Consider the following 57,671-nt stretch of genomic DNA (forward strand, 5'->3'; position numbering starts at 1 on the left):
CACGGTCAATCGCCTGATTCTCCACTGCGGGATTCCACCATGGGTCAACAAGATAAACGTAATCCGCCTGCGTTAAATTCAAGCCCGTTCCTCCTGCTTTCAAACTGATTAAAAATACCTTGATATCCGGATTGTTTTGGAATGAATCAACTACTTTTCCCCTGTCTCTGGTCTGTCCGGTAAGGTATTCAAACTGAATATTGTTATTTAGCAATTCTGTTTTGATAAGATCAAGCATAGTTACAAATTGCGAGAATACAAGTATTTTGTGGTTAGGCGACTTATTCTGAATCTGTTCTATTAACACATCCATCTTCGAAGACGCATTTCCGTAGTGCTCATCATTTTTTAACAACGCTGTTGAATTACATATCAGCCTCAACCTTGAAATGCCTTGTAAAACATGCATGCTACTTTTCGCAAGCTGATCTTCAGATCTTCCCATGAGGAAATCCCGAATCTCTGTTCTAGCTGCATCATAAACCTCCCGCTGTCGCAGACCCATTTCACAGTAAATAGTCATCTCCGTTTTATCAGGGAGCTCTTTAGCAACCTGCTGCTTGGTTCGCCTTAATATAAAAGGGTTGATCTTCCGTTGAAGATCTTTAGCCCTACCGCTATCCTTGAATTGATCGATAGGCACTGAATACAGTTGCTTGAACTGTTCTTTGGTCCCAAGCAATCCAGGACAAGCAAAAGACAGCTGACCGTATAAATCGAAGGTATTGTTTTCTATTGGTGTTCCTGTTAACACGACTTTATTGCGTGATTGAAGTAAACGTACAGCTTTATATCGCTGTGAGTCTGGATTCTTAATGGTTTGCGACTCATCTAAAAAGATATAATTAAAACGGTAATCTTTCAGGAACTTAATATCGGCAAGCAAGGTGCCATACGATGTGAGCACAATGTCGTGATTTGGAAATTCATCGATGATCTTGACGCGATCTGAGCCATATACAGTAAGTAACCGCAATACCGGTGCGAATTTGGAAACCTCTTGTTGCCAGTTATAGATCAATGAGGCCGGCACTACTATTAAATTTGTATTGTCGCCAATTTTTTCCTTTTGAGAAAGAATGAAAGCAATAACCTGAATGGTTTTGCCCAATCCCATATCATCGGCCAGACATGCACCGAAATTGAAGTCGTCCAAAAAGTTAAGCCAGTTCAATCCGTCCTGCTGGTAAGGTCTTAACTCTGCTCTTAGATCCTTAGAAACTCCAATTGCTTTGATGCTTTCAAAGTCAGATAGTGCCTTCCGATAAAACACCAACTGGTCCCTGGCTTCCTGATTGAGCATTTCATCTTCATACAGTTCATCTACTGCATTATAATTGATCTTAGAGATTTTAATCTTGTCATCCACTAGCTCTCCAGAAGAAAAGTAACTTTCGAATTTCCTTATCCATTCATCAGGCACAATTCCCATGGTACCATCATCTAGTTGTACAAATTTGCTCTTGTTTCTAATCGACTTATGCAAATGTTTTAATGCAACCGTTTGCTTGTTGAATTTTACCTTTATTGCAGTTTCAAACCAATCCATTCCACTTATTACATTGATGGAAATGTCGGCCTTATACTGACTGAGTTTATTCTCTTTCAGCTCATTAAAACCTAGAATAGCGATACCTTTACTTCTCCAGGCTTCAAAAGCATCAAGGAACCATCCCGACTCTACAAACCTTTTCCTGTGTAAGTAAAAACAATCCGCATGCTTTTGATCAGGAAACTCGTCCAGCTGTTCCTGAAAAAGTGGGTGAGCTTTACCGATATCTGAAATCAACTGCAATTCCCTTTCTTCGTCCCTGTCAAGGGTAAACATGTTACCAAGGCGATCCTTAGACCTTATTCGTTTTTGAGAGATCACCGGGATCTCAAGACTGCCGTACCTCATGACAGGTGTGATCAAAACAAATTCACCGGATTCTGATAAGTAAACTATCTGTTCATTTTCTAAGTCAAAACCCTTTTCTTCGATCTGTTTTTTTGTAGCAGGTTTGAGATAGGAATAATTGATTCTGATCTTCTCCTCGATTTTCGATAATACATTTTCCTGAAATGCTTCATAGTCGGATTCGTGCACGACAATAATGTCACTATGCTGCTTAAAGAATTCCAGAACATCGAGGAAATATGGATTGTCAACAAGGTACAACCGCTCCTTTATCTGAATAAAATAGTGGTATTTGAGTTTAATATTTGTGATCGAATAATCTATATTGGCAAGAAACAGCTTGCCAGATAGTTCATAAAATTCTCCTTTCTTATTTACCGTCAGGGTTAAATCGATGTCAAGCACATGTAACTGAGCAGGAAGCAAGGAAGCAGCGTTGATTGTACTCGAAATCTTCTCGTCATGAATGTAGACAGGTAACTTTAATGGGTTACGTGCTAGGGCCTTAAGACCTTCAAGATCAGAGTCTGATTTAGCATCACTATAATTGTTTTTGAACTTGGAAACACCGCTGTAAAACTTAAGTTCATCCTGGTTATTGGTTTTCCAGATCAGGTCTGTAGCATCCAAAAATTTTAATGGATTTTTTATCCTTCCGGCATTTGTCATCGGCGCGACGGCAAGTTCGATAACCAAATTTCTATAAAAACGGTGCTGACTAAATATCAGCACCATTTTATCTTGATCATTCAACCCTTTAGGTAGCACAGAAGAACGGTCATCTGAAAGAATCTTCCCAAGTTTAGAAAAATCCACATGCTCCAAATTATAATTGTCGTTGTTCTTCATTTATAAACGCCTAAGACGGCAGCACTTTTTGCACCATCTTTACAGGTTTAAAGTTAGAAAAACATTGCTCAACCTTAGCCTTAGAAAGGTAAAGAAACGTGTACCATCATTCTATTTCCAGCACTCGCTCTACCTCCAGCCAAATTCTGTGAAGCTACCTTCTGAAAGTTTGCACCTAGAGAAAGGCCTTTGAAGGTAAATTCTGCCCCCAAAATCAAAGATGCCGCATGGCCTCCTGAAACATAAAGGAGTGTCCTTCTTACACGCCAAAACAAAAGTTAAGGATACAAGAAGAACGGTCCATTTTTTTCTGACAGCCATTCTAATTTTCTGTATGGTCGTGTTTGAACATTTCAATGAGGTTTGCAGCTACATTGGTGCTGAAATCACTAAACATTACGGTCGGATGTACGGCAATAGAAAAGTTCTTCTTCCCGTTGAATACCTTCATTAAATCTACCAGGACGTGAATGTTGCTTTGGCGACCTGTTCTAACTTTTGCAACTCCGCCAGCGGTCAAATCCATCGTGACATTTTTGATGTTGTTTAACGTAGGTGCCGAGTAGCCGCCAAAGCCACCAATATGATATTTGAATTGATGCTTTCTGGTTGGATCCCCATTCACATCATTTGAGATCACTTCAGCATTCCCTTCAAATTTGAAGAAGATATAACCCGAGTTCCATCCCCAATACATTCCTGAAAAATCATGACCCCCGCCGTATGCGGGATCCAAAACACCTGTCCGCTTATCCAATGCCATTGTACTCCTCAAACTATCAACCCCAAGTGTAAACTTTAATTTGGAATAATCTCCTTCTGGAACGCTGACCTTTGCGAATCGCGTAGCTTTATCCGCACCACTGATAAGAAAGTAGCTACTGTCTTGTTTAACTACATAAACCTTTCCTGCAGTAGTAGTTACCTCAATATTGCTTATAAAATACTGTAGGGATGATATCGAGAATTTTTCGTTGGCCGCATTGACATATAAATTTGTCGAATTGTTCATTGTTAATGTCCGGTCGCCAACAATATTATCAAACTCCACAGACAATTGAGCGAGTTTTGATTCATTAAAATCTGGTGTTGTTTCATCTTCCTTCGAGCAGGATAACAATAACATCATTGCACAAAGCAATGCTAAATATATATTTTTCATGTTTTCTTGTTTGTTGAATTTGGATCTACTTCGCTGTTTCCTGCAGTAGTATCTCCATGTCTTTAATTAATTTTTCTACTTCGGTTGTCAGTGTGCCATCATATGCTCCTCGTATCCGTTTTTGCTTATCGACTAAGATCAAGTAGCCTTGATGAACAAATCCACCAGGTGCACGCACATCTTCTTGAGCTGCAACAATATAATTTCGCTCAGCTAAAGCATATATTTCATTTCTCGTGCCCCACAAAAACTCCCATTGTATTCCCTCAATCCCCAATTTGTTTGCATACTTTTTCATTCGAGAAGGGGTATCGTACTTCACATCAATCGTATGAGAAGCTAATTTAACGTTGGGATTGCCCTTGAACTTTTCGTAGACCTTAAGTAAGTTTCGATGCATTACAGGACAAATAGTCGGACAGGAAGTAAAGAAGAAGTCGGCAACATAAATCTTGTTGTTAAAGTCTTTGTTGGTCACTATCGTACTATCTTGATTTCTTAATAGAAACGGGGGTATCGTTCTATAAGTCGTGTCTGTAAACTTTTTCCCATTCACTGGTCATCACTTGTTGAACTTTTTAAGGTAGTCGCCTGAAGTCTTGATCTCTTTCTTATAGACGCTATCTATAGCAGATATTTTCTTCTTTTCAGCCTGAAAGTAAGCCACTGCTTCCTCGTTTGATTTGCCAGTTATGTCCGGTTCAAATTGGTGCATCCAATTGTTCATATCGTCATCGGCCTTAACAAGATCTCCTATAAGGGATTTAAGCGCTGTTGACTCTTGAAGCGTATCCACATTAGAATACTTGGCTTTTAGACCTTTGAGGTCTTTTAAAAGCGTATCCAGCTTCATTTGATTCTTTACGATTATCCCCTGATCTTCCATCACCACATCGTGGAATTGCATCACCTCGTGTCTGACTACCTTATAATCGTTTGTTTTTTTTGGTTGGACACAGCCCAAAACCACTCCTATTAGAAATAGGAATAATACTATATTTCTCATTAAAATAAGTTCTAAATGATAAAGAATTAATACCTGATTTTAGGCAAAACATGCCTAAACATGGAACTTACGCCTCTTGAGGAGGATGGAAAATAGCGTCTTTGATAGACTGAGGCATGCCCATAGAAAAAGGAATATGTAGCACTACCTCTGCGAAAGCGTAACGCTCGAATTTTAGTGGACTTACAATCAGGGCGTCCTGAACATGCGTCTTTTGAGCCTGGCGCTCTTGCTTTTGTTCCTTATCCTGCGCCTGCTTTAACTTTTTCATTAAATAGCAATTACCATTACAATGCATCTCAGGTTTATCCTTATTGACACATAATTCGGTAGCAATAAATTGCTTGTTTAATTCAAACCCCATATACACAAATAAGCTTGAACAGTTCGCGGTAAGCAAACTCAACAAAAGCAAAATGGATATGGGTCTTAATAACATTGAAGCAAATGTAGTAAAAAATGGAGCTGACTACCTGATAACTGTTACAGGTCTTTTATTTTCATCAATAGCCACAAACGAAAATTCTCCAGAAACAGCCTTCTCGCGCTCATTAGAGTACATCTGCTCTATAAAAATATCAACGCGAACTTTCATACTGGTATTGCCAACATGTATAACTCTTGCAACCAACTCCACAAAAGTACCTGCTGGAATAGGCTTCGTAAAGTCAATCCTGTCGCTACTAACTGTGACCATGATCTGCCTGCTAAATCTGGTAGCTGCAATAAAGGCAACCTCATCCATCATCATCATTGCTGTACCACCAAATAAGGTGTCATAATGATTGGTAGTATTTGGAAACACTGTCTTAAAAACCCTCGTCTCCGAAGCCTCTATCTTTTCTTCTATTGTCATGATGTTAATAGTAATATTAATCTAGCCAGCTCCCTCAACGCAGCACAAGCATTATAAAATAATGCGCTTCATAAACAAAAACCCATTGCCAGAAACGAACGCCTTTACCAGATGAAAACGTAAAAGTTAGCTTCTTAGCCAGGCCTAGGGCGGAGAATGCTTGCTTTTAAGTTTAATCGCGCCCCCTCAGTGAGCCCCACTTCAAGTACGTTGCCCCCCAGGAAAACCCTGCTCCAAATGCAGTCAGTATCATTTTATCTCCGTATTTGAAGTCATCTTTAAAATCCCACAGGCACAATGGAATGGTCGCTGCAGTCGTATTGCCGTATCGGTCTATGTTGACTTTAACTTGTTCGGTAGACAAGCCTAGATATTCTCCTACAGATTGTATGATGCGTAAATTGGCCTGATGTGGAATTAGATAATTAATTTGTGAACTGAGCAGATCATTGGATTTCAACACTTCATTACAGGCGTCAGTCATCCCCTGGATAGCGGCTTTAAAAACAACCCTACCATCCTGACGAACATAATGAAGCTTTTCATCAAGCGTTGTCTGAGAAGCGGGATTTTTTGAGCCTCCTGCAGTAACAATCAGGTTTTCCTTTCCACTACCATCTGTTCTGAAAAAGCTATCCATCAAACCAACAGGCTCTTCAGTTTCCTCTAAAAGGACCGCACCAGCGCCATCACCGAATAAAATACAGGTATTGCGATCAGTATAGTTGACTATCGAACTGTTTTTATCAGCACCAATTACAACCACCTTTTTGCAACGACCACTTTCAATCATGCTTGCACCTAAAGTCAAAGCATAAAGAAATCCGCTGCATGCCGCATTGGTATCTATTCCCCAGGCATTCACAAGGCCTGCTTTTTCGCAAACCATACTGCCTGTGGATACCATCACATAATCAGGAGTTGAAGTGGATACAATCACACAATCGATCTCGTCAGGTCTCACATTACCATCCTCCATCAATTTCTGCAAAGCATAAGTGGCCATATCAGATGTAGCGATATTTGGGTCATTAACAATCCTTCTCTCCCTGATCCCTGTTCTTGAAATGATCCATTCACTATTGGTATCTACCATCTTCTCAAGATCATGATTACTTAAAATCGTATCCGGAACATAACCTCCAACCGCAGTGATCACTGCATTTTTCCTTATTCTCATTCGTGTGCTTGTAGTTCTTAAACAAGGGCAGACAGATACATCTGCCCTTGTTCTCTTACAAAGTTACGGGTTCTTCTACAGATTTCCGCAGAACTTTTGCAGCCGCAACCATTTCAACTAAAGCTTTTCTAGTTTCCTCCCAATGGCGCGTCTTTAAACCACAGTCAGGATTAACCCAAAGCTGATCGGCGGTGATGACCATTTTCGCTTTTTTTAGCAACCTAACCATCTCATCCATAGATGGAACACGTGGAGAATGAATATCTCAAACACCCGGACCTATTTCATTTGGGACTTGGAGCATTCAATAGTTATTACATCTGTATCCATATCAGTAATGTTTTGAATGAAGTCGTTGAATTCCGAATAGCACATATGGGTGTGAATCTGTGTCCCATCACTAACTACACTTGCAGAAATTCTGAAAGCTTTGACCGCCCATTCCAGGTATGACTGCCAGTCTTGCTTACGTAGCGGAAGTCCTTCTCTAATCGCAGGTTCATCTATTTGAATGATCTTGATACCAGCAGTCTCCAGATCAGCAACTTCATCCCTGATTGCCAAAGCAATCTGGTTACAGGTCTCTGAAACTATCCCCCGAGACCTGTATAGTGTTGCTTTGGCATTGCTTCGGTGTTGGTTCATCCAGGGACGAACCAACACCGAAGCAACCTACACCCTTTTCTTATCTGATGGAATACTATGACAAAATCTATTATTAATAACGTGTTGTGCGATTAAAAAGCGAGTGCATATTTAAGCTGATTAATGGGTTTGTTGTTTTTGATATTGATAGCCTGCAAGCAAGTAATAGCGGTAAGTTTGGCAAATATTCTCCTAGCTAAACCCTTCAAAGATTTAGCATAACTTCTTTTAAGCATGAACTGGTCGCACAGCTAAGCGAATAAGGTTTCAATCCATTTTCTGCATTTCCTGAATACAGGCTCAAATGGTTGTTTGTCTTTTTGATTATTACGTATAGGAGTCTTTAACTGAATTTCTACTGTATTAAATAAATCTAACTGACTGGTTTTGGATAAATACCCCCTGTCACCAATCAGTGTGCAATTATTTAATCCAGAGTGCTTTATGTCATTCAGATAATGGATGTCATGTACGCTTGCCTTACTGATGTCCATGGAGTAGAATACCCTTTTTACAGAAGTAACCAGATGAATTTTATATCCAAAATACCAAGTCTTATTCACTGCGGAGTACCCTTTATCAGGAGCTGTATCAAAGTTTTCCCTGCATATTCTTGAGGATTTTTCCCGAACGATTTTACAGATTGGAACAGGAATAGAATCTACAATAAATACGTTTTCTCCTTCATTCATTTGTTTGGCCAGGTGTTCATTAACAGATTTGGTTATTTCTAAAAATTGATTGAAATTGGTCGAAAGGTTGTGCATAAAGAGTAATTTACTTGGTCGTAATTCCTATTTAAGATACTGATTTTCAGTATTATGCACAACTTTTTTATCCATTTTCGTCTCTTTTTTTAATCGCACAACACGTTATAACTATTTGATTTACAATTTACTGCAAGGTTCTTGGCGCAAACATGGTACAAATTCACATTAAAAAAATATGAATTAAACCTTGTTCATAGACCTTTTTTTACACTCTGCTGCATAGAATCCTGACTCATCACCAGCTGGTCCAGTTTGTTATAAAACATAAACTCTCAGCCTTTACCGGGAAGTTTCTTTCTCACCAGCCTGTGCCTCCCGTCATAGCGGTAAGTATAGACCAAACCACTGAAGCTGGCGTCAGTTTCTTCAGTAGAGCTTGTCCCACTGAACCAGGAGGCACTACATACCTCAGATTACCCAGGTCATCATAAACAGAGTAGGTAGACAAAGCGCTACTTTGATGAAACGTTCTGGTTGATATGTGGTTTGTACTGAAACTTTTCGGATACCGCTTTGCTATGTGTTTTATGGCTGTTTCCTTCGGGCCGAGCCGAAGCAGACACATAGCAGACTCGAAGCAGACTCGAAGCCAGGACGTAGAAGAGGCAACTAGTAATAAACCAGTGAGGCTCTTCTTTGTAGTCCTTAAATAGGGAAATGTAGAAGTATTTAGTAGCATAATTAGAAGCGGCATTGGTTGATTGCTTAAACGAACCTACAATACTGATATTAAAAAAAAGCAGATTTTACACCTAAAATGGGTTAACGGAACACTTAAACTGGTAAATGTGCACATAAATCCTTAAGTGTACACTTAAAATGCCAACTGCGCACATAAGAATTTAAGCGTTCAGTCAGACCGATATGTGAATTTAACGATAAATCGTATGTTTTCTAAGCAGCACCATAGTTCTATACAATCAACTTAGGAGAAAAACCTAAGGGCAAGATTTAATAATACGTCAAAGAGCGATGCTGAACGCTTCACAGCGAGCAACCAAGATTCCCATTTGATCAATCATGGTGCAATTGGAAATAAGGATAAGTGCTAGCAATAATCCTAAAGTGAATGGTGAATTGTGACTAAGAAGAGAGGAACGTTGTACATGTCAGCCTGAGGCTGATCATTTTCCAGATCATTTAATTTGATCTGTTAGTTTATTGTTTTTAGTTGCGTCGCGATCGCGAACTTTGTTATGCTGTTGTTAACGGCGATAGTAATCAGCTTCTAGTTAATGCGAATGGTGTTGATAATCTGATTAACAAGCTCCATTCAGGAACATTAGTATCTTATATTATAAGGTACGAATAATTAACGTAAGAAACAAATAATTTCATAATAATCACATATTAATTTTGTAATTATTATTTTAATTGAATTTATTTACTTTCATTATAAGAAACGACAACCATCGGTCCTCATTCCAAAAGTACTTTTACTAGCAGGCTGTGGTCTGAACAACTAGGAAACAACTAGGTAACTCAGAGCACACTCGTTGGGCAAAAGCATGCCTTTTCCCAACGAATGTGCTCTTTACCCCCTGTTAGTACGCCGTTAGTGCAGTAGCAGGGGCACTTAGTCCTGGAAAAACTTGACATCGTCCTAAATTGATAATATTGAGTCATACAAGCTGTATTTCAAATATGGTGTATATTGGCGTTATCCAAATTTAAACAACTATGATTACAGAAATTACCATGCTCAACGTTATTCCAGGAAAAGAGAGAGAATTTGAAAATGATTTTCGGATAGCAAGAAAATACAATAAGCTCCATCCCTTTGTCACCCCTTAGGATATCCATCTTATGCTGTTTAGGGTAAACACTTTCGTCTAATTTAAATCTTTTTTCGGTAACTTTATAGCTGGCAACTTTACCGTCAACTACGATTATAGGATTGGTAAAGTAAGGCACTTTTACATAATTTACTATTTTGCCAGCTTCGGATTTAGTTTCATCTTGGGATATGAAAGATGAAATCAAATTACTTTTAAACCCAAAGATACAATGAATAGCTTTGTCAAGGGTTTTAGTATGGTCATCGCCTAAAAAGCCGTAATCCCGCCCACGATAAAAGTTGTATGTCCCTTTTTTTAGACTAACCGTATCACTAAAAGCATCAAGATGTTCTAATAGATCTTGCTCCAATTCTGGATTAATAGATTTTATTACTTTGAAATTGCTGGTTTTCTTACTTTCATTAACATCAAATGAAAAATAAGATACTCCATCTTTAAGTTCATCGTCGGATTGTTTTGGCTTGTAATCACTAAATATAATCCATAATATTCTGTAAGCGATTCATCCTATCTTTCACTACAGAAATTTCTGCTTGAACCTTACCGTTTTTTGGCTGTTCAGGCTTCGCCTTTAGTTTTTTGTGAGTCTCAATCTTTCGGTTTAAATCAGGACTTTTCACTTCTTCAATAGGACTTAATTCAGGGTTTGAAAGCACCTCAACAATTGGACTGGATTCAATTGCTTTCGTCAATTTCTCTGCAGTTGCAGTGGCTGATGAAAGAATGACCATTGATGCAAAAAGTGGTACTGAGAGCCAATACTTTAGTATGGCAACCTGGCGAGATTTTGTTTTGTATAACATAATAATTCTCCTTTTTAATAATGATTGGTTAAAAAAACTGTTGGTTAATTGTTGTGGTTTTGCGCCGAATACGTTAGAAACCAGCAAGAGCGTATAAGCTGACTTATCTTCCAGCGTCGAGGCGGCAGTGTCGCCAGCAATAAATTCACGTATATCTTTGATCGCTTTCTTGTATAAAAAAGCAACGGGGTTAAACCAATTAAACGCTGTGAATATTTCAAAAAATAATACATCTAAAGAGTGCCACTACTATTAGAGGAGCAAAGATCGAATTAATTGGGAACATACTCGTATGGCAATTAGTCTCCTATCCTTTTGCGACCCCAATATCCTTGAATCAATAGCTCTGACTTGTAACATTTTTACCACCCTTCCCATTTCCAAGTGAAACAGTGGACATAAATTGGCAAAAACCTTTGTTGTTACTTACAGTTGCGCGACAGTTCGTGATTCTCACAAGATTCCCTATTAATTTACAGCTAAGTAAAACCTATTCCGGTTGATGAAGAAATAAAGTAAAGAACTTGTTGGCGAAAACTTATGTAAAAAGGATATCAATACCAATTTGTACATTTGCCCCACAACATTTGAAATATGAAAACCAAAGAATTATTCCTGTTAGGCCTATTGTTCTCGGTCTTATTTTTAGTTTCATCCTGCAAGGAAGAAAAGCCACTGCCGTTTTTAAGTCCTGCACCAATAGCCAGCTTCAACTTTTTAAACCAGGACAGTTTAAGCATCACGAACCAAACTTTTAAAGGCAAAGTTTACATTGCAGATTTCTTTTTCACCTCATGCACAAGCATCTGCCCAACCATGCATAGAAAATTGAAAGTATTTTTCGACGAATACAAAGACGAGCCAAACCTGATGTTCTTATCTCATACCATAGATTATAAATATGATATTCCTTCAAAACTTAAGAAGTATGCTGAAAAGCTAGGTGTCGATGGGCCCAAATGGCAATTTGCATACGGTACTAAAGATGCGATATATAACATTGCGGAAAAGAGCTATCTATCAGCTGTGATCGAAAACCAGAACGAAAAGGAAAAATACATACATCAGGGATGGTTCCTGTTGATCGATGGTAATGGCCGCATGCGTGGTGCCTATGATAGTACCAATGATGATCAGATTGAATTGCTCCAAAAGGATCTGAAAAACTTGCTTGCTGAAACAAAAACTAAGTAGCCGTGAGAAACTATCTATTGTTAGCAATCATATTTACAACCTTAGCCTCGATAGTGATCTCTTGTCAGGATGCCCGTCAGGTCCAACAGGATATGTATTACACGAACGGCCGCGATCTCTATATTGCTTATTGTCAGAATTGCCACGGAGCCAACGGCGAAGGGCTGGCTAAATTAGCTCCTCCGCTTACAGATACCTTATTCCTTAAATCCAATAAGAAGAAACTTGCTTGCTGGATTAAGAATGGTGTATCAGAGCAAATGATTGTTGCAGGTGAGAAATATGAGGGAAAAATGCCTGATCACAACTTTGCTAACATTGATATTGCACAGATGATTGTGTATGTTACCAACACTTTCGGTAATAAGCAAGGAAACTACACCCAAAATGAAGTTGCAGCTGATCTTTCCAATTGTAATTAGCTGGCGATAGCTACTATTTAGCCTATATTAGGTTCGTAGTGAAGTCCGACCCTGGTATAAGCTACTGTTTTGTGCTTCCGAACTGAAAGCTGGAGGCATAGTCTCGCAAATGATCGCGATAGACGGTATGGTAGTGTATGCCTTGTGGGAAAACCGCTCCCGGCTGACATATAAACTCAATCCAGACACTTGGTCCGTCGATTCTAACATAATCAGATTTTTTGCTCAGGTCAACTCCTCCATAAAAAGCTACAAAAGTGTCGTTTAAATCCAGTCTGTATGTCTTCATAAGTTCTTTAGCAGTTGATTCATCTGCAATGTGAACCCATTGTAAAATGGCTTTCAGCACCTTTGATTTTTGTTGGGGACTTAATTCAGAAGCCTTTATGCCTGCCTTAATAACAGGGAACGCTCCATCTTTACCCGGCCCCACAAACACATCCCCATAACCTTCAACCAGTCTGGCTTTTGCAAGCTGAGAATCAGTTAATGATTTCAAAACATCCACTAATGCATCATGATTACCTTTCAATGTAGTATTCTCTGGCGGCTCTAAACCCATAAACAATGGCGACGCAGAGACTTGCCGACCCATATTAAAAGTGAGGTTCACAGCTAAGTGATGACCACCAATTTGCAGCTGCCATTTTTCAGCCCTATCAGGCATCCCTAAAAAAGCTATAATGTAATTATCAGAAGAATATTCTTTACGTCCCTTACCTAAGAAGGCATCAGCTTCCATGATACCCATTACCTGATCATAGCCAGCCCCAATAGAAGCCCCCAAAGCAGCCTTTGCTACATTCTTAGCCAAAGACAGTTGCGAAGCCGATAAACTACCAAAAAGGATCCCTACCCTGCATTGCAAACCACACGGAAGGTTGGTCCATTTTACCGCATTTGCCTGATTATAACCCACGACAGCCATATCCTTTTGCTCTGAACTCAACGAACTAATAAATTTTTCAGAAGCAGAAAAAACATCGCTGTATTTCGAAACAGCGCCTTCTGCAGTATTCCGCAGTATCAAAAGGACCACTAACCCGCAAATTAGCCTCCAGCCCAACCATTGATTTCCTTTTTTCATTTCCTTAAATTAATAAATAATTCTAACCCGTCCTATCTTAATTTTTCCAGGCCAAGAACAAAAACACGTTCTCAACAGTTTTTTTTTGTATTTTAGCAGTAAAAATGCAAGCCGTTCTATCGCTGCGAACTCGTTTCGGAGAGGAAAGTCCGGGCAACATAGAGCATCTCGCTTCCTAACGGGAAGAGGTTCAGGAATGAATACCTGAATTATGGAAAGTGCCACAGAAAGCAAACCGCCGATGGCTCTCAAGGCACAGGTAAGGTTGAAAACGTGAGGTAAGGGCTCACGATTGTTCCGGGAGACCGGAAGATTTGTAAACCCCGGGAGTTGAAAGACCAAATAGGCTAACGCATGTAGGGCTGCTCGTTCGATGTTAGTGGGTAGGTCGTTAGAGATAAATGGCAACATTTATACTGGATTAATGATAGAAGTCCAATTTTATTGGATACAGAACCCGGCTTATAGGCTTGCATTTTTTATATTCCATTTTAAAAGTAATATATTAGCACACTAATAAAACTGAGACCAATACCTATGGCGAAAATTTTAATAATTGACGATGAACGGGCGATTAGAAGCACTTTACGTGAAATTTTAGAATACGAGAATTATGAAGTTGAAGATACAGACAATGGTATTGAGGGTCTTGAATTAATAAAGAAAAAAAAGTTTGATCTGGTACTGTGCGACATCAAAATGAATCGTATGGATGGTATGGAAGTTTTGGAACAAGCACTCGCTTTTAGCCCGGATCTTCCTTTTATCATGATCTCCGGTCACGGAACTGTGGAGACTGCAATTGAGGCAAGTAAGAAAGGAGCATTCGACTTTATCTCTAAACCACCGGATTTAAACAGACTTTTAATTACGGTAAGAAACGCCCTGGATAGAGGGACTCTGGTTACCGAGACTAAAGTTTTAAAACGTAAAGTTAGTAAAACCAGAGATATCCTCGGAAGCTCCGTTAACATCAATAAAATTAAAGAAACGATTGAACGCGTTGCCCCTACTGAGGCCAGAGTATTAATTACAGGTGCGAACGGCAGTGGTAAAGAGTTGGTTGCCCGCTGGTTACACGAAAAATCGAACCGTGCCGATAGCCCCCTTATTGAAGTCAACTGTGCTGCAATACCTTCAGAATTAATTGAAAGTGAACTTTTTGGCCATGAAAAAGGCTCATTTACTTCTGCAGTAAAGCAGCGTATTGGTAAGTTTGAACTTGCAAATGGAGGAACTCTTTTCTTAGATGAGATTGGTGACATGAGTTTATCTGCCCAAGCTAAAGTACTAAGAGCTTTGCAGGAACATAAAATCAGTCGTGTTGGTGGTGAAAAAGAACTGGAAGTTAACGTCCGTGTTCTTGCAGCAACGAACAAGGATTTAATGAAAGAGATTGAGGATGGTAATTTCCGTATGGATTTGTATCACCGTCTAAACGTGATAAATATTCACGTTCCACATTTAAGAGAACGAATTGAAGATATACCGGAGATTGCACAAAACTTCCTGGAAGACATTTGTAGAGATTATGGGATGCCTGTTAAAAGGATCAGTGAGGGTGGGATGTTTGCATTGCAACGATTGCCATGGACAGGAAATGTTCGTGAGTTACACAATATGATTGAACGTTTGATCATTTTGAGCGATAAAGTAATTACCGAGCAAGATGTAGTTGCTTTCGCCAATCCTGGCGGAGGAACAAACATTGGGGCAGCAGTTGATAATGGAAGCTCGGTTGCAGCAGTCAAAGGTGGTCTAGACTACGAAAAATTCAATAATTTTCAGGATTACAAAGACCATGCTGAACGTGAATTCATAAAGTTTAAACTAGAGAAAAATAACTGGAACGTATCTAAAACTGCGGATGACATTGACATCCAAAGAAGTCATTTGTATAGTAAGATCGAAAAATTTGGATTAAAGCGAGTAGCCGAATAGAGCTACTCCATTTAGTTTGCCTAGCGACTAAGTAAAGATCAATATTTATTAAATATAGCTATTTTAGAAACGAAGCCAAGGAATTCTCCTTCTGCATTCAAGACTGGCAATACCCATACGTTTTCCTTTTCCATAATCTCAAGCACTGCTTTTACATTCGTTGCTGGTGTAACTGTGTAAGGGGCTTGTTGCATAAGATCTGAAACAGCAATACTTTGTTGAATTTTTACGCTATCTTTCAATATATCTTCAATGTAAACTAGTCCTTTAAAACAATTTGCATCATCTAATACCGGAAAAACGTTTCTTTTAGACTGCAGGATATCGCCCATTTTGTTACTCAGCTGATCATTGCTTTTCAGGATCACGTCATCCTTCTCAATCAGGTACCGAAGCTTCATCATCGTGAGTACCGTGCTATCTTTGTCTTCGTGAGAGAGCAACTCCCCTTTTTCTGCAAGCGGTTTTGTATGGATAGAGTGTTGATTGTCACTTCGGTTGATCGCATAGGGAATCGCCGAAGTAACCATTAATGGTACCATTAGCACATAGCCACCCGTTATCTCGGCAATTAAAAATATACCAGTTAAGGGTTCGTGCATAATGTCACTTAATGAGTGCCATACTGGCGACAATAAAGTTGGTTGTGTCAAGATGTGCGATTTCTAGCGTATTTGCAGTAAATGCAACCAAAAAGCCATGGGAAATGCGACTATTATTACTGCCAGAATTACGTAGTACATTAAAGCATTCATCTTCCAAACTTCCGTAACCAGGAAGAAAAGCTGCTCATTGAAAAGTAGTCGGCCAACGACTGCCGCTGTTGCTGAAGCCAGCAGAAGCGGAATAAAAGCAGGAATTATAAACTCCGGAAGTAAAATCTCTATGGCAAAGACGATCCCATCGATGAGGCTGTTAAAGGCGGCAGAAATTCCTCCGGCGGCTCCACAGGCTAATAACATGGTTGTTTCCGTATACGAGAAACCTAGGAAACGTCCTAATATAGAGCCTATCCCCGCCCCGCTTGTGACAATTGGTGCTTCTAATCCAGTGGGTCCACCGAAACCGACAGCAAGTGCCGAAGTGATAATTTGGGAATAAATGTTATGTGACTCAATTTTACTTGATTTCTTAGATATAGTGTATAATACTGGTGTGAGGCCGGTTTCGAACTTACTGTTTTTGATAAACCTTCTAACATAAAGCACGAAAAGCAAGATACCGATAAAAAGGAAAGAAGAAAAATAGGTAGTATTTATATTGCCACTGAAAACCGGGCTGGAGAAATGCCTCAATTTGATGCGTTATTGCTTTTAATAGAAAGGCGGCTAAACCAGAAAGCGCACCCACAATAAATGCCGCAACTACAATAAAATTTCTATTTAAAATCTTAGTTTTCTAGTAATGATTGAAGGAATCTACATAATTTACCAGCTTTACGTACATAGCTTACCTTATGAATCGAATTTATCTAAAAGTTTGACCAACGTAGCGAAGTCTTTAGGATAAGGGGCATCAATAAAGATGTCCTGATCATCCAGTCCTTTAAAGGTTACAAACCTGGCATGGAGTGCAAATCTTTTCATGATGGGCTGCTCCTCATCGTCTTTGGCAATTCGGTAACCTTTCTTCATGCTTGAAAGGAATACAGGTTTGCCTTTGTACAGATGATCACCAACTATAGCTGCGCGCTGTGTTGCGAGATGAATCCTGATCTGGTGCATTCTTCCGGTAATTGGCTTACACTCCACAAGGGTGTAATGACGGTAATGCTTTACGGTATTGAAAATAGTTTCCGCTCTTTTGCCCTCCTTCCTATCAATAGTTACGCTTTTGTTGCCGTCATTTAAAATAGGCAAGTCTATGAAAAGCTCGTTGAAGGTGAACTGACCATCGACTATTGCGTGATAGACCTTATTTACCCTACGTTTCTCAAACTGAATGGCTACGGAACGGTAGGCGTCTGGAGTTTTGGCAATGATAATAGCGCCGGAAGTCTCTTTATCCAACCGGTGACACACTTGTGCATCATCGCTGTAATGCTTTGCCATGCGAAGAATGTTTACTTCACCAGAACCCCCCCGCTCATCAAGTGATGCAACAAAGGGCGGCTTATTTACAACGATATAATCATCGTTTTCGAATAGTATGAGGTCTTTAAAGGAAGGATATTTCAAATCTGTGCATTTCTTGTTACCGGCAAAAGTACTAAGAAAGTTCGAATTTATAACCCACTCCTTTTACTGTGGCCACATATGTTTCACCCAACTTCTCGCGGAGTTTACGAATATGTACATCAATTGTACGGTTTGTTACTACCACCGAATCCTCCCAGATATTCTTAAGAATAGATTCTCTGGTGTAAACTTTTCCGGGTTTAGAAGCCAGCAAGTATAAAAGTTCAAACTCCTTTTTCGCAAGCACGACTTTCTCTCCGTTTTGGTAAACGAGATATGCTTCCCTATCAATCACTAAATCACCAATTTCTACTTTATTTTCCGACATCTCATCAGGACTCGTGTTTCTTCTCAATATAGCATTGATGCGACTTATTAACGCCCTTGGCTTAATTGGTTTAGCTATATAATCATCTGCCCCAACGTTGAACCCTGCTATTTCAGAATACTCTTCACTCCGAGCAGTTAAGAACACCATGAATGTATTTTTAAATTCTGGAATGGCCCGCATTATCCGACATGCTTCAATGCCATCCATCTTTGGCATCATGATATCAAGAATAATTAAATCTGGATGAACCTTCTTGGCCACATTGATACCTTCCTGGCCGTTACTTGCCAAAAAAACCTGATAACCTTCTTTCTTTAAGTTGTATTCAATTAACTCTAAAATATCCGGTTCGTCATCAACAATTAGGATTTTTTGTTTTACAGCGCTCATAGCTTTAGTTATTTATTACGAAAGTAGGCAATCAATTGAAACATAGCGTTAAAGTCAGGTTAACAAATTGTTAACAAGGTAAGCTATGTTAACATTCAATTAGGGTTATTGTAACGTTTTAGTTAAAAAGGCCGTTAGCTCTGCACCATATAGATTTTTAGCAATTATAGTACCCTTAGGGTCAAGGAGATAATTAGCTGGAATACCCTCGATTGCATACAAAGGAACCACTTTACTATCCCAGTATTTAAGATCAGAAACGTGGGTCCAAGTTAATTTATCTTTGGCAATTGCTGCAAGCCACTGGTCTTTACCTCCGGGACGGTCAAGTGATACACCAAGTATCGTGAAGTTTCTATCTTTGAAAGTTTTGTAGGCTGCTACAACATTTGGATTTTCGTTTCTGCAAGGTCCGCACCACGATGCCCAGAAATCGATCATAACATATTTGCCTTTGAAGTCTGAAAGTTTAATGGGCTTATCATTCACGTCATACAATTCAAAATCAGGGGCTGGTAGTCCAATGTCAAGCTTTTTGATGATAGCCATACGTTTCAGGAAGTCGTCAACCATTGGGTTTCCCTTTATTTTGTCTTGTATTTTATCAGAATAAGCAACCATTTCTTTTTTATAATCCATAGGACTCAACAAATTAATGGCGTAGAAACCAGCAAGCGTTCCAACGTTGTCTTCTGCAAATTTCAGGGTAGCATTATTTTTACCTTGGATTTCAGCCATGTATTTGGGCTGCATTTGCTCCAGAACCTTACTTCTATCTTCAGGTTTCGCCTCGGCCGCGGCATTGAATTCATTTTGAATGATAGCGATCCTGCCTGCATACTGATTCTGAATTGTATTCAACTCTTGCAATTTATCGGCTTCCATAGCGCCAGAAATATTGTATACAGCGTTTGGATTAGTAAGATCAGCAGTTATTTTGACCTCATCACCATTCTTTGCAATGATCAGGTATTCCTTAGTGTCTGCAGAGATGCGAAAGAAATCGCTTCCCCGTGTTGCGTGAGTAAACTTGAATTCACCTTTTTCTGAAAATACTGTTGAGTCCAATGCAGTCGCATTTGCGTCTTTTAAGCCAAACAAATAAACTTTACTTTGAGGAACAGCATTCGTAAAGGTTCCCTCTATAACAAATTTATCTTTGTCTTTACAAGCGGTAAAACTTAGGCAAACTGCTACGATGCAGGTTAGTTTTCTGGATATATTCATAGGTTTATGAGTTTAATTTTTGAAGTAATACGTCATTTATTTTCTTTGGATCCGCCTTTCCCTTGGCAAGTTTCATCACCTCACCAACAAATAGGCCAAGAACACCTTTCTTTCCATTCTTGTAAGCTTGTACTTGTGGCTGGAATTTAGCCAATACCTGCTCTACGAATTGGTACAGTTCATCTGCGTTGTCCTTAATCAATAAATTGAGCTCTGTCGATAGTTGCAGAACGTCGCTTTCAGGCCTGTTCAATAAATCAGGAATTAGCCTTTGTAAGGCAACTTGATGACTAATTCGCTTTTCATCTACAAGATTGATGACTTCGGAAAGTTTATGAGGCGAAAGCGTGAAGGAGGCTATTGTGAGCTTATTATCGCTAAGGAATGCTCTTATTGGGCCAGTTAACCAATTAATCAAACTCTTTGGCTGCTGGATGTTCTGAAGCCCCGATGTAAAATAGTGGAATAAATCGCTATCATCTCCAAGTACAGCAGCCTCTGAAAGACCTAGGTTATAATCGGTCATTAATCTTTTCAGGATCACAGCTGGCAACTCAGGCATTTCAGCCCTAATTTGCGCTAATCGTTCATCCGATATATGAAGCGGAACAAGATCCGGATCAGGAAAGTAGCGATAATCATTCGCCTCTTCCTTATTTCTCATCGGAGATGTTGTTCCTTGGTCTGAATCAAAATTAAGGGTACTTTGAATAATCACCCCTCCCTTGCCAATGACTTCCCGTTGTCTGGCAAATTCAAAGTCCATTGCTCTGCGGACATTTCTAATTGAGTTTAAATTTTTTACCTCACAGCGGATACCATAGTCAGCCGATCCTTTAGGGCGGATAGAAATATTGGCGTCACAGCGCAAGCTCCCTTCTTCCATATTACCGTCACTCACATTCAAGTGCCTAACCAATTTGCGCATTTCTGTGAGTAAAGCAGAGGCTTCTTCAGCGCTCCTGATATCGGGTTCTGTAACAATCTCGATGAGTGGAACTCCCGCCCTGTTTAAGTCAATACATGAAAATCGTTCGTCTTGATCATGGAGGCTTTTACCCGCATCTTCTTCCAGGTGTATCCTATTGATACTGATTCGCTTCTCTGTTCCATTACTCAATTTAACATTGATAAATCCGTCTTGGCAGATGGGCTTATTATCCTGGGTAATTTGGTAACCCTTAGGTAAATCAGCATAAAAATAGTTCTTTCGATCGAAGTAATTCACTTGATTAATCTTGCAATTGAGCGCTAAGCCCATGCGGATAGCTTTTTCTACTACCTGTTTATTAAGCTTTGGGAGTGCACCCGGCAGCGCCAAACTAACAGGAGAAATATGCTGATTTGGCTTAGCACCAAAAGCTGCGCTATCTGATGAAAAAATCTTTGTATTTGTGTTTAGTTGCACATGAATCTCAAGTCCCGATACCAACTCAAAATCCGAAGAAGAAACGGTTATTTTGTCACTCATATGTAGTAGGAACTTGTCTTGATTTTAATTCTTTTATTATACAAACATAAGTATTTATGCGTTATATCTGACGTTTAAAAGGCGTAATTGTAATGATGGCACAAACTTTAAATAATTTATAACACACAAAATTGACTTTGAAAGTGGGTGTTAGCCATTTTAGTGTATTAACTGTTTTTAGAAGGACAATTCTTACAAGGTACACTATTAATTTTGTTGCTTGGGGTGTATTTTTGCTTCTTTTATTTTTTTTGGGCCCATTGTTTGTAATTATCAAATGGTGCTTGACTTTTCAGTGAGGTAAACCACCTGATTGTATTGTAGAAATTAATATAAACCTTTAAATGAGCTTCGTTTGCCTCAGCATCTTTGTTCATTGATGCCTTCTGGGATAACAACATCGAGCTTTTATCAACAAACTACTTCTTCCAAAAGGAAATCTGCATAGGATTAAGATCATACTTAACCGCAGTTCAAAGAATGAAAGCAAATCACAACCAAGTACTCGCAACACAAAACCAGTTCCTGATCTGGAACTTGGTGTAACATACTTGAAGAGACAGTAAGTCGTTGTTAGTGAAAAGTGAAAGATTATTCTATATATTTATAGTATGAGAATAAGTTATCTTATCGCTATCTTCCTAATTTCATTTGTATCGATAAGGGTTGAGACTTTTGCACAAACTAAGTCTTTGTTTAATGGGAAAAATCTCAATGGATGGCACATTGATGTTCCTGAGCTAGATAAAAACGAGGGTGCAAAATCACCATTTATTATTAGGAATGGGCTTCTTGTAAGTTTGGGAACCCCAGGCGGTCATTTGATAACTGACTCTGTATTTAGCAACTATAAAATAGAAGTACAATATAGATTTGCCAGCAAACCAGGAAATTGTGGCTTGCTCGTTCATGCATCTTCACCTCGGGCACTGTATGGAATGTTTCCAAAGTCAATTGAAGTCCAAATTGAGCACACGAATGCTGGCGACTTCTGGTGTATAGAAGAAGATATCACCGTGCCTGAAATGGAATCAAGAAGAGGTGACAAATCAAGATGGGGCATTAATGGCGACAAGCTACGTAAGATTGAAAGATTAGTTCAAAATGTAGAAAAGCCAGTTGGAGATTGGAACAAAATGGTTGTTGAATGTAAAAATGATGAGGTCATCGTTTGGGTCAACAATATACTTGTTAATCACGGATATAAATGTACAGCAACTTCGGGCCAAATAGCTTTGCAAGCAGAAGGATCGGAAGTTGAGTTCAGAAAAGTTAGCCTAACTAAATTATAGTTACACTAACTTTTCTACTTTTTCTAGTAGAGTTTTCAAACCATCTTTATTCTTACCACCAGCTGTCGCATAAAATGGCTGGCCGCCCCCACCGCCTTGAATATCCTTTGCTAGTTCTTGAACAATGTTAGATGCATTCAATCCCCTTTCTTTTACGAGATGCTCTGAAATCATTACGGTTATTCCTGGTTTATCATCAATTATTGTCGTGAAAACCAGAAGTAAGTCATCTACGAGATCTTTGACAGCAAATGCAAGATTTTTCACAGCATCTGCATTTGGTAAGTCTACATGCCTTGCGATAACATTTATCCCATTTATTGTTCTCTTGTGCTGAGCAATCTCATGCTTTAAGTTGGAGGAATGCTCCACCAAGGCTTTTTCTGCTTCCTTTTTTAATTTGCTATTTTCTTCTATTAATATTGAAACTGCAACTTTAAGATTTTTGCTACCTTTCAATAACATCCTTAGTTCTGCCAATTCTTTATTTTGAGATAGCATAAAGTCTTCAGCTTTATCCGCAGTAATTGCTTCAATACGCCTCACCCCTGCAGCAACACCACTCTCTGATATGATCTTGAAATATCCTATCTGACCTGTCGCCTGCACGTGAGTTCCGCCACATAATTCCTTAGAATAATGGTCGTCAAATGTGATAATCCTTACCAGATCACCATATTTTTCTCCAAAAAGTGCTGTAACTCCGCTTGAAATTGCTTGATCATAGGGAACATAACGCTGTTCCTTTAACGGGATATTTTCTCTCACTTTTTTGTTGACAATATGTTCTATCCTTGAGAGATCTATTTCTGAGATCTTTTCAAAATGTGAGAAATCGAACCGCAAATAGTCAGGATTTACCAATGACCCTTTCTGGTTAACATGGTTACCTAAAACTTTCTTAAGTGCCGCATGTAATAGGTGTGTAGCAGTGTGATTATCTTGAGACAATAGTCGCTTGTATTCATCTATGACGGCCCAAAATTGACCATCTAAATCCTCTGGTAATGTATCCGTGTAATGGACAATGACGCCATTTTCTTTCTTGGTATCGTTTATTTCTACAAAAAACAAGCGGCTATGGTCTTCTAATCTCCCTGTATCACCAACTTGCCCACCACTTTCTGCATAGAATGGCGTTTTACTTAGCACAAACTGATATTGCTCCTTCCCTTTTGCGGTAACCTTACGATATTTAATAATTTGCGTTTCACACTCGAAATCGTCATAACCGACAAATTCTACCTCTAAATTTGGATTTACGAGAACCCAATCACCAGTATCTATTGCGGTAGCAGCTCTAGAGCGTTCTTTTTGTTTAAGTAATTCTTTAGAGTAGCCTTCCATATCTACAATCCACTTTTGTTCCCTTGCCATCAACTCCGTTAAATCAATCGGAAAACCGTATGTGTCCTGTAATTCAAATGCAAATTCTCCTGAGATGATCATTTGGTCTTTTAAAATACTATATACCCAAGCATCGGCAAAGCCTTTCTCCGGCTCAATTGCATTTTCAAGCATAAGATGCTCACCTTGTTTGCGAGTGTAGCTTTCAAATCGCTGAATACCGGTAGATAAGGTCCTTAAAAAGGAAACCTCTTCTTCCAGTACGACCTTCTGAACAAAATCCTGTTGTAGGCTTAGATCTTGGAATACGTCTTTAAACTGATCTGCCAGCACTGGTACTAACCTATGCATAAACGGATCCTTTAAATTAAGAAAAGTATAGGCGTAACGAACTGCACGGCGTAAGATCCTTCTTATAACGTATCCGGCCTTATTATTTGATGGAAGTTGTCCATCGGCAATCACAAATGATATGGCACGTATGTGATCCGCCATAACTCGCATTGCGATATCAGTTTTTTCCTCGGCGCCGTATTTTATGTCCGAATGCTGAGCTATAAATTCGATTAATGGCTGGAAAACGTCTGTATCGTAATTTGATGATTTTTTTTGCAACACACGAACTAATCTTTCAAAGCCCATTCCAGTGTCTACATGCCGTGCAGGTAATGGCTGCAATGACCCATCCTTTAATCGGTTGAATTGCATGAATACATTATTCCAGATCTCTATAACCTGCGGATGATCTGCATTTACCAGCGACTTGCCAGAAATTTCATTACGTTCATTCAATGGCCGACAATCCACATGAATTTCAGAGCATGGTCCGCATGGTCCTGTATCGCCCATTTCCCAGAAATTATCTTTCTTGTTGCCAAGGATGATGCGGTCTTCGGGAACATATTGTTTCCAGAGATCGAAAGCTTCAGTATCCCTTTCGAGGCCTTCTTTTGAATCACCTTCAAAAATAGAAACGTACAGCTGATCTTCAGGAATATTATAAACTTCAGTTAGCAATTCCCAGCTCCATGCAATTGCCTCCTTTTTGAAATAGTCACCAAAGCTCCAGTTACCCAACATCTCGAACATCGTATGGTGATAGGTATCAATACCAACTTCTTCCAGGTCGTTATGCTTACCAGAAACGCGTAAACAACGTTGTGTATCCGTTATCCTGGAGTATTTTATTGCAGCCTCACCAAGGAACAAGTCTTTGAATTGGTTCATCCCTGCATTAGTAAACATTAGGGTTGGATCGTTTTTAACTACAATTGGCGCTGAGGGAACAATATGATGCTGTTTGGATTCAAAAAACTTCAAGTAGGCCTGTCTGATTTCTTTCGCTGTCATCATGATGTGTATTAGATGGCAAACTTAGATAAAACTGTTTGTAAATAAAACAATTTTATCTAAGTTTGGATACTTTAAATAAAAGCTGTAATAGTCTAATAATCAACGTAAATTATGCCATACAAAGAACGGGAAATCAACAAGATGTATTACACTATGGGCGAGGTTACCGAAATGTTTGGTGTCAATGCATCGCAGATCAGGTTCTATGAAAAGGAATTCATTGTTCTACAGCCGAAGAAAAATAAAAAGGGAAACCGACTTTTTACCCCTGAAGATATTGAGAGCCTAAAAATGATATTTCACTTGGTGGATGAGAAGGGGTTTACTTTAAAAGGAGCAAAAGAACACCTCAAAAATAATGGCGCTGAGGTTAAGGAAAATCAGCGCATCATTGCTTCATTAGAGAAATTAAAAGACTTTCTTTTAAAACTCAATGAGGAAATATAATATCCGCATAAGTTGGTTTACTAACTGCTAATATCCGTGGTTTGGCACATCAATGCCAATCAGACTTATCTTGCTACTTTTAGCTTTTCATTTTGTTTCTTTCACCGCATTTGCTCAGGATGATTCCTTTATTAAGGATATTCTCGAAAGCGCTGCAGAAAACCTCTCTGAAGATATTGATTTGTATGAGCTCACAGAGCGGCTAAACTATATTCGCTCCCATCAGATCAATTTGAATGCTACTTCCGCGAAAAATCTGAAACAGCTTATATTTCTTTCTCCTTTGCAGATTACCAATTTGCTACGTCATTTAGAAGTCAATGGTAAATTGTTGGACTTGGCGGAGCTCCAGAGTATTGATGGGTTTGATTTGGTAACCATTGAAAGGCTTTTACAGTTCGTAACATTAGGTAAAAATGGAACCACAGATAAACTATCGTTAAAGGATATGTGGAGGAACGGCTCCAATGATCTAATTTTACGATACGGGCGGGTAATTGAGGTTCCCAAAGGCTTTACAGATTTGCCGGGAAGCAGGTATCTTGGGTCTCAGGACAGGATACTTTTACGCTACAAGTACACTTCCAACAACAGGATTGCCGCGGGATTAGTCATGGAAAAAGATGCAGGAGAACATTTTTCTAAGGGCAAAGTATTGTCTGATCACTTCTCGGCGAACCTCACCATTAATCAAGTCGGGCCATTTAAAAAAATCATTTTCGGTGACTATAGCTTACAGTTTGGACAGGGGCTCACATTATGGTCGGGCTTTGGTTTCGGAAAAGGCCCTGATGTGACAAGTGTTGCGGCGAGAGATGTTGGCCTCAGGTCATATTCATCTGCAAATGAGGCTTCGTTTTTTAGAGGAGTTTCCAATATAGTGGCTCTTTGGAAAGGCATAGAATTGACCTCATTTATATCTTATAGGAGACGAGATGGTAGCGTAAAACTGTGGCCTGATAGTACTACCACCATCCAGACGATTAATGACAGCGGATATCATCGGACGAAAACAGAGCTTAAAAATCAAAACAGCTTGGGACAACTTGTGTTTGGAGGCGCACTACAGTATTTGTCTGACAATCTAAATCTTGGCCTGGTAAGTTATCAATCCACATATGACCAAAATTTTATCACGGGAAGCTCAGCATATAATAAGTATGCTTTTACAGGAAAAAATCTACTGAATACGGGCTTTCATTATAACTACACATTTAAGAATATTTACTCCTATGGTGAGGTTGCGTATAGCGTAAATGGTGGTTGGGCAATTATAAATGGACTATTGGCGAGCTTGTCCCCGAAGTTTTCAGTTGTGCTATTGCATAGGAATTATGACCGCGACTATAGTAATTTTTTTAGTAATGCTGTTGGTGAAAATACAGATGTTAGGAATGAGAAGGGCACATATGCAGGACTTAATTTTACCCCGTCCAAGCGTTTCGTATACTCTGTCTATTTTGATTATTTTAAGTTTCCCTGGCTAAAATTTAGAGTTGACTCTGCATCAAAAGGTTATGAACTACTTGCTCAGGGAGTTTATATCCCAAAAAAAACATTAAAAATATTATTTAGGCTTAAACGTGAAGTGAAACAACAAAATCCTGATGCATCAGATAAAACTCAGGAACTTAGAAATGTTTTAAAAGGAAGTGTAAGAGTAGCGATAGATTGGAGATTAAACAAGAGTATAGATTTGCAGCAGCGGATAGAGATTTCCATTTATAAAAAGGGAAATGTAACTCAAGAGGTTGGGAAACTAATCTATAGTGATTTCAATTATCATCTGCCATCGTCTAAAGTATCTGGCAATTTGAGGATTGCTTATTTTGACACCCCTTCGTACAATAGTAGGATTTATGCTTACGAAGACGATGTACTCTATGGTTCGAGTTTTGGTGCTTATGCGGATAAAGGATTCAAATGTTACAGCAATATCAGGTATCGCGTTACTCAACAAATCGATTTATGGGCCAGATATGCTGTGATTGTCTATCAAGGAAAAGAATCGATAAGCTCTGGTCTGGATGAAATAAAGGGTATTAAAAAATCTGATGTCAAGGTCCAACTTCGTTTCCAATTCTGAGTTTTTCTACGTTAGGGCAATTGTGCCCTTCACAACCGGAATACTATTTTTCGGCTTTAAACCATTGGCTATTTTGCCGCCGATATTTATTTATCTGACAATTATTTTTTTTGTTATTTCATTCGGTGTATTAAATTTTTGTTATTCTGGGTTCAGACTCTATCGCTACAAATCTTTGATCTCTTTCGGATTGTATTTTTTGTTGTTTGTGTCTGGCTTTGCACTAACGACTTATAAAAGTGAAATACTACGCGATGACCACTTTGACAAGAAAAACTTCGAGTATCTCAATATTGTGGTAAATCAGGAGCCGCAAGTGACAAATAATATTCTAATGTTCAAAGCAAAGGTCGCAATGGGATACGAGAACTTATTAGAAACTAAAACGACTGGAAATATTTTAATAAGCATCAAACTCGAACCCAATTCAACTCTTAAGATTTTATACGGAGATGTGTTGATTATTCCGAACCTAGCAAAGGAAACAAGAGCTAATCCCAATCCTGCAACGTTTAATTATAAAAATTGGCTAGCGGAACAACATATCTACCATCAAGCATTTTTAGTTCAAAAGGAAGTATTATCGACTGGAAAAAATAAGGGCAACGTGTTAATGAATTTAGCATATAATGTTCGAGCCCGTCAAGTTAGATACTTTCGAGAAATCTTAGAAGATGACAATGTATATTCCGTTGCTTCCACATTAATCCTCGGATATCGCGCAGACCTGGACGAAGATGTGCTTAGTTATTATGCGAGAACGGGTACTATCCACGCTTTATCCGTATCGGGTATGCACGTGGGTTTGATATATATTCTATTGAACTGGATATTTGCTTTTTTGAATCGTCGAAAATTTACACGATTGTTTAAATCATTTGTAATCCTCTTACTCATATGGTCTTACACATTGCTTACTGGACTATCGCCATCAGTACTTAGAGCGGCAATCATGATTTCGGGGTTTATCATTGGCAAAAGTATTAATCGTTCCTCAGCTGGTTATAACATTCTAGCATTCTCCGCATTCTTAATTTTAGTTTATGATCCATATACTATTTGGGATGTTGGATTTCAATTGTCCTATCTGGCGGTTTTAGGACTGATTTTGTTACAGCCAATAATAGAAGGCTGGTTCTTTCTCAAAAATATTCATTTAAGAAAAATCTGGTCAGCTATAAGCATCTCAATTGCTGCCCAAGTTTTTACCTTCCCTTTGAGCATATATTATTTCCACCAATTCCCGATGTACTTCCTTGTGAGCAATCTATTTATTCTATTGCCCGTCACGGGAATTATGTATTTAGGAATACTTATTCTTGTATTTAGGCTTACCTTCCTCGCTGAGATTCTCGAATGGCTGATAAGTTTAACAAATGCAGGATTAAAATATATTGCTGAACTACCTTTGTCGAGCGTGTCTTCAATATGGATAAGTAAGGTGGAATTATTTGTACTAACGCTGGCTTTAGGAGGAATATTAATTGGGTTAAGTTTGTATAAAAAATCCATACTGCGATATAGTCTAGCACTATGTCTTGTCTTACAAACGCTGACAGGCTTCGATAAGTTCAAGGAGAATTACCAAAAAAAAATGGTGATTTTCAATATCAGGAGCTATTATGCAGTTGCCTTTATCAAAAGCCATGAAGCTATCCTATATACTCAGTTAAAGGTTGATGATAAACTATTTAAGAGAAACATTCAACCATTTTTAGACCAACAACATATTAAAACGATCATATGTACTGAAAACCTTCTATCTCTTACACGACCTTATTTAAAAATTGACAGTGATAACATTCAATTTTACAACTATTCAATTAGTCGAACCGAACTAAAACAATTGACGCTTGGCTATAAAAAAGCGATAGTAAAAAACATTGACTAATCTTAATTTCTATGATATTACCATGCATTCTATATATTTGATTCGTTAATGGTCAAAACAAAGAATCCATGATAGAAGAGGTTGTTTTATACTCAATTACGGATCGTATCGCAACGATCATACTTAACAGACCTGAGAAACGCAATGCCTTAAATCCGGAGGTCGTTTCAAAACTTATCGCATATTTCCTACAAGCTTCTGAAGATGAAGAGGTTAAGCTAATAGTATTGAAGGCTTTAGGATCGACCTTTAGTGCTGGTGCTGACTTAGCCTACCTACAACAGCTTCAGCAAAATACCTACGAAGAAAACCTAGCGGACTCTGAGAATTTAAAGCGATTGTTTACTACGATCTATTATCTCCCTAAAGTGGTGATCGCCCAAGTGGAAGGTCACGCTATAGCGGGTGGATGTGGGTTGGCCACGGTATGCGACATTATCTTTTCTGTACCAGAGGCCAAATTTGGATATACAGAGGTTAACTTAGGTTTTGTACCCGCGATAGTTTCCTGCTTTCTGCTAAGAAAAACTAGTGAGACAGTTGCTAAGCGCATTTTACTCAGTGGAGAGTTGTTTCCAGCTTCTGAAGCACTCAACTTTGGACTGATCACCTTTATAAAAAGCAAAAAGGAAATTGAGAAGGAAGTTATGAACTTTGCTAGACGACTATGTGAGACTGCATCTTCAAACTCATTAATGATCACTAAGCAGCTTATTGGACAAACGACCAACCCGTTTCTAGAGAAAAGCCTGTCCCTAGCCGTACATATCAACGCAAGAGTACGCGATAGTGATGATTTTAAAAGTGGTATTGCTGCTTTTATTAATAAAGAACATATTAAATGGTAAACAAAAATGATTATTAAAAAAACTCCCCCATTTAGAGCTAGAAATCTGGTATTGTTAACTGTGATGATGGCCGCTGGATCTTTACCTTTAAAAGCGCAAAAGATAATCAACCAGGGAACACTCACGTATGATATTTCATACGACCTTAACGATGATCAAAAGAAAACAATAGATGCAGCGCAACTGCCATCGATTAGCAAGGTGAAATTTAATGGTAGTTTATCTAAGATGGAAATAGATATGGGCCTTGCTACTTTAAAGATGATTGTAGACGGTCCCGGGCGATCGGCTATCTTGCTAGTAGATGCGCCCTTGTTCCAAAAGCTGTATGCAACGAAATTCACTAAGGAAGATCTTGAAAAACAGGGCGGCAATTTGATTTTTAAGAATTTTAAGACTACTGGAGAACGAAAACAAATAGGCGGATATGATGCAGAAAAATATAATTATCAAGATAACAATAATGAAAACTACGAAGTTTGGATAGCACCCGACCTTCAGTTATCTCCAGGTGCAATCTTACCAGAATTTGCTGAGCTCAAAGGCACGCCAGTAAAATATATAAGCATCCAATATGGGGTAAAAAATATTCTCACACTAAAAAATGTTAAGGAAGAGAAGACTGGGCCCTTTTCATTAACTATTCCATCAGGCTATGAGCTAAAGTCCGTTCAGGAAATTGATGAAATGTTTAAAATGCTTAAGGGAACAAATTAGTCTATAGATATGCTGAATGGTTTGCTTTTCTTTTTGAGGTTCATAGTATTTTGGCTTCTTTTTTTCTTGTTAGATAGATTGATCTTTCTGGTAATAAATGCAAAAATGATTTCTTCCGTTTCGTTTACCGAGGTAACCTCCACGTTTTTTCATGCCTTACTCTTGGACCTTTCTATGGTGGGATATATTCTGGTTATACCAGCCCTGTCCTACATTATATCGATGATTAGCGGGAGAAAGAATATTGAATTAAAGTGGCTTAGCGGATACATGAACTTACTGGTAGTTCTGTTCAGTATTATTTCTGTTGCTAATTTCAATATCTTCAGAGAATGGGGTTCAAAAATCAATTCAAAAGCGTTAGAAGTTGCTACAACTACACCGAATGAGGCGCTTGCATCGAGTGCATCATCGCCTATCGGTCTTTCTATGGCTGTGCTGATGCTACTTATTGCCCTTGGTTTTATTCTCCAGCGAACTGTCGTGTTTGGAAAATTGACGTTTGCCAACCAATCCATTTGGATAAAGTTACCCATTGCTTTAGTTATTTTAGGATTGAATTTTGTGATGATACGAGGTGGAATTTCAGGATCTCCAATAAACCAGAGCATGGCCTATTTTTCCAAGACACAGGTCTTAAACTTGGCATCAGTAAACACAGAATGGAACCTTTTATCTAGTCTTATTGCATCAAATAAAACAAAAGCCAATCCATACATCTATGAAGATGCTAAAGAAGCTACCGATATTGTCTCAGGCCTTTACGCTGTAGCTAAAGATAGTACAATAAGTGTATTGACCACTCAACGTCCTAACATAGTTTTATTTATTATGGAAAGCTTTACGGCAGATCTGACTGCCACGCTAGGAAATATGCAGGATGTTACGCCGGGTTTCGATACTCTGGTTAATAAGGGGATATTATTTAGCAACGTTTATTCTACAGGCAATAGAACAGACAAAGGATTTGTTGGAACACTCGCGGGATTTCCTTCTCTGGCTGCAGTTAATATTGTCAAATGGCCTGAGAAAACGGAGAAACTTCCTTCAATATCCCGCTCTCTTTACAAGGCTGGTTATCAAAATTCATTTTTTTACGGTGGAGAATCGGAGTTTGATAATTATAAGGCTTTTTTACTGAACCATGATGTTCATCAGCTAACTGACCGAAATAATTTCGAGGATGGAATAGTGACTAGCTGGGGTCAATTTGACGGTGCGGTATTCAAACGTCAACTCAAAGAAATGAACACAGCACAGCAACCTTTCTTCTCCACCGTTCTATCCCTTACGAATCACGAACCGTTTACTGTGCCTGGAAGATCAAAATTTGGTACCGCAAACAATGTAGAGAAATTTAAAAGCACGGCATTTTACACAGACTCATGCATTATTTCTTATTTACAACTGGCAAAAAAACAACGGTGGTACAAGAATACGCTATTTCTTTTTATAGCTGATCATGGTCACATTTATCCAAAAAATAGAACGAATGTCTTTGTTCCTGAACGTTACCATATCCCCTTTCTCCTATATGGTGATGTTATCAAAGATGAGTATAAGGGGAGGGTGTTCGATAGAGTTGGTAGCCAGTCGGATCTGCCGGCAACTTTACTCTCACAGCTAGCCTTAAACACCAAAGAATTCAGATGGAGCAAAAACCTTCTCAACCCTTATGTCAAATCATTCGCATTTTTTAGTTGGGACGATGGAATGGGTTTTATCAATAACCAACAATGTGTTACATTTGACAACATAGGAAAAGTAGTGTTATACAATAATAAGAATGGCGATGAGGTTAAGACTGCTACTACGCTAAAATTGGCAAAATCCTACCTCCAAGTTGTTTACGATGCATTTCTAAACTTATAAAAATGAAAGTCAATAAATTAGCATATAAACTGATAATCATTTTCACTGCTTTTTTTACCTGGAGTGCAAAAGCGCAGGAAATTAAATGGGCCAAAGATGGTAATTCTTATTACCAGTCTACTAATGGTGAAATAATTTCTATAACGCTTCCCAAAAATGATCGTAAGACAATTGTACCAAGGGCCTTACTTGAAGGTGCTGGTAACAATCTTGTAACTATAAAAGATTTCACTATTTCAGAAGACGGCACCAAGGTGCTGGTATTTACGAATAGCAAGAAGGTTTGGAGAGAAGAGACCAGAGGAGATTATTATGTTGCGGATCTCAAACTTAATAAGGTCATCAAGATTGGTAAAGATAAACCTACGGCATCGCTGATGTTTGCAAAATTCTCACCTGATGGTAGCAAAGTAGCTTACGTGAGTAAACACAATATTTATATTGACGATTTGACCAACGGAACAACAAAGGCGCTTACAATGGATGGAACAGAAAATTTAATTAATGGCACATTCGATTGGGTTTACGAAGAAGAATTTTTCTGCAGGGATGGGTTTAGATGGAGTCCAGACGGTCAATCTATTGCATATTGGCAGTTAGATGCCAGTAAGACGAAAAATTTTCTTATGATTAATAATACCGATTCTATATATCCATTTGTAATTCCTGTGGAATACCCAAAAGTTGGAGAGAATCCATCGGCATGTAAAATTGGCGTAGTTAGTATTTCTTCTGCATCGACGACGTGGTTGAAAATCCCCGGAGATCCAGTTCAGAATTATATTCCTAGGATGGATTGGATCCCTGGGACGAATGACGTTATTTTACAACAACTTAATCGGGCACAAAACATCAGTAAAGTTTATGTAGCAAATATTGCTAATGGTTCAGTCTCTAACATCCTGACAGAAACTGACGAAGCCTGGATAGATCCAATTAAGGAATGGAATTGGCTTGATGGTGGAAAGGAGTTTCTCTGGGTTAGTGATAAAGATGGATGGAATCACTATTACAGGATATCAAAAGATGGTAAAAAGCAAACGCTGATTACAAAAGGTAATTACGATGTCATCGAAAAATCTTTGGTCGATGAAAAATCAGGCTATCTATATTTTATGGCTTCTCCAACCAATTACACTCAAAAGTATCTGTATAAGACCAAACTTTCAGGGGGAGGGAAATTAGAGATGGTGACTTCTTCAATTTTCACTGGAACACATTCCTACGATATTGCTCCATCCGCCCTGTTTGCCCGCCACACCTACCAAAACACTAACATCCCTCCTATAGCTGAATGGATGAACTTTGTCACCCTTAATCCTTTAACGATGGAGGGTAGTTTAACTAATCAACTTGGAAGAGTTAAGCCTCCAAAAAACAAAGTGGAGTTTTTTAAAGTAACTACTGAAGATGGTATTGTGATAGATGGATGGATGGAAAAGCCTGATAATTTTGATCAAACCAAAAAATATCCCATAGTTTTTTATGTATATGGAGAGCCTTGGGGACAGACAGTTACGGATACTTATGGTGTAGCAAATAATCGTCTTTACGCTGGCGATATGGCAAAAGACGGCTATATATATGTTTCTATCGACAACCGAGGTACTCCTGCTCCAAGAGGAAGAGAATGGAGAAAGAGTATTTTTCAGAAAATAGGCACTCTGAATATTAGAGATCAAGCAATGGCAGCGAAGAAAATATTAGAATGGTCTTTTGTAGACAAATCCAGAGTCGCAGTATGGGGCTGGAGCGGTGGAGGATCTTCAACGCTTAACCTTCTATTTCAATATCCAGAAATCTTCAAAACTGGAATTGCTGTTGCGGCAGTTGCCAGTCAGTTGACTTACGATAATGTTTACCAAGAACGCTACATGGGTTCCCCTTTGCAAAGCAAAGAAGCTTATATTAAAGGTTCTCCTCTTACCTATGCAAAAAACTTACAAGGTAATTTGCTTTTAGTCCATGGTACGGGAGATGATAATGTTCACTATCAAAATGCAGAGCTGCTAATAAATGAGTTGATAAAAAATCGAAAAGTATTTCAGATGATGTCGTATCCAAATCGAACTCATTCATTAAATGAAGGGTCAGGAACGTCCGAACACCTAGCCCTTACCTACACACAATTCTTGCAAAAAAATTGTCCTCCAGGAGGCAGATAGTAATAATGGCGCACAATTTGAACTGCATAATTTATATTATGAATAACGATAAATTAGTAACTTTGACACAAATATATGGATAGTAATACAGAAGCACCAGGTAAATTAAGCAGGATGTTTCTTACCTTATATGACGTTTTTCAGTTTATCAGCCGTTTTTTTAAGGAAGGATTTCTACCTCCTTATGAGGGCAAAGAACTTATGAAGCAATGTTATGACATTGGTTACAAATCTCTGGCTTTAATCTCCTTAACTGGTTTTATAACTGGTGTAGTTTTTACGAAACAATCAAGACCATCTCTCGCGGAATTTGGAGCTACATCATGGCTACCCTCCCTAGTTGGTATCGCGCTATTAAGAACACTTGCCCCCCTCCTGACATCTCTTATTGCCGCTGGCAAGGTAGGATCCAGCATAGGAGCCGAGTTAGGATCAATGCGAGTTACTGAACAAATTGACGCAATGGAAGTGTCAGCTACAAATCCTTTTAAATTTCTTGTAACAACAAGGGTTTTAGCTGCCACAATTACGATCCCCATTTTAACTTTCTATACAGCTATGGTTGGTATGCTCGGTGCGTTATTAAACGTGTCGACAAGCGAAGGGACGAGTGCAAAAGCGTTTTTTCAATCCGCGTTAGAATCAATAACTTTTTTAGACATAACCGCTTCTACTGTAAAGGCTATTTTGTTTGGTTTCACAATCGGTATGGTTGGCTGTTACCAAGGTTACAATTCTTCGAAGGGAACTGAAGGGGTTGGGAAAGCGGCAAATTCTGCTGTAGTGGTTGGAATGTTTCTGATATTTATCGAAGAAGTAGTTTCTGTGCAGTTTTTTGGTCTATTTAGAACTTAGTTATGAAAGAAAAGGCTAAAACGATTTCAACTGAGAAAGTAATAGAAATAAAAGGTCTTGTAAAGGCTTTTGGTAATTATGAGGTTCTAAAAGGTGTCGATCTTGATTTATACAAGGGGGAAAATCTGGTCGTTCTTGGGAAATCAGGAACAGGTAAATCTGTATTGATTAAAATTATTGTGGGCTTACTCACACCAGACCAGGGTGAGGTGAAAGTACTGAACCAGATTATAGATGAGATATCCTACAAAGAATTATTGCTATTGAGGTTAAAAGTTGGCTTTTCGTTCCAAAACAGTGCTTTATATGACAGTATGACAATCAGAGAAAACCTTGAATTTCCATTAGTGAGAAATCAAAAACACTTGTCAAAAGAAGAGGTTAGCATAGCCGTTGAGGAAATGCTAGACGCAGTTGGCCTTTCCCAAACAATCAACCAAATGCCATCTGAACTTTCCGGTGGACAACGAAAACGAATTGGCATTGCAAGAACACTCATTCTTAGACCGGAAATTATGCTTTATGATGAACCTACAGCTGGACTTGATCCTATCACGTGTTTTGAGATTAATAATTTAATTAACGAGGTTCAGGAGCGCTTTCATACCAGCTCAATTATTATCACGCACGATCTTACCTGTGCCAAAGCCGTTGGGAATAGAGTTGCTATGTTGCTTGATGGTAAGTTCGAACATAAGGGTACTTTCGAAGAAGTTTTTAACACAACTGACGATAGGGTTCAACCATTTTATGATTACAATTTTATACAATAGAAAACATGCAGGCAAAAAATAACCGCCGTGGAATTAAAGTTGGAGCTTTTATACTTTTAGGCTTAGTGATATTTGTTGTTGGAGTCTTTACCCTAGGCAGCCAGAAAAAGGCTTTCGTAAAGAGCTTTAGCGTTGACGTCGTTTTTAACGACATTCAAGGACTTAAAGCAGGAAACAACGTCTGGTTTTCAGGGGTGAAAATTGGCACCATCAAGAAGATTCAATTTTATGGAACATCACAAGTTCAGGTGTTTTTAAGTATAGAGGAAGAAGCACATAAATATATCCATAAGAATGCTACAGCAAGTATCAGCTCTGATGGGCTGATTGGCAATAAAATCATAGTAATTACTGGCGGAAGTCCGAAATACCCATTTGTGGAGGATGGGGATCATTTACAAGTCAATACCACCTTATCTACAGATGACATCATGAAGACCTTCCAGTTAAACAACAAAAACCTGGTAGACGTAACTTCTGACTTCAAAATATTAGCAAAGGGCTTAGTAGAAGGAAAAGGAACTGTTGGTTCATTATTGACAGATCAACAAGTAGCTGAAGACTTTAAGTCTATAGTTGCGAATTTGAAAGCCACTACATCGTCAGCTAGTAAGATGGCCAGAGAGCTTGATGTATTTACCAAAACACTCAACACAAAAGGTGGTCTCGCTGACAACTTATTAACCGACACTGCTGTGTTCTCGAAACTTCAGCGTTCTGTAAACCAACTTCAAAAAACCGCTGGGTCTGCAGCAATGTTGACTGAGAATCTAAATTTAGCTTCATCCAAACTGAATCAAAAAGACAATGCTGTTGGTTTGCTACTCAATGATCAAGAGACTGCAGGTCAGGTAAAATCGATCATGAAAAACCTTGAAACTAGCAGTAAAAAATTAGATGAGGACTTGGAAGCGTTGCAAAGTAATTTCTTATTGCGGGGATTTTTTAAGAAGCGCGCTAAAGAACAAGCAAAAGACAATCTGTAGATTAATATGATTTACCTAGAAAATGATTGCATAAAGGCTGGATTCTCCAGTAAAGGTGCGGAACTGCAGCAATTAATAAATATCAAAAATGGCGAAAATTATCTTTGGGAAGGTGATACTAAGTTTTGGGGTAAATTTAGTCCAGTGCTTTTTCCAATTGTTGGCAGTCTTAAAGACGATACTTACCGCTATAAAGATGGAAGCTATAAACTTAGCAGACACGGTTTTGCCAGAGATAAAGAGTTTAGTCTTGAAATACAGAATAGTGATGAGTTGCTATTTGTCTTATCACACTCAGCTGATACACTTGTAGCCTACCCCTTCAAGTTTATGCTGGGAATCCGGTATAAGCTCGATAATACCACTCTGAGTTGCAGCTACGAAGTTTCAAATACCGATGAAAAGGAGCTATTATTTTCAATCGGCGGACACCCTGCTTTCGCGATAAATACGTCTAATGGTTGTGCATATTCTGATTATTATCTACAGTTTGATAAGGATATCATGCTTAATTATCACGACATTGAAAACGATCTAATCAGTAATAACACTTATAATATACCTTTAGATGGCGGCAAGCTTGCCCTAGATCATCGCCTATTTTATAATGATGCGCTGGTATTCAAAACACTAAAAAGTGAGAAAATAAGCTTACGTAACCGTAAAAATAGCAACAGGATTGACTTCGAATTTAAGAATTTCCCATACTTCGGAATATGGGCAGCAAGAGATGCCGATTTCGTTTGCCTTGAACCTTGGTGCGGAATTGCCGATGTAGTTGGGCATGAACAAATCCTGGAAAACAAAGAGGGAATAATAAAGTTAGCTTCAAAGCAGGTTTTCACGAGAACATGGAGCGTAGCAATTATTTAGTCTACATTACTTTAGCAATCCTTTTGCTAGAAGTGTGAACACTAAAAATTCCTAACGCACCATTGCTGATGTTTGAGGGTGGATTTGCAGGCGCTACTGGCGGTCCTCCTTCACCTAGATTTTGGCCGAAAGCGTAATAATACTTGTATACATTTCTATCAATACACTGTAGATCAAGTTCTATCGCATCTCCTCGTTCTAAGTCATTCAATTTATAATATATAGTATTGGCGACTACATTCCCATCATTAAAACGATCTTCGCTAACCAAGTCTTCAACAACTTTACTCTTAATAGATAGTACATATCTGTATTGATTTTGAATCCCTAAGGGATCTAAGAAGTTGGCAATAAGATATGTAGAATTATTTCCAAAAAATGAGACGTCTCTGAAATTTAATGAATCGAGAAATACTTTCTCTGGCATTGTAGATACTGCACTATATTTTTTTCCGTCTACAGTTACATCAAGCGTATATTGAACACCTGTTCTACCACGAAATTTGGAACTCTGGTACACTCCAGGTGTGATTTCAGAATAGTTAATAACACTGCCTGCCTGCGATGTAACGATAACTCTCGCACCGGTTACCTCGTTGAATTTATTTGGTTCGGTGAAGCTGTAAGTCCTGGAAATCCTTACATATTGATTTTCAGTCTGGTCATTTATTTCGCCATAAACTACAATAACTGGTTCGGATTTATTTAACTCCAGATCAATCACTTTTTCACAACTTGATAATGAGGTAACAATAACCGCTGCAGTAACTATAAGTTTTACTATCGTGCTCTTCATAATTTAGAATTTAAAATTCCAGGTAACTGATGGTATAATACCAAATAGCGTGGTGCGGACTACCTGAGTCTTCGTTGCATCATCTGGGTCATCTTTAAAATTAATCGCAAAAGCATTCTGGCGATTGTAAACGTTGTATACGCCAAAAGACCAGCTTGATTGGAGTTTTTTTCCAGGTTTTCCTTCAAGTGTTGCAGCAAAATCCAAGCGGTGATATGCTGGTGTCCTGTACCCATTCTTTTCTGTATAGTAGAATGCCGTACGCCCATTTATCTGATACTTTCCACTAGGGTAGGTCACAGCATTTCCTGTATTATATACGAAGACGGAGGAGAAGCTCCAGCGTGTACTCGCCTTGAATATTCCTACTAGAGAAAGATCATGGGTTCTATCTTGCTTTGCATAAAACCATGATGCACCATTGAGTTGATCAAACTGGCGTTCAGTTTTCGAGAGCGTATATCCTATCCAACCGTTAAACCTACCAAATCTTTTCTTCAAAAAGAATTCAATACCGTAAGCTCGGCCCTTGCCATAGAGCAAGTCTGCCTCCACATTACTATTTCCTCGCAAATCTGTTCCTGTTCGATACTCGATCTGATTTTGCAACCACTTATAATACAATTCAACAGAAAACTCATAAGTGTTATCAAAAAAGTTCTTAAAGTAACCCCCAGCCACCTGATCCGCTATCTCTGGTTTTACATTATTACTGTTTAGAATATAAAGATCTGTTGGAGATGTCGTTGTGGAATTAGACATTAGATGTATGTTCTGAATATTTCTTGTATAAGCTGCCTTCAACGAACCGATTGAGCCTAATTGATAGCTTAAAGAAAAACGAGGTTCAAGGTAAAGGTAAGTTTGAATCACCTTACCTTTGCCATACAAAAGGGTATCAGTTGCAATCCCGTCCAGATCATATGTCTTAAATGTTCCAGGACCTAATAAAGAAAATGAGCTCAACCTCAGTCCAGTAACCATATTGAACTTATCACTTATTGCCCATTCATCAGAAATATAACCTGCAAGTTCTAAACCCTGTCTGTTTTCATTAGTGATTTGGTTCACACTAGAATTCCCTCTTGAGGTTAGTTTCCCGGGAGATATTGTGTGATGTATAGCATTCACCCCGAACTTCAAATTATTAATGTTGCTAATGCTGAACTCATAGTCCTGCTTTATGTTAAAATCCCTTATTGAGGAGTTGACCTCAAAGTTGTTTACATCGTTATTATTTTGAATAACGTAATTATAATTGCTGTAGATTAACGAAGTATTTGAAAATAATCTGTCGCCATAAAGATGGTTCCAACGCATTGTTAAAGTCGAATTACCCCAATTGAAACCGAAGGACTTCGAAATCCCTAACTTATCCCGGCCGAAATAGCCAGAAAGGTAAAAAGTATTCTTATCATCTAATTGATAATTAGCCTTAGCATTTAAATCATAGAAAAACAAGGTATTGCCATTTATAGCACTATCAGGTGAAAGCGCGAGAAACGCATCTAAATAAGTACGACGGGCACTAATCATGAAAGATCCCTTATCCTTAACCAGCGGCCCTTCAATTTTTAATCTTGATGAAATTAGGCCTATGCCCCCTTCCATTTCATAGTTTTTTCGGTTACCCTCATTCATCCTTATATCCAGAACTGAAGAAAGTCGACCACCATATTGTGCAGGCATGCCTCCTTTATAAACACTTAAATCTTTTATAGCGTCTGAATTAAAAGTAGAAAAGAAACCTAGCAAATGAGAAGCATTGTATACCGGTGCCTCGTCCAATAAAATAAGATTTTGGTCCGTTGAACCTCCTCTTACGTAAAATCCACTATTTCCTTCCCCTGCAGATTTAATTCCAGGTAATAGCTGAAGTGTTTTTAATACATCACGTTCACCTAATAGTACCGGAACATTACTGATCTCTCTCACATTAACTTTCTGCAAACCCATTTGAGGATTGCTAACATTATCATCTTCCTTAGTAGATGAAATCACGACTTCTGTAAGTTCATTGTCGCCTACAAGACTGAAATTAAATTTTCCGCTCTTGTCAATTTTAATACTTTGAATCAGAGTCTTATAACCGATGAAACTAACCGATATCTTATACGTTCCTGAAGGAATGTTAATTGAATAAAAGCCATAAGAATTAGTGGTGATACCTGTTACTATTTGACCATCAAGCTTTACAGTCGCCCCTATTAGGGTCTCACCGCTGGCTTCATCTGAAACGGTGCCACTTATCGTAAATCTATTCTGGCCATAAGAAAATGTAAAGGAGAAAAGTATCAGAGCTACAAGGAGGAAACTTCGCAAGATATTTGGTTTATATGTGTCTTTACAAAAATAGCAAAGAAAACCATTAGTGCATCTAGGCCGAATGTTAAAACTTTGTTAGGTTTGGGTGTGTTACGTAACAAATGAGTTTGCTTAGGTTTACCAACAAAGGAATTTACTGTAAAAAGGGCGATTTTTATATTGACCCATGGCAGCCTGTTGATTTGGCTGTTACTACTCACGGTCATGCTGATCATGTAAAATGGGGTAATAAGGCCTATCTCTGTCATGATCTTACAAAACCAATATTGCACCAGCGATTGGGAATCGATCTTAAAATCGAAACCTTGCCATATAACAAGCAAATAGATATAAATGGAGTTAAATTAAGCTTGTTTCCTGCCGGGCATGTTATTGGTTCTTCTCAAATAAGATTAGAATATAAAGGTGAAATATGCGTTGTATCTGGAGATTATAAGGTGGAATATGACGGCATAAGTACAGCCTTTGAACCAGTAAAATGTCACACATTCGTTTCAGAAAGTACTTTTGGTCTCCCAATTTATAAATGGCATCCTCAGGACCTGATATTTTCACAAATTAAGTCATGGATCTCTAATAACCACGACCAAAACAAGACAAGTGTTTTGGTTGCTTACAGTCTTGGTAAAGCTCAAAGACTCTTAAAAGGACTAGAAGGTTATAGTTCTATTTATGTTCATAACTCAATTGCCAATTTAAATGAAGCATTTATTCGTGCAGGTGTAGATTTGCCAGAAACCATTAGGATCACTGCTGATACGAAAAAGGAGGATTTGCAAAAAGGGATTGTAATCGTTCCTCCGGCTTTAGCAGAGGGCAGATGGATTAAGAATCTTATAAATGGTTCTACAGGTGTCTGCTCAGGTTGGATGCAGGTACGGGCCAGTAGAAGGTGGCGGAGTGCAGATGCCGGTTTCGCCTTAAGTGATCATGCAGATTGGCCCGGACTCTTGTCTGCAATTAAGGCTACTCAAGCAGAAAAAATTTTTGTAACTCATGGTTTTACTGCTACTTTCTCGAAATATTTAAACGAAATTGGTATAGATTCTGAAGAAGTCAAAACGCAATATGGGAACGAAGAAGAGGAAGAGAAAATTGAGGAACAGCCGACGGTGAAGGAGGATTTATCTTGAGAAGGTTTACTGAGCTGATTCAACAGTTGGAAATGAGCAACAAGACCAACGACAAAATCGCTGCGTTGGTGAGCTATTTCAATGAAGCAGATGAACTTGATAAACCTTTTGTTATAGCGATGTTTACCGGCAAAAAACCAAAGCGTCCCGTAAACACCAGCCTTATTCGTCAATGGGCAACCGAGCTGAGTGGGATTCCTGATTGGCTGTTCGCTGAAAGTTACCATAGCGTAGGAGATTTGAGTGAAACAATTGCACTCGTTCTCCCCCCTGCCGAACATCTTACAAATCGCAAACTGCATGAATGGATCAACGATCTTGCTGGTCTTCATAGCAAAGATGAAGATGACAAAAAAGCCTTTATTTTAAATGCATGGAACAGTCTTGAAACGCAAGAGCGTTTCATCTTTAATAAATTAATATCTGGAAACTTCCGGATTGGTGTATCCAATAAGATGCTTGTGAACGCATTGGCAAAGCAAAGTGATACCGATGCAAATAAAATTATGCACAGTATTATGGGTAAATGGGAACCTACAGAGATCACTTATAATGACCTGGTCGGTGGCGCTCACGTAAATACTAATAGTTCATGGCCTTATCCCTTTTGCCTCGCTTATGCGTTGGAAATGGAACCATCCTCACTTGGTCAACCAAATGAATGGCAGGCTGAATGGAAATGGGATGGTATCCGGGGGCAAATCGTAAAAAGGAATGGCGAGCTTTTTATATGGTCCCGTGGAGAAGAGTTGGTAACGGCACAATTCCCGGAGCTACACTTTCTTGTCGACGAATTAGAGGATGGGACAGTTCTGGATGGCGAAATTCTTTCCGTAAAAGACGGAAATGTTCAGGCTTTTAGTATTTTACAACAGCGTTTAAATAGAAAAACAATCAACAAAGTGCAGTTAAATGATGCTCCTATCGGATTTTACACGTATGATATCCTTGAGTATCAGGGAGAGGATCTCCGAGAGCAAACAATGGCTTTTCGTAGAAATCTTTTGGAGAAGATAATTAGCCAGATTGAAAAAAAGGACATAATCGTACTGTCACCTGTAGTTTCCTTTGATAGATGGGAGCAACTAGCGGAGATTAGACAAGGTGCACGCAAGATTAACAGTGAAGGTATAATGCTCAAGAAGCTGGAATCACTTTATCATGCAGGAAGGAAACGTGGCGATTGGTGGAAATGGAAGATCAACCCATATACAGTCGATACTGTGATGATTTACGCACAAAAAGGAAGTGGCCGGCGAGCCAACTTCTTCACCGATTACACTTTTGCAATTAGAGATGGCGACAAGTTGATTACTATAGCAAAGGCTTATTCAGGCCTTACTGATAAGGAAATTAAAGAAGTCAACTCATTCGTGGTAAAGAATGCAATAGAGAAATTTGGCCCTGTGCGTACCGTTAAGCCGGAATTAGTATTCGAGATCGCTTTTGAAGGCATTGCTGAAAGTAAAAGGCATAAGGCGGGTTTAGCGCTAAGATTTCCCAGAATTGCACGTTGGCGGAAAGACAAAAAGGCTGACGAAATCAACACGTTAGAGGACCTTAGACAGTTGTTGACTTCAACTTTAGCGAATTCTTAACATGGGCATAGAAACCAGCAAAGGCTACAAGCAAGTTATGAAGTGGCTTAAAACCACTCGTAAAAAGCCCTTTAAGTTTCAAACGGATGCCTGGCAATATTACGCGGAGGGATACAGCGGATTGGTAAATGCTCCTACAGGTTTCGGTAAAACCTTCTCCTTATTCCTTGCTGTTGTCATCGATGAATTAAACTCAACTCAGGAATCTTCGAAAGCTAAAGTAGTACCAGGAAAATTAACAACTAAGAAAGTAACGGTTCAAACTGGTTTGAAATTAATCTGGATTACTCCCCTCCGATCGCTTGCCAAAGATCTCTCCAGGGCAATGCGTGAAGTGTGTGAGCAACTGGGACTCGACTGGCAAGTCGGAGTACGTAACGGAGATACCTCTCAAAACGATAAGCTCAAACAAAAAAAGCAAATGCCCGAAGTGCTCATCATCACCCCGGAAAGCATGCATCTCTTACTCGCACAAAAAAGTACATTTAACTATTTTGAACACCTGCAATGTATCGTAGCTGATGAATGGCATGAATTATTAGGAAGTAAAAGAGGGGTTATGGCCGAACTCGCAATTTCCAGGATCAAGGGGTTGTTGCTGGAAAAACATCCAGAAAGACTGCTCCGAATTTGGGGAATATCAGCGACGATAGGCAATATTGAGCAAGCGTTGAATGTTCTTGTACCTTATGAAGATGTCTTGAAGGTAATCGTTAAGGCTGATGTAGAAAAAAAGATTGTCATCAAATCTATTCTGCCAGACCATATCGATATGTTGCCTTGGGCCGGTCACTTGGGGCATAAGTTAGCAGACAAACTATTGCCAATTATTTATAAAAGCAAAACAACACTTATTTTTACAAACACCCGTGGACAGGCGGAATTATGGTACCAGACGCTGTTGGCAAAGGATGAAAACTTGGCAGGACAATTGGCTATTCACCATGGATCTATTGATTTTGAGCTAAGAAACTGGATTGAAGACTCTATTCATTCTGGCATTTTGAAGGCGGTTGTTAGCACTTCTTCACTCGATTTAGGCGTAGACTTTAAACCAGTTGATACGGTAGTTCAAATTGGTTCACCAAAAGGTGTAGCGCGGTTTCTACAACGAGCTGGTAGAAGTGGTCACTCTCCATATGAAACATCAAAAATATACTTTCTACCTACTCATGCGCTTGAACTGGTAGAGGCTGCTGCTATAAAAGAAGCCGCTAGAACGCAAAATATCGAAAGTAGGGATCCCATAGTTATGGCGTTCGATACCTTAATACAATACCTCGTCACCTTAGCTGTTGGAGATGGGTTTGATGATGAAAAGATTTATATAGAAGTTAAAGAGACGCATGCGTTCCGAGAACTTCTCCCTGAGGAATGGGCGTGGATCATGCGATTCATTACTACAGGTGGGGAAAGCTTAACTGCTTATAATGAATTCAGTAAGGTAACTAAGATTGATGGTTTATGGAAGGTGGAAAGTAGGCAAATCGCAATGCGCCACCGGTTGCACATCGGTACAATCGTTAGCGATGCGATGCTTAAAGTAAAATATATTAGTGGCGGATTTGTTGGTATGGTCGAAGAATCCTTTGTAGCTAAAATGAAAGTCGGAACCAGCTTTACGCTTGCCGGGCGCGTTTTGGAGTTTGCAATGATTAAAGATATGATGGTACTCGTTCGTAAAAGCAAACAGAAGACTGCAATGAGTCCGAGTTGGATGGGTGGACGAATGTCACTAAGCGCAAACCTAGGTGTGATCTTGAGGAAAAAATACAACGAGACGCTCGACAAGCAGCATGACGATGAAGAACTCGATTTCATTTTGCCCCTCTTTGAGCGACAAGCAAAGGTATCCCATGTTCCACAAAGTGATGAGTTTTTGATTGAATTGATTAATACAAGGGATGGTTATCATCTCTTTGCCTATCCTTTTGAAGGACGACAAGTTCACGAAATAATGGCTTCTTTGATCGCCTATAGATTAGGACGGTTAAAACCTATAAGCTTCTCCATAGCTATGAACGATTATGGTTTCGAGTTGTTAAGCGAACAGCCGCTCCCGCTCGATGAAGACAATATTAAAGAATTGTTTAGTCCTGAAAACCTTTCTGACGACATCATCGCCAGTATCAACGCTACGGAGATGGCACGTAGAAAGTTTAGGGACATTGCTTGTATTTCGGGGCTTGTTTTTCAAGGATATCCTGGTAAATATGTTGCCAATAAGCACCTTCAATCGTCGGCAGCATTATTTTTCAACGTTTTCAGTGATTATGATAAACATAACTTATTATTGCGCCAGGCTTATGACGAAGCTTTTTATCAACAAATAGAAGAACCAAGATTAGCAGCTGCACTACATAGAATCCAAAAAAGTAAAGTAATTGTAGTCAAAGCAGAGAGTTATACACCGCTTTGCTTTCCAATAAAGGTAGATAGTTTGAGGGATAATATGAGTTCTGAAGAGTTGAGCCAGAGAATAGAAAGAATGACTGCAGAAGCAGAAAAGAAAAGTGTGAGGAAAAAGAATGTTCATTAATTGCCGTGGAGAAAGATTGTATTTAAGTAAAGAAAGAGCAATCTATTGGGAGAGAGAAAAAATGTTGATCATCAGCGATCTGCATATTGGTAAATCAGCTCACTTTAGAAAATCGGGTATTCAGGTGCCTGACACAGTTGGTAAAACTGATCTTCAAATACTAACAGCCCTAGTAAAGGAATTCAAACCTTTCACTTTGCTTGTGACCGGCGATATGTTCCACAACAAAATTAATAGTGATGCGAATGCTTTTATAGAATGGAGGAAATCTTACAGTGAAATAAGGGTAGTACTGGTTAAAGGCAACCATGATGAACTCAAAACGCAGGATTATGTGGCACTAGGGATTGAGGTGCACCACAAGGAATTGCTTTGCCATCCTTTTAGATTTATACACAATAAACCCAAAGTATTTGATGAATACTATAATCTTTGTGGTCACATTCACCCAGGAATAGTAATTTTCGGTCGGGCAAAACAACAACTTAAATTCCCTTGCTTCTACTTCAATGAAACTTGTGGTATCTTACCCGCTTTCAGCGTCTTTACAGGTCTTTTCATAATGAAGCCTGAAAAAGGGGACAGTTTCTACGCGATCACTCCAGAAAAAGTGGTTCCAATTGCGATTTCCAGTTGATTGATCCAATTGTTAAACATTTCTTGCTCAATCTTTACAACAATCTCCGCATGATGTTCCCAATCTGTTGAAAAGGCTTTCAATTGATTTAACATTTCTTCCAGATGCCCCTCCTCTTCCAGGATAATTGATTTAACGGTTACACGACTATTAGCCTGCGTTAGAACCTCCTGATAAACAGGATAAAGTTCATCTGCCCTTACTTCAATAGCGTACGTAACGAATAAATAAGCTGCGAACTTCAGGTCAAACCCAGATAGACCAAACTCTTGCTTCAAATATCTGCAAACAGCGATGTCCAGAGCGTTTAAATAAAATCTCGTATAATTTGGCGTAAGTAATTCATGGCTTTTATAAGTCTTGCATAAACCGCCTTCTAATTTCTCTAGCTGCTTTTTTAGATAGTAAGCATGACGATGCTCTTCAGCTGCATGTTTCAATATGACTAGGTTTACATCTTCCTTATGTTCGGAGGCTGAAATCTTTTTTGCGCCTGCATTTTCCATAAAGGACAGCGTATTTAACCATTTAGAATGCAATACATTATCGTTAACAATAGTTTCTAAAATAGATTTTAGTAGCATATTATAAATCTTTTAAAGCTTGATGAATCGTTTCGTAAATATAGTCGAGATCCTGATTACTAATCACATAAGGTGGCAAAATGTAAAGGATGTTACCTAATGGGCGCAAAATTATTCCCTTCTCTAAGAAGAATAAATATAAATTATTTCTTAACTCACTTAAATAGGATGTGTTGCCTCCAGTTTCCCATTCCATTGCCAGAATAGTACCTGTTTGCCTAACATCTTTTAGTTTGGGATGTCCGGTAATGGTTCTTGCAAACACGCTATGTTTTTCGCTAATTCTTTGGATATTCTCAATCGTTCTAGGATTGAGCAGAATATCAAGACTAGCAAGTGAGGCAGCTATTGAAACAGGGTTGGCAGTAAATGAATGTCCGTGATATAAAGTTTTTAACTTATCATCACTCAGAAACGCTTCAAATATTTTCCTGTTACAGGTTGTAATTCCCAGTGGCATTGTGCCTCCAGTTAAGCCCTTGGATAGGCAAAATAGGTCAGGCTCATTGTTAAGCACTTCACAAGAGAAGAACGTACCTGTTCGCCCAAAACCAGTCATCACCTCGTCTGCAATCGTTAGGATTCCATGATTCTGACAAGTACTTAAAAGTTGATCCAAGTATTCTGCCTTATACATCAACATTCCACCTGCACCTAAAACTCTCGGCTCGAATATGAAGCAGGCCACTTCGTTGGATAAATAATTGATCTTAAACTTCAATTGCTCGATATTTTGAGCATTAGGCAGGTCTATAAATTCTACATCAAATAGCAAAGATTTAAATGGGTCGGTAAATATACTTCTACCACTTACCGACATCGCTCCAAAAGTATCGCCATGATAGGCATCTTTAAACGCAATGATCTTTGTTCTTGGAGCAGGCGTAGTATTAACCCAAAACTGCAAACACATCTTGATGGCGACTTCAACTGCGGTGGACCCATTATCGCTGTAAAATACCTTCTCTTGTTTTCCTGGCAGCAACGGCAACAATCTTTCTGCAAGTAACACTGCAGGTTCATGTGTGAAACCCGCAAAAATCACATGCTCTAAAACCCTTAACTGCTCAGCAACTTTTTCTGCGATATAGGGGTGCGCATGTCCATGAATATTTACCCACCAACTAGAAACAGCATCTATATATTTCTTGCCATCTTGATCGAACAAATGCGCGCCCTCGCCTCTCACTATCGGAATATTAGGCAGCGCACCTTTCATTTGCGTGTATGGATGCCAAATAACAGCTTTATCTCTCTCAGCTAATGTCATAAATCAATTTGTTTCAATAATAGCTCAATAACAGTTTTATCAGTACGAAAAGTTACATCTTCAGCTTTTAACTCAGACAAGCTTACCCATCTGAAGGACTGGTGAGAATCTGCATCGAAATCAAAAGCCGTAGTTTTAAATGTTAAAACAAGCGGTTTTGATTCTTTAACAAGATAGTAGATGCTTAAAATCTGACTATCATTGAAAGAGGACTGCTCGTAAAAGTCAGTAGTATAAAAATGGCTTACTACTTCAATTTCCGAGTTGCATTCTTCCATAAATTCTCTTTTGAGTGCTTCAATTAAGCCTTCGCCCAACTCAAGTCCGCCGCCTGGAAATTTACTAAAAGTTCTGCCGCCAGACTGCTCATCTGAAATCAGCACTTTATTATCGTGGTTTATAAGTACTCCATATACTCTTACATTAAAATAGCTCATTGGTCAAAATGTTTTTGGTTCTTGGTGGCATTGTTAATAGTCCATTCAATCTCCTGATTAAAAGGATGAGCCCTGACTGCACAGTTTTGCATTTTACAGTAATTACAACAATCCGGTAAGCATGGGTCAGTATGTATAAAAAGCTCAGTTTTGTGTGTAGCTTCACCATTGATAATTCTATCCAGATCAGAAATTTCTTGATGCACCTGATTGAGGTTATAGTAATATGGCATTGTAACATGACAGTCTATATGGAGGTCAGCGCCGTATTGCTGTGCTCTAAGATTATGAATATCAACCCAGGGATCACGCCTGTATTTTTGTAAAATGGATATGATATCTTTTACTAATTCTGTATTACTCTCATCCATTAATCCACCAACTGATCGTCTGGTAAGCAGGTATCCATTATAAATAATATAGAATCCTAGTATTATCGAAATCAAACTATCAAGCCAAAATATTTGTGTTAGCTGGATTAATAGAACACCTATCACCAGACCGGCACTTGTTATTGCATCCGTTAGCAAATGCTTTCCATCTGCTTCTAGCGTAATGGATCGATGTTGCTTTCCTATACTTATCAGGTAATAACCAACTAAAAGGTTAACAACACCAGTGGCTCCAATTATAATTGCACCCTGAAAAAGTTGAAATATTGGCTTGAAGAAGACGAGATCATAGCCCGATTTAAAAATAATTATGACTCCTGCGATACTAATAAGGGCTCCTTCTAGAAAAGCCGAGAAAAATTCCACTTTACCATGGCCATAGGGATGATTTGTGTCTTTTGGCAATGTCGCAAGATATATGCTATAGAATGCAAAACCGCTGGCCAAAACGTTTACAACACTTTCTAAAGCATCGGTAAGGATTGCATTTGATTGTGTGATGAAATAAGCTACAAATTTCGCCAGCATTAGCAAAATGCTAACACACAATGACAGAAGTATTGCTTTCTTTTTAGGTTGCAAATTTGGAAGGGTTTGAAATTCAAAAATACGCTATACGATCCGGATAACATTTAAAAGTATTTTATTTAGTTTATAATTCCGTGAGGTTCATATATTTGCGTTCGCACAAAATTAAATTTGCTGAGCACTATAAACTATGACATTTTTATCCAAAAGAATCAACAACCTATCTGAGTCGCAGACTATTAAAATGGCGAAGTTAGGAAGAGAACTGTCCTCAAAAGGGATAGACGTTATTAATCTGAGTTTTGGCGAACCAGACTTTTTTACTCCTGAATTTGTGAAGGAGGCTGCCAAGACCGCCATTGACGAAAACTACTCTTACTACACTCCAGTATCAGGATATCCTGATCTGAGAAAATCAGTTGCCGACAAACTTCTAAGAGAAAATGGTTTATCTTATACCTTTGATCAGATTGTTGTTTCTACAGGCGCAAAACAGTCGTTAGCCAACGCAGTAATGTGTTTAGTAGATCCAGGAGATGAGGTCATCGTTCCTACTCCATACTGGGTGTCCTATTCTGAAATGATTAAATTAGGCGAAGGCAAGACTGTGTTTATTAATTCAACTGTGGAGAACACCTTCAAGATTACAGGAGCTCAGCTAGAGGCGGCAATAACCCCAAAAACTAAATTATTCATGTTCTCTTCTCCTTGTAATCCTACCGGGTCGGTATATACAAAAGAAGAGCTTGCAGACTTGGTTGCAGTATTTGAAAAGCATCCAAACATATACATCATCTCTGATGAAATTTATGAGCACATCAACTTCGTCGGAAAACACGCTTCAATTGCTGAATTCGATTCTATTAAAGAGAGAGTAATTTTGATCAACGGTTTCTCGAAGTCTTACGCAATGACTGGATGGAGAGTTGGCTATATGGCTTCCAATAAAGAAATCGCCAATGCATGTGACAAACTACAGGGACAAATTACTTCTGGGACTTCTTCTATCGCTCAACGTGCTGCATTGGCAGCGTATCAGGGTGGACTTGACACCGTAAATGAGATGGTTTCCGAATTCAAAAAAAGACGAGATATCGTTTTTGCATTGCTTACTGAGATTCCTGGTGTTAAAGTTAATCTTCCAGATGGCGCATTCTACTTCTTCCCGGAGATTAAATCTTATTTCGGAACAAGTAACGGAGTTACTAAAATCAATAACGCTGAAGATCTTTCTTTATATCTTCTGAATGAGGCACACGTTTCAACTGTTACTGGAGAAGCCTTTGGCAATGAGGACTGTATTAGGATTTCCTACGCAGCATCTGAAGAGCAACTTCGCAAAGCGGTAACAAGAATTAAAGATGCGCTTGCAAAACTTAGCTAAAAAATACATTTTAAACTTAACAAGCCCTTTCACAGAAATTTTGAAAGGGCTTGTGTTTTTTACAAAACGTGTCTTTTACGTTAAGAACGTATGGCTTCTACAGGGTCTAGTCTCGAAGCGGAGAAAGCCGGCCAAAACCCGGAAATCGTCCCAATAACAAAAGATATTCCTATACCAAGAACAACATTTTTAAAGAACAATATCATTTCAAACCCCGCAGCTGTTATTCCCAACGTCAGCAGATACACAAACAACAAACCTAAGGCCCCTCCCATTAGACATAGTGCTACAGCCTCAAAGAGAAACTGTAAAAGTATAAAGTAGTTTTTTGCGCCCAGTGATTTCTGTATTCCAATAATATTTGTCCGCTCCTTAACTGATACGAACATAATATTTGCGATTCCAAACCCTCCTACCAAAATAGAAAATCCACCAATTACCCATCCAGCGATATCTACCATTTTAAACATCTGATCTAACTGGTTGGAAGCGATGGTACTTTTGTTTAAGGCAAAATCTTCTTCAGCTCCGGGCGTTATTCTCCTTATGGAGCGTAAAGCTCCTCTAATTTCACTTTCAATTTCATCAAGATCTATATTCTCGTAGCCCCTCACAGTGATTGTCGGGTCGTACCGCTGGCTTTCTACATCCATAATTCCTTTTGCAAAATTGAGGTTCATAACGATGTTTTTATCTTGAGACATTCCCATCATGTCCTCACCCTCTTTTTTGAAAACGCCAACAACATTCAGCTTTCGGCCCATTACGGTGATTGACTTGCCAATAGGGTCATTACCATCGAAGAGTCCCTCGGCTACATCTGCGCCCAACAGAACCACGGGCGAACCAGCCCTTCCTTCGTTTTCTGTAAAATATCTTCCATCCTGAAAATCCAGGTTCCATGTTTTATTGAAATCTTGCGATGCTGCCCTAATGCCAACACCTTCCACTGAACTGCTTCTATATTTAACCGTCCGTGAGTTCGCTGAGATTTCAAATGATACACCTTGTGCATATTCCAAACGATTTTTAAGCAAATCGTAGTCTCTAAGAGATGGTTCAGGACGATTTACATATTTCCACCACGGATAATCTCCAAACCCTCCCCATGGCCATTTTTGAACGAATACAGTTTTAGACCCCAGTTTATCTACGCTTTCCTGAAGTTTACTCCTAAGGGTATCTACAGCTGAGAAAACGAAAATAATGGTAAAAATACCAATGGTAATCCCAAGGAGAGACAATATGGTACGTGTTTTATTCTGGCGGAGTGCATCGGCGGCAAACCGAAAACTTTCACCTATTAGTCTAAAAATTATCATAATTACATCTTAGACCAAAAGTACCTAAAAAGGTTACACCTGTAACTCATATATTGCAAAAGATACAATACGGATTGGGAAATTACCTGTAACAATCTATTTATAAAAAAGAAAATAATAATTTGTAAATTTGCGCCCTCAATTATCACATCGAAAAATATGAAGTTATCTCAATTTAAGTTTAATTTACCAGAGTCTCTAATCGCCAATACTCCTTCTGACCAAAGAGACGAAGCTCGTCTAATGGTTTTACACAAAGACAGTGGCAAAATTGAACACAAAATATTCAAGGACGTTTTAGGTTATTTTGACGACCAGGATGTGATGATCTTGAATAACACAAAAGTTTTCCCTGCTCGCCTTTATGGCAATAAAGAGAAAACTGGTGCAACTATCGAAGTATTCTTACTGCGTGAATTGAACAAAGAGCTGAGGTTATGGGACGTGCTGGTGGATCCAGCTCGTAAAATTCGTGTTGGAAATAAACTTTATTTCGGTGACGATGACTTGCTAGTTGCAGAAGTTGTCGATAATACTACTTCCCGTGGCCGTACAATTCGTTTCCTTTTTGATGGTACTAATGAAGAGTTCAGAAAGAATATTGAAATATTGGGGGAAACTCCACTACCAAAATATATAAAACGCAAAGCAACTGCTCAGGATAAAGAACGTTATCAAACAATTTTTGCTAAGCACGAAGGTGCAGTAGCTGCTCCAACTGCCGGTTTACACTTTAGCAGGGAGTTGATGAAACGTCTCGAATTGAAAGGTATTAACTTTGCAGAGGTTACTTTGCACGTAGGTTTAGGAACGTTCAGGTCTGTTGAAGTTGAAGATCTTACAAAACATAAGATGGACTCTGAGCAGTACATTATCGAGCAGAAAGATGCTGACATCGTCAATAAAGCGATTGAAGAAAAGAGAAAAGTATGTGCAGTAGGTACTACTTCAATGCGTTCTATTGAATCTGCGGTTTCAAGTGGCGGAAGGTTAAAACCAGCTAACGACTGGACAAGCAAGTTCATCTTTCCTCCATATGAATTCAGTATTGCCAATTCTATGATTACCAATTTCCATACGCCAGAGTCAACTTTGCTCATGATGGTAAGCGCCTTTGGTGGTTATGATTATGTAAGAAACGCATATGAAGTTGCACTGAAAGAGAAATACCGCTTTTACAGCTATGGCGATGCAATGTTGATCATCTAATTTCTTTATGAACTATTATGCAATAATAGTTGCGGGAGGTTCAGGGAATAGAATGGATAATTCTATTCCCAAACAATTTTTGCTATTAGAAGGACGCCCTGTGATGATGCATGCAATTGAAGTTTTCTTCAACTGTCCCCAAAAGCCAGAAATAATCATTGTTTTAGGTAAAGAAATGCAAAAGTACTGGCTTAACTTGTGTGATAAGCATAATTTTACTGTCCCTCACATCTTGGCTAATAGCGGTCCACAGCGATTTGATTCCGTAAAAAGTGGTCTTGCCCAGATTAAAGACGATGGTATTGTCGCAATTCACGATGCAGCTCGCCCCTTGGTTTCTGATGATGTTGTCCGCAATTCATTTGAGGTCGCGCTTACAAAAGGAAACAGTGTTGTTGGATTTTCTCCTGTTGATTCTGTAAGAAACACTTTTCCTGATGGCAAAACCCAAGCATTGGACAGAGCCAAACTAAAGCTTATACAAACCCCTCAAACCTTTCAGGTTAATCAACTAAAAAAGGCTTACGAAATAGATTATAGAGCTGAATTTACAGACGATGCTCAGGTGATGGAGCATTATGGGTTCAATATCAACATAATCGAAGGTAACAGGGAGAATATTAAGATCACTTATCCCGAAGATATAGCTATCGCATCACTTATGATCAAAAAAAAACGCCCTTAAATTAAGGGCGTTTTTTTTATTTAGTCTGTAATTAAGCTACCCTGTTTATCAGTTTTAGGATAATTGCAATTACAGCGATCACCAATAGAATGTGAATTAGATTACCAACGTCTGGTCCGAAGCCTTGAAAAAAGAAGCCGATTATCCATAGTATTACTAATACAACAGCGACTAGATAAAGTAGATTTCCCATAATGTTAACTTTTAATGTTCTGTTTTTTTAAATAGTTCAAGAAGCATAACACTTCCATGACAATCTCTAAACAATCATCGTTCCAAAAATAAGAAAGACCAAATCTTAGTGCAGCCTTCATTTTAAATATAACTAATATTCGTCCTCGTTGAAGAAGAAGTCATCCTTAGTTGGATAATCAGGCCATATTTCCTCTATGGTTTCGTACGGCTCACCATCATCCTCAAGTGCTTGTAAATTTTCAATCACCTCAACAGGTGCTCCAGATCTGATACCATAATCAATCAATTCGTCTTTCGTTGCAGGCCATGGAGCGTCTTCCAAATGCGATGCGAGTTCTAATGTCCAATACATATTTTGTTACCTAATTATTTTTAAATTAATGTTTGCAAAAGTATATTAAAAATACTGACCAAAACAAACTTATTTTTCCACTTTTTTACTGACGAGGATTCCAGATATTTTCTGGTGTTCCAGCATCTAAATTTAGCTTTCTAGCCAAAACAAATAAATAATCGCTTAGACGATTTAAGTAGATCAACATTTTGTCGTCAACATGCGACTGCAAACTTAACTGCACAACCAATCTTTCAGCTTTTCTGCAAACACACCTAGCCAAATGGCAGTAGGATACCACGGTATTCCCGCCAGGAAGTATAAAATGTTTCAATTCTGGAAGCTCTGTAGCCATTTCATCCATTTGATCTTCTAAGAACTTAATATCAAAGTCGTTGAGATCAGGGATTTTCATTCTTGAACTTTCTGGATCAGAAGCTAGATACGCCCCCACCGTAAAAAGACGGTCTTGTATTGCTTTTAAATACTCTTGGTAGACCAAAGATATATTCTGACAGGCAATCAGTCCAATGTACGAATTCAGTTCATCGACAGTACCATAGCAATCTATTCTTATGTCAGACTTTTGTACGCGTGTTCCCCCAATTAGTGATGTGACACCCTTGTCACCTGTCTTGGTATAAATCTTCATCAATGATTATTCAATTTTTTCAAAATCCCCACCTCTTTTCTCCAAATTTGACAGTCGTGGCGATACAGTTTTAATATCTGTGTTCAAATAATCCTTTTCTATCAAACCATCACGCATCCTTACGATTCTGTGTGCGTGCTGTGCAATATCCTCTTCGTGCGTAACGAGAATAATTGTGTTTCCTTTGCTATGGATCTCTTCCAGAAGACCCATAATCTCGATTGATGTTTTTGTATCAAGATTACCAGTTGGTTCATCCGCAAGTATAATCGAAGGATTATTTATCAATGCCCTTGCAACTGCAACCCTTTGACGTTGTCCACCAGACAATTCATTTGGCTTATGGGTGACCCTGTTACCAAGGCCCACATTTTCGAGAGCCTTATGAGCACGAGCATCCCTATCCTTTTGATTTACACCTGCATAGATCAATGGTAAAGCTACATTATCAAGGGAAGTTGAACGAGGAAGCAAGTTAAACGTTTGAAAAACGAAACCGATCTCTTTGTTTCTGACTTCTGCCAGTTGATTATCGCTCATCTGGCTAACATTAGTGCCATTTAAGATGTAATCACCTTTACTTGGTGTATCAAGGCAACCTAGAATGTTCATCAAGGTTGATTTGCCAGATCCCGATGGACCCATCAAGGCAACGAACTCCCCTTTAAAAATATCCAGGGAAACTGACTTCAAAGCATGAATCACCTCCGAACCTATCACGTACTTACGGCCTATATCTTTAATATTAATTAATGCTTTATTCATTGGTGTTTTTTAGGCTTAGACCGCTACAAGGGTGGTTATGTTACAATTTACAGAACTAATTAAAGAGTTTATTTACTTTTCGATGATCTTCGGTACAAGAAAAAAGCGGTCATTATGAAGTGTCGCATTCTTAAGTCCGTCTTCTACGGTGATTTCCTGGTTTACCAAATC

54 protein-coding genes, 1 other RNA gene, 1 pseudogene and 1 riboswitch (1 of these 57 running past the window's edge) are annotated in these 57,671 nt (G+C 38.7%); of the genes and pseudogenes, 23 read left to right on the top strand and 33 right to left on the bottom strand.

Annotated elements, in window-relative coordinates; genetic code table 11:
• The 13 genes and pseudogenes from ACHFIZ_RS16105 to ACHFIZ_RS16165 form a co-directional block, all read right to left on the bottom strand.
• Positions 1–2,749: DEAD/DEAH box helicase (locus ACHFIZ_RS16105; protein WP_410887685.1), on the bottom strand; the 2,749-nt coding region annotated here is incomplete at its 3' end.
• Between the two features lie 80 nt (positions 2,750–2,829).
• Positions 2,830–3,024 (bottom strand): hypothetical protein, encoded by a 195-nt coding sequence (locus ACHFIZ_RS16110; protein WP_410887687.1) that lies wholly within the window; start codon positions 3,022–3,024, stop codon positions 2,830–2,832.
• A gap of 47 nt (positions 3,025–3,071) precedes the next feature.
• Positions 3,072–3,911 carry an MbnP family protein gene (locus ACHFIZ_RS16115; protein ID WP_410887689.1) on the bottom strand — a complete coding sequence of 280 codons (840 nt, stop codon included), beginning with the start codon at positions 3,909–3,911 and terminating at the stop codon, positions 3,072–3,074.
• A 25-nt stretch (positions 3,912–3,936) separates the two neighbouring features.
• On the bottom strand, positions 3,937–4,467 hold the full coding sequence (locus ACHFIZ_RS16120) for an SCO family protein (RefSeq protein WP_410887691.1): 531 nt from the start codon (positions 4,465–4,467) through the stop codon (positions 3,937–3,939).
• Positions 4,468–4,473: 6 nt separating this feature from the next.
• Complete coding sequence (locus ACHFIZ_RS16125) at positions 4,474–4,917, bottom strand: hypothetical protein (protein WP_410887693.1); 444 nt, start codon at positions 4,915–4,917, stop codon at positions 4,474–4,476.
• Between the two features lie 67 nt (positions 4,918–4,984).
• Positions 4,985–5,188 (bottom strand): hypothetical protein, encoded by a 204-nt coding sequence (locus tag ACHFIZ_RS16130; RefSeq protein WP_410887695.1) that lies wholly within the window; start codon positions 5,186–5,188, stop codon positions 4,985–4,987.
• Between the two features lie 198 nt (positions 5,189–5,386).
• Positions 5,387–5,773 carry an acyl-CoA thioesterase gene (locus tag ACHFIZ_RS16135; RefSeq protein ID WP_410887697.1) on the bottom strand — a complete coding sequence of 129 codons (387 nt, stop codon included), beginning with the start codon at positions 5,771–5,773 and terminating at the stop codon, positions 5,387–5,389.
• A gap of 172 nt (positions 5,774–5,945) precedes the next feature.
• Entirely contained in the window at positions 5,946–6,953 is a 1,008-nt protein-coding gene (locus tag ACHFIZ_RS16140; protein WP_410887699.1) for a beta-ketoacyl-ACP synthase III, read from the bottom strand.
• A 55-nt stretch (positions 6,954–7,008) separates the two neighbouring features.
• Positions 7,009–7,541 (bottom strand): annotated as a pseudogene (locus tag ACHFIZ_RS16145) (5-methyltetrahydropteroyltriglutamate--homocysteine S-methyltransferase); the annotation flags it as partial.
• A 308-nt stretch (positions 7,542–7,849) separates the two neighbouring features.
• Positions 7,850–8,365, bottom strand: a complete 516-nt coding sequence (locus tag ACHFIZ_RS16150; protein WP_410887700.1) for an IS982 family transposase — start codon at positions 8,363–8,365, stop codon at positions 7,850–7,852.
• Positions 8,366–8,666: 301 nt separating this feature from the next.
• A complete protein-coding gene (locus ACHFIZ_RS16155; RefSeq protein WP_410887702.1) occupies positions 8,667–9,047 on the bottom strand; it encodes a hypothetical protein in 381 nt (126 codons plus the stop codon).
• Between the two features lie 959 nt (positions 9,048–10,006).
• Complete coding sequence (locus ACHFIZ_RS16160; RefSeq protein WP_410887704.1) at positions 10,007–10,516, bottom strand: hypothetical protein; 510 nt, start codon at positions 10,514–10,516, stop codon at positions 10,007–10,009.
• A 121-nt stretch (positions 10,517–10,637) separates the two neighbouring features.
• Positions 10,638–10,970 (bottom strand): hypothetical protein, encoded by a 333-nt coding sequence (locus tag ACHFIZ_RS16165; RefSeq protein WP_410887706.1) that lies wholly within the window; start codon positions 10,968–10,970, stop codon positions 10,638–10,640.
• Between the two features lie 321 nt (positions 10,971–11,291).
• Positions 11,292–11,479, bottom strand: a riboswitch (cobalamin riboswitch).
• Between the two features lie 85 nt (positions 11,480–11,564).
• On the opposite strand from ACHFIZ_RS16165, the gene ACHFIZ_RS16170 reads away from it, so the two are divergent.
• Together ACHFIZ_RS16170 and ACHFIZ_RS16175 are read left to right on the top strand one after the other, a co-directional pair.
• A complete protein-coding gene (locus ACHFIZ_RS16170; RefSeq protein WP_410887708.1) occupies positions 11,565–12,164 on the top strand; it encodes an SCO family protein in 600 nt (199 codons plus the stop codon).
• A gap of 2 nt (positions 12,165–12,166) precedes the next feature.
• Positions 12,167–12,586: a c-type cytochrome gene (locus tag ACHFIZ_RS16175; RefSeq protein WP_410887710.1), complete on the top strand. Its 420-nt coding sequence runs from the start codon at positions 12,167–12,169 to the stop codon at positions 12,584–12,586.
• A gap of 61 nt (positions 12,587–12,647) precedes the next feature.
• On the opposite strand, the gene ACHFIZ_RS16180 is transcribed toward ACHFIZ_RS16175, so the two are convergent.
• Positions 12,648–13,673 (bottom strand): DUF3500 domain-containing protein, encoded by a 1,026-nt coding sequence (locus ACHFIZ_RS16180; RefSeq protein ID WP_410887712.1) that lies wholly within the window; start codon positions 13,671–13,673, stop codon positions 12,648–12,650.
• A gap of 103 nt (positions 13,674–13,776) precedes the next feature.
• On the opposite strand from ACHFIZ_RS16180, the gene rnpB reads away from it, so the two are divergent.
• Positions 13,777–14,154: RNase P RNA component class A (gene rnpB / locus ACHFIZ_RS16185), an RNA gene on the top strand.
• Between the two features lie 56 nt (positions 14,155–14,210).
• Positions 14,211–15,614: a sigma-54-dependent transcriptional regulator gene (locus ACHFIZ_RS16190; protein ID WP_410887714.1), complete on the top strand. Its 1,404-nt coding sequence runs from the start codon at positions 14,211–14,213 to the stop codon at positions 15,612–15,614.
• Positions 15,615–15,652: 38 nt separating this feature from the next.
• Here ACHFIZ_RS16190 and ACHFIZ_RS16195 read toward each other — a convergent pair whose 3' ends face one another.
• The 6 genes from ACHFIZ_RS16195 to gatB form a co-directional block, all read right to left on the bottom strand.
• Complete coding sequence (locus ACHFIZ_RS16195) at positions 15,653–16,267, bottom strand: CBS domain-containing protein (protein WP_410887716.1); 615 nt, start codon at positions 16,265–16,267, stop codon at positions 15,653–15,655.
• Between the two features lie 12 nt (positions 16,268–16,279).
• Positions 16,280–16,909: a chloride channel protein gene (locus ACHFIZ_RS16200; protein ID WP_410887718.1), complete on the bottom strand. Its 630-nt coding sequence runs from the start codon at positions 16,907–16,909 to the stop codon at positions 16,280–16,282.
• A 159-nt stretch (positions 16,910–17,068) separates the two neighbouring features.
• Positions 17,069–17,791: an RluA family pseudouridine synthase gene (locus tag ACHFIZ_RS16205; RefSeq protein WP_410887720.1), complete on the bottom strand. Its 723-nt coding sequence runs from the start codon at positions 17,789–17,791 to the stop codon at positions 17,069–17,071.
• Between the two features lie 31 nt (positions 17,792–17,822).
• Positions 17,823–18,512 (bottom strand): response regulator transcription factor, encoded by a 690-nt coding sequence (locus ACHFIZ_RS16210; protein ID WP_410887722.1) that lies wholly within the window; start codon positions 18,510–18,512, stop codon positions 17,823–17,825.
• A gap of 105 nt (positions 18,513–18,617) precedes the next feature.
• Positions 18,618–19,739: a redoxin domain-containing protein gene (locus ACHFIZ_RS16215; protein WP_410887724.1), complete on the bottom strand. Its 1,122-nt coding sequence runs from the start codon at positions 19,737–19,739 to the stop codon at positions 18,618–18,620.
• A gap of 4 nt (positions 19,740–19,743) precedes the next feature.
• Positions 19,744–21,210, bottom strand: coding sequence for an Asp-tRNA(Asn)/Glu-tRNA(Gln) amidotransferase subunit GatB (gatB, locus tag ACHFIZ_RS16220; RefSeq protein ID WP_410887726.1), 1,467 nt, complete (start codon positions 21,208–21,210; stop codon positions 19,744–19,746).
• A gap of 611 nt (positions 21,211–21,821) precedes the next feature.
• On the opposite strand from gatB, the gene ACHFIZ_RS16225 reads away from it, so the two are divergent.
• Positions 21,822–22,502 (top strand): DUF1080 domain-containing protein, encoded by a 681-nt coding sequence (locus ACHFIZ_RS16225; protein ID WP_410887728.1) that lies wholly within the window; start codon positions 21,822–21,824, stop codon positions 22,500–22,502.
• Here the strand turns inward: ACHFIZ_RS16225 and alaS are convergent, their stop codons facing one another.
• The gene (alaS, locus tag ACHFIZ_RS16230) at positions 22,503–25,199 is read right to left on the bottom strand and encodes an alanine--tRNA ligase (protein ID WP_410887827.1); all 2,697 of its coding nucleotides are present in this window, start codon (positions 25,197–25,199) and stop codon (positions 22,503–22,505) included.
• 114 nt (positions 25,200–25,313) lie between these two features.
• Here alaS and ACHFIZ_RS16235 point away from each other — a divergent pair, with 114 nt between their 5' ends.
• The 11 genes from ACHFIZ_RS16235 (at position 25,314) to ACHFIZ_RS16285 (ending at position 38,715) form a co-directional block, all read left to right on the top strand.
• Positions 25,314–25,649 carry a MerR family transcriptional regulator gene (locus ACHFIZ_RS16235; RefSeq protein ID WP_410887730.1) on the top strand — a complete coding sequence of 112 codons (336 nt, stop codon included), beginning with the start codon at positions 25,314–25,316 and terminating at the stop codon, positions 25,647–25,649.
• A 52-nt stretch (positions 25,650–25,701) separates the two neighbouring features.
• Positions 25,702–27,735 carry a helix-hairpin-helix domain-containing protein gene (locus ACHFIZ_RS16240; protein ID WP_410887732.1) on the top strand — a complete coding sequence of 678 codons (2,034 nt, stop codon included), beginning with the start codon at positions 25,702–25,704 and terminating at the stop codon, positions 27,733–27,735.
• On the top strand, positions 27,704–29,626 hold the full coding sequence (locus ACHFIZ_RS16245) for a ComEC/Rec2 family competence protein (RefSeq protein WP_410887734.1): 1,923 nt from the start codon (positions 27,704–27,706) through the stop codon (positions 29,624–29,626). Before ACHFIZ_RS16240 ends, ACHFIZ_RS16245 begins: the two co-directional genes overlap by 32 nt.
• A gap of 68 nt (positions 29,627–29,694) precedes the next feature.
• Positions 29,695–30,474, top strand: coding sequence for an enoyl-CoA hydratase/isomerase family protein (locus ACHFIZ_RS16250; RefSeq protein ID WP_410887736.1), 780 nt, complete (start codon positions 29,695–29,697; stop codon positions 30,472–30,474).
• Between the two features lie 6 nt (positions 30,475–30,480).
• Positions 30,481–31,191 (top strand): hypothetical protein, encoded by a 711-nt coding sequence (locus ACHFIZ_RS16255; protein WP_410887738.1) that lies wholly within the window; start codon positions 30,481–30,483, stop codon positions 31,189–31,191.
• A 105-nt stretch (positions 31,192–31,296) separates the two neighbouring features.
• Positions 31,297–33,063, top strand: a complete 1,767-nt coding sequence (locus tag ACHFIZ_RS16260) for an LTA synthase family protein (RefSeq protein ID WP_410887740.1) — start codon at positions 31,297–31,299, stop codon at positions 33,061–33,063.
• A 2-nt stretch (positions 33,064–33,065) separates the two neighbouring features.
• Entirely contained in the window at positions 33,066–35,228 is a 2,163-nt protein-coding gene (locus ACHFIZ_RS16265) for a S9 family peptidase (RefSeq protein WP_410887742.1), read from the top strand.
• Between the two features lie 75 nt (positions 35,229–35,303).
• A complete protein-coding gene (locus ACHFIZ_RS16270; RefSeq protein WP_410887744.1) occupies positions 35,304–36,083 on the top strand; it encodes an MlaE family ABC transporter permease in 780 nt (259 codons plus the stop codon).
• 2 nt (positions 36,084–36,085) lie between these two features.
• Positions 36,086–36,856, top strand: coding sequence for an ABC transporter ATP-binding protein (locus ACHFIZ_RS16275; protein ID WP_410887746.1), 771 nt, complete (start codon positions 36,086–36,088; stop codon positions 36,854–36,856).
• Between the two features lie 5 nt (positions 36,857–36,861).
• Positions 36,862–37,842 (top strand): MlaD family protein, encoded by a 981-nt coding sequence (locus tag ACHFIZ_RS16280; protein WP_410887748.1) that lies wholly within the window; start codon positions 36,862–36,864, stop codon positions 37,840–37,842.
• Positions 37,843–37,848: 6 nt separating this feature from the next.
• Positions 37,849–38,715 carry an aldose 1-epimerase family protein gene (locus ACHFIZ_RS16285; RefSeq protein WP_410887750.1) on the top strand — a complete coding sequence of 289 codons (867 nt, stop codon included), beginning with the start codon at positions 37,849–37,851 and terminating at the stop codon, positions 38,713–38,715.
• A gap of 1 nt (position 38,716) precedes the next feature.
• Here the strand turns inward: ACHFIZ_RS16285 and ACHFIZ_RS16290 are convergent, their stop codons facing one another.
• Positions 38,717–39,511 (bottom strand): DUF4249 domain-containing protein, encoded by a 795-nt coding sequence (locus ACHFIZ_RS16290; protein ID WP_410887752.1) that lies wholly within the window; start codon positions 39,509–39,511, stop codon positions 38,717–38,719.
• A 3-nt stretch (positions 39,512–39,514) separates the two neighbouring features.
• Positions 39,515–41,833 (bottom strand): TonB-dependent receptor, encoded by a 2,319-nt coding sequence (locus ACHFIZ_RS16295; protein ID WP_410887754.1) that lies wholly within the window; start codon positions 41,831–41,833, stop codon positions 39,515–39,517.
• A gap of 104 nt (positions 41,834–41,937) precedes the next feature.
• Here ACHFIZ_RS16295 and ACHFIZ_RS16300 point away from each other — a divergent pair, with 104 nt between their 5' ends.
• Genes ACHFIZ_RS16300 through pdeM form a run of 4 tightly spaced genes read left to right on the top strand, consistent with a single transcriptional unit; the run spans position 41,938 to position 47,743 of the window.
• Positions 41,938–42,969: a ligase-associated DNA damage response exonuclease gene (locus tag ACHFIZ_RS16300; protein WP_410887756.1), complete on the top strand. Its 1,032-nt coding sequence runs from the start codon at positions 41,938–41,940 to the stop codon at positions 42,967–42,969.
• A complete protein-coding gene (locus ACHFIZ_RS16305; RefSeq protein WP_410887758.1) occupies positions 42,966–44,567 on the top strand; it encodes an ATP-dependent DNA ligase in 1,602 nt (533 codons plus the stop codon). The genes ACHFIZ_RS16300 and ACHFIZ_RS16305 overlap by 4 nt, the downstream gene beginning before the upstream one ends.
• 1 nt (position 44,568) lies before the next feature.
• A complete protein-coding gene (locus ACHFIZ_RS16310) occupies positions 44,569–47,106 on the top strand; it encodes a ligase-associated DNA damage response DEXH box helicase (RefSeq protein WP_410887760.1) in 2,538 nt (845 codons plus the stop codon).
• The gene (pdeM, locus tag ACHFIZ_RS16315) at positions 47,096–47,743 is read left to right on the top strand and encodes a ligase-associated DNA damage response endonuclease PdeM (protein WP_410887762.1); all 648 of its coding nucleotides are present in this window, start codon (positions 47,096–47,098) and stop codon (positions 47,741–47,743) included. The genes ACHFIZ_RS16310 and pdeM overlap by 11 nt, the downstream gene beginning before the upstream one ends.
• Here pdeM and ACHFIZ_RS16320 read toward each other — a convergent pair.
• Genes ACHFIZ_RS16320 through ACHFIZ_RS16335 form a run of 4 tightly spaced genes read right to left on the bottom strand, consistent with a single transcriptional unit; the run spans position 47,695 to position 50,954 of the window.
• Entirely contained in the window at positions 47,695–48,327 is a 633-nt protein-coding gene (locus ACHFIZ_RS16320) for a hypothetical protein (RefSeq protein WP_410887764.1), read from the bottom strand. The genes pdeM and ACHFIZ_RS16320 overlap by 49 nt on opposite strands.
• Before the next feature lies 1 nt (position 48,328).
• A complete protein-coding gene (gene bioA, locus ACHFIZ_RS16325; RefSeq protein WP_410887766.1) occupies positions 48,329–49,597 on the bottom strand; it encodes an adenosylmethionine--8-amino-7-oxononanoate transaminase in 1,269 nt (422 codons plus the stop codon).
• Positions 49,594–50,034, bottom strand: a complete 441-nt coding sequence (locus ACHFIZ_RS16330) for an NUDIX domain-containing protein (RefSeq protein ID WP_410887768.1) — start codon at positions 50,032–50,034, stop codon at positions 49,594–49,596. The genes bioA and ACHFIZ_RS16330 overlap by 4 nt, the downstream gene beginning before the upstream one ends.
• Positions 50,031–50,954, bottom strand: a complete 924-nt coding sequence (locus ACHFIZ_RS16335; RefSeq protein WP_410887770.1) for a cation diffusion facilitator family transporter — start codon at positions 50,952–50,954, stop codon at positions 50,031–50,033. Before ACHFIZ_RS16335 ends, ACHFIZ_RS16330 begins: the two co-directional genes overlap by 4 nt.
• 190 nt (positions 50,955–51,144) lie before the next feature.
• Here ACHFIZ_RS16335 and ACHFIZ_RS16340 point away from each other — a divergent pair, with 190 nt between their 5' ends.
• Complete coding sequence (locus ACHFIZ_RS16340) at positions 51,145–52,338, top strand: pyridoxal phosphate-dependent aminotransferase (protein WP_410887772.1); 1,194 nt, start codon at positions 51,145–51,147, stop codon at positions 52,336–52,338.
• 80 nt (positions 52,339–52,418) lie between these two features.
• On the opposite strand, the gene ACHFIZ_RS16345 is transcribed toward ACHFIZ_RS16340, so the two are convergent.
• The gene (locus ACHFIZ_RS16345; protein ID WP_410887774.1) at positions 52,419–53,660 is read right to left on the bottom strand and encodes an ABC transporter permease; all 1,242 of its coding nucleotides are present in this window, start codon (positions 53,658–53,660) and stop codon (positions 52,419–52,421) included.
• A gap of 159 nt (positions 53,661–53,819) precedes the next feature.
• On the opposite strand from ACHFIZ_RS16345, the gene queA reads away from it, so the two are divergent.
• Positions 53,820–54,869: a tRNA preQ1(34) S-adenosylmethionine ribosyltransferase-isomerase QueA gene (queA, locus tag ACHFIZ_RS16350; protein WP_410887776.1), complete on the top strand. Its 1,050-nt coding sequence runs from the start codon at positions 53,820–53,822 to the stop codon at positions 54,867–54,869.
• A 7-nt stretch (positions 54,870–54,876) separates the two neighbouring features.
• Positions 54,877–55,554 (top strand): 2-C-methyl-D-erythritol 4-phosphate cytidylyltransferase, encoded by a 678-nt coding sequence (locus tag ACHFIZ_RS16355; RefSeq protein WP_410887778.1) that lies wholly within the window; start codon positions 54,877–54,879, stop codon positions 55,552–55,554.
• 31 nt (positions 55,555–55,585) lie between these two features.
• Here ACHFIZ_RS16355 and ACHFIZ_RS16360 read toward each other — a convergent pair whose 3' ends face one another.
• The 5 genes from ACHFIZ_RS16360 to gatC all read right to left on the bottom strand — a co-directional run.
• Positions 55,586–55,747, bottom strand: a complete 162-nt coding sequence (locus ACHFIZ_RS16360; RefSeq protein WP_410887780.1) for a lmo0937 family membrane protein — start codon at positions 55,745–55,747, stop codon at positions 55,586–55,588.
• Between the two features lie 132 nt (positions 55,748–55,879).
• Positions 55,880–56,101 carry a DUF2795 domain-containing protein gene (locus ACHFIZ_RS16365; protein WP_008240955.1) on the bottom strand — a complete coding sequence of 74 codons (222 nt, stop codon included), beginning with the start codon at positions 56,099–56,101 and terminating at the stop codon, positions 55,880–55,882.
• An 85-nt stretch (positions 56,102–56,186) separates the two neighbouring features.
• Positions 56,187–56,735 carry a cob(I)yrinic acid a,c-diamide adenosyltransferase gene (locus ACHFIZ_RS16370; RefSeq protein ID WP_410887782.1) on the bottom strand — a complete coding sequence of 183 codons (549 nt, stop codon included), beginning with the start codon at positions 56,733–56,735 and terminating at the stop codon, positions 56,187–56,189.
• Positions 56,736–56,741: 6 nt separating this feature from the next.
• Positions 56,742–57,500 (bottom strand): ABC transporter ATP-binding protein, encoded by a 759-nt coding sequence (locus tag ACHFIZ_RS16375; RefSeq protein ID WP_410887784.1) that lies wholly within the window; start codon positions 57,498–57,500, stop codon positions 56,742–56,744.
• Between the two features lie 72 nt (positions 57,501–57,572).
• On the bottom strand, positions 57,573–57,671 hold the 3' end of the coding sequence (gatC, locus tag ACHFIZ_RS16380; protein ID WP_410887786.1) for an Asp-tRNA(Asn)/Glu-tRNA(Gln) amidotransferase subunit GatC. It continues 192 nt past the right edge of the window; 99 of the gene's 291 nt are visible here — the last part of the coding sequence; its start codon lies beyond the right edge, outside the window; its stop codon occupies positions 57,573–57,575.

Origin of the sequence: Pedobacter sp. JCM 36344 (assembly GCF_046546555.1) — a bacterium.
In the GTDB taxonomy this organism is placed as follows: Bacteria; Bacteroidota; Bacteroidia; order Sphingobacteriales; family Sphingobacteriaceae; genus Pedobacter.

Coding starts and splice junctions, on each gene's coding strand:
- ACHFIZ_RS16275 (WP_410887746.1), top strand. CDS start 36,086: ATGAAAGAAAAGGCTAAAACGATTTCAACTGAGAAAGTAATAGAAATA.
- ACHFIZ_RS16150 (WP_410887700.1), bottom strand. CDS start 8,365: ATGCACAACCTTTCGACCAATTTCAATCAATTTTTAGAAATAACCAAA.
- ACHFIZ_RS16165 (WP_410887706.1), bottom strand. CDS start 10,970: ATGTTATACAAAACAAAATCTCGCCAGGTTGCCATACTAAAGTATTGG.
- ACHFIZ_RS16250 (WP_410887736.1), top strand. CDS start 29,695: ATGATAGAAGAGGTTGTTTTATACTCAATTACGGATCGTATCGCAACG.
- ACHFIZ_RS16140 (WP_410887699.1), bottom strand. CDS start 6,953: ATGAGAATAAGGAAAAATGCAGTGATCACTGCGGTTGGAGGTTATGTT.
- ACHFIZ_RS16320 (WP_410887764.1), bottom strand. CDS start 48,327: ATGCTACTAAAATCTATTTTAGAAACTATTGTTAACGATAATGTATTG.
- ACHFIZ_RS16360 (WP_410887780.1), bottom strand. CDS start 55,747: ATGGGAAATCTACTTTATCTAGTCGCTGTTGTATTAGTAATACTATGG.
- ACHFIZ_RS16310 (WP_410887760.1), top strand. CDS start 44,569: ATGGGCATAGAAACCAGCAAAGGCTACAAGCAAGTTATGAAGTGGCTT.
- ACHFIZ_RS16215 (WP_410887724.1), bottom strand. CDS start 19,739: ATGAATATATCCAGAAAACTAACCTGCATCGTAGCAGTTTGCCTAAGT.
- ACHFIZ_RS16340 (WP_410887772.1), top strand. CDS start 51,145: ATGACATTTTTATCCAAAAGAATCAACAACCTATCTGAGTCGCAGACT.
- queA (WP_410887776.1), top strand. CDS start 53,820: ATGAAGTTATCTCAATTTAAGTTTAATTTACCAGAGTCTCTAATCGCC.
- alaS (WP_410887827.1), bottom strand. CDS start 25,199: ATGACAGCGAAAGAAATCAGACAGGCCTACTTGAAGTTTTTTGAATCC.
- ACHFIZ_RS16375 (WP_410887784.1), bottom strand. CDS start 57,500: ATGAATAAAGCATTAATTAATATTAAAGATATAGGCCGTAAGTACGTG.
- ACHFIZ_RS16190 (WP_410887714.1), top strand. CDS start 14,211: ATGGCGAAAATTTTAATAATTGACGATGAACGGGCGATTAGAAGCACT.
- ACHFIZ_RS16335 (WP_410887770.1), bottom strand. CDS start 50,954: ATGCTGGCGAAATTTGTAGCTTATTTCATCACACAATCAAATGCAATC.
- ACHFIZ_RS16345 (WP_410887774.1), bottom strand. CDS start 53,660: ATGATAATTTTTAGACTAATAGGTGAAAGTTTTCGGTTTGCCGCCGAT.
- ACHFIZ_RS16170 (WP_410887708.1), top strand. CDS start 11,565: ATGAAAACCAAAGAATTATTCCTGTTAGGCCTATTGTTCTCGGTCTTA.
- pdeM (WP_410887762.1), top strand. CDS start 47,096: ATGTTCATTAATTGCCGTGGAGAAAGATTGTATTTAAGTAAAGAAAGA.
- ACHFIZ_RS16300 (WP_410887756.1), top strand. CDS start 41,938: ATGAGTTTGCTTAGGTTTACCAACAAAGGAATTTACTGTAAAAAGGGC.
- ACHFIZ_RS16260 (WP_410887740.1), top strand. CDS start 31,297: ATGATTTCTTCCGTTTCGTTTACCGAGGTAACCTCCACGTTTTTTCAT.
- ACHFIZ_RS16330 (WP_410887768.1), bottom strand. CDS start 50,034: ATGAGCTATTTTAATGTAAGAGTATATGGAGTACTTATAAACCACGAT.
- ACHFIZ_RS16115 (WP_410887689.1), bottom strand. CDS start 3,911: ATGAAAAATATATATTTAGCATTGCTTTGTGCAATGATGTTATTGTTA.
- ACHFIZ_RS16180 (WP_410887712.1), bottom strand. CDS start 13,673: ATGAAAAAAGGAAATCAATGGTTGGGCTGGAGGCTAATTTGCGGGTTA.
- ACHFIZ_RS16270 (WP_410887744.1), top strand. CDS start 35,304: ATGGATAGTAATACAGAAGCACCAGGTAAATTAAGCAGGATGTTTCTT.
- ACHFIZ_RS16365 (WP_008240955.1), bottom strand. CDS start 56,101: ATGTATTGGACATTAGAACTCGCATCGCATTTGGAAGACGCTCCATGG.
- ACHFIZ_RS16125 (WP_410887693.1), bottom strand. CDS start 4,917: ATGAGAAATATAGTATTATTCCTATTTCTAATAGGAGTGGTTTTGGGC.
- ACHFIZ_RS16225 (WP_410887728.1), top strand. CDS start 21,822: ATGAGAATAAGTTATCTTATCGCTATCTTCCTAATTTCATTTGTATCG.
- ACHFIZ_RS16210 (WP_410887722.1), bottom strand. CDS start 18,512: ATGAGCGCTGTAAAACAAAAAATCCTAATTGTTGATGACGAACCGGAT.
- ACHFIZ_RS16370 (WP_410887782.1), bottom strand. CDS start 56,735: ATGAAGATTTATACCAAGACAGGTGACAAGGGTGTCACATCACTAATT.
- ACHFIZ_RS16235 (WP_410887730.1), top strand. CDS start 25,314: ATGCCATACAAAGAACGGGAAATCAACAAGATGTATTACACTATGGGC.
- ACHFIZ_RS16280 (WP_410887748.1), top strand. CDS start 36,862: ATGCAGGCAAAAAATAACCGCCGTGGAATTAAAGTTGGAGCTTTTATA.
- ACHFIZ_RS16285 (WP_410887750.1), top strand. CDS start 37,849: ATGATTTACCTAGAAAATGATTGCATAAAGGCTGGATTCTCCAGTAAA.
- ACHFIZ_RS16135 (WP_410887697.1), bottom strand. CDS start 5,773: ATGACAATAGAAGAAAAGATAGAGGCTTCGGAGACGAGGGTTTTTAAG.
- ACHFIZ_RS16255 (WP_410887738.1), top strand. CDS start 30,481: ATGATTATTAAAAAAACTCCCCCATTTAGAGCTAGAAATCTGGTATTG.
- ACHFIZ_RS16290 (WP_410887752.1), bottom strand. CDS start 39,511: ATGAAGAGCACGATAGTAAAACTTATAGTTACTGCAGCGGTTATTGTT.
- ACHFIZ_RS16265 (WP_410887742.1), top strand. CDS start 33,066: ATGAAAGTCAATAAATTAGCATATAAACTGATAATCATTTTCACTGCT.
- bioA (WP_410887766.1), bottom strand. CDS start 49,597: ATGACATTAGCTGAGAGAGATAAAGCTGTTATTTGGCATCCATACACG.
- gatB (WP_410887726.1), bottom strand. CDS start 21,210: ATGAGTGACAAAATAACCGTTTCTTCTTCGGATTTTGAGTTGGTATCG.
- ACHFIZ_RS16355 (WP_410887778.1), top strand. CDS start 54,877: ATGAACTATTATGCAATAATAGTTGCGGGAGGTTCAGGGAATAGAATG.
- ACHFIZ_RS16240 (WP_410887732.1), top strand. CDS start 25,702: ATGCCAATCAGACTTATCTTGCTACTTTTAGCTTTTCATTTTGTTTCT.
- ACHFIZ_RS16130 (WP_410887695.1), bottom strand. CDS start 5,188: ATGAAAAAGTTAAAGCAGGCGCAGGATAAGGAACAAAAGCAAGAGCGC.
- ACHFIZ_RS16245 (WP_410887734.1), top strand. CDS start 27,704: ATGTCAAGGTCCAACTTCGTTTCCAATTCTGAGTTTTTCTACGTTAGG.
- ACHFIZ_RS16155 (WP_410887702.1), bottom strand. CDS start 9,047: ATGCTACTAAATACTTCTACATTTCCCTATTTAAGGACTACAAAGAAG.